The following is a 56,194-nucleotide window of genomic DNA, read 5'->3' on the forward strand; positions in this document are numbered from 1 at the left end:
GACGTGGCTTCCATCCATGGCTCCTCTGCCTCGCGCTGGTCGGCGTAGGGATCGGGTCGCAGGACGGCTCTGAGCCACGCGTGTCGAACATCTGGGTCCGGCGGATTGATGGGGCCGAAATTCAGGTCGCCCGAGAGCGCGATGACCCGCGCTTCGTCGCCCTGTGACCGAAGAGCGTCACGGATGGTGTCCGCCCTGCTTGCACCCCACGCCACGTGGATGACTTCGGCCTCACCGGGCATCTGTGATCCTCCATCGCCGCATAGTGGTCAGGGCGGCTGGAAGCTTTGTCACCACGCGACGTAGCTGCGGTGTGACCCTGCTGGGCTTCTGTGTAACGTTCGGTGACAGCACCCTGGGTCTCGTGAGCCCTCGTCGCCAAGCGTCGGTCTCGCGTCCGGTTTCGGGCAAAGGGAAGACGCGTCTGGGCGACCATGTTGGGTCGATAGGAGGCCGTCCGCTTGTTCAGCCGGCCTCCTCCGAAGCGGTCGTTCCGTTTTCGGCCGGCAACTGTCATCAAGAAACGCCCGCCTGAACGTCTCAGACGGGTGGTTTGCCGCCGGTCCGCTTTCGGAAATCGAGGTTGGGGAAGCGGACGCCGCTCAGATCTCTGGGGTTGATTTCTCGACGGTCTCTCGCCCCGTGAGGCCCGTGGCCTGACCGCGACCTCCATTCGTTCCCGCGCCTCGCAAGCCATCCCGACAGGCCGACCCCCTCCCCTGGGGGTGGATCCTGTGGCTCCGCTGAGGGCGCTGACGCAAGGCGCGCGGCGCAGACACGCCGGGCCTGTTCGTAGGCCGCCCGCTCCGTCTCCGCACGCGCGCCAGAAGCGACGGTGTAGCCTGTGGTCCTGTGCAAAGCGCGTGATGCGCCACGATGATCCGATGGGCGGCCTCGACGGCGATTCGCCGTTGTCGTCCGAGGCGGCGCGGCGCCTCGTCGTCAACGAAGCAGGTTCGGGGGCACCGGCGGGCTCGCATTGAGCAGAGTGATCGTCACCCGTCGGTTCGGCGCGATGTAGGGATTGTCGGGGAAAACCGGCTCGGTGTCGGCGCGTCCCACCACGGACGAGAAGTGGTCGTTGGGAACCCCGGCACCCGACAGGATCTCGCGCACGGCGAGCGCACGCCCGGCGGTGAGATTCCAGGGTTCGGCGGTCCGCGCCGAGCCCGGGCGTGCGGCGGCCGTGTGGCCGGTTATCGACAGGCTGTTGGGCAGCCGGCGCAGGGCGGGCGCGAGCGCCTCCAGCACGCGACGGGTGCGCTCGTAGGGGTCGACAGAGCCCTCGCGGAACATGGCGCGGCCGTCCTGGTCCACGAGGGACACGTTCACGCCCTCCTTGGTCTGCTCGATCACGATGTTCTTCGACAGCTCGGCGATGTCGGGCATCGTCTGGAGCGCCTGCCGGAGGCTGGCTATGGCGCTGTAGTTCACCTCCGTGCTGGCGGCCGGGCGGCTGGCATCGAGATCGCTGGTGCGGCCCGGACTGGTCGGGCGCACTCTGTCCTCCCGCTCGGCAGAACCCCGCTCCGCGTCGCGGGGCGTGGACGGCTTGTTGCCTGACGTGTCCAGGGCGGTACCGTACAGGATCCCGCCCGCGCCACTGGTTGCAGGGCTCAAAGCCGCCGGCGAGAAGTATTCCGCCAAACCGATCTTCTGCTCCTGCGTCGTCATGCTGATCAGCCACATCAGCAGAAAGAACGCCATCATGGCGGTCACGAAGTCCGCATAGGCGATCTTCCAGGCCCCGCCGTGATGGGCGTGTGCGGCCTTCTTGACCTTCTTGATGATGATCGTGGTCATCGAATCCCTGCCGGATAGCGGGTCAGATCTGGGCGGGCAGAGCGGCGGTTGCCGCTTCCACTTCGCTGAAGGTCGGGCGGACGTCGCTCATCAGAGACTTGCGGGCAAATTCTATCGCCATGACCGGCGGCTGGCCGCCGATGTGGGCGAGCAGACCCGCCTTGAGGGAAAGGTAGTATTTGGATTCGGCCTCGAAGAGGCTCTTGAGCGACTGCGCCATGGGCCCGAAGAAGCCGTAGGCGACGAAGACGCCAAAGAAGGTGCCGACGAGCGCGCCGCCGATCAGATGCCCCAGCACCTCCGGCGGCTCCTTGATCGCCCCCATCGTCTTGATCACGCCGAGCACGGCGGCGACGATGCCGAGCGCCGGTGTTCCGTCGGCGAGCGCCTGCATGGCAGACACGACCCGCTCCTGCTCCTGGTGGTGCGTCTCCAGTTCCTGATCCATGAGAGCGTCGATCTCATGGACGTTGTTGGCACCCAGCGACACCATGCGCATGTAGTCGCAGACAAACTCGACCGCGTGATGATTCGCTGCAAAGGTCGGAAAGGCGTTGAACAGTGTCGACTCGCCCGGGTTTTCAATGTGCGGCTCGAGCGCCATCGAACCCTTCTGCTTCGCAAGCTTGAACAGTGAATACTGCATCCCCAGCAGTTCGACATAGGAGTTCTGCGTGTATTTGGGGCCCTTCATCAGGGTGCCCAGCATGGCGGGCACGGCCTTGAGCACCGGCCCGGTGTTGCCGATGACGAAGGCACCGATGGCTGCACCGAGGATGATGACAAACTCGAACGGCTGCCAGAGGACTGCCAAGTGGGCACCCATCGCCGCGTAGCTGCCGAACACGCAGACGAAGACGATCAGTGTGCCGACGATCAGCCGCATGATTTGCCATCCTTGCGCGGCGGCAGGTACGGACCCCGCGAAGCTTTGAAGGATCCAGCAAATCACTGAACAAGGTTAATGCTGCGTTTAGAGCGGCGGCCGGAGGATTATGGGACGGTCGGTCCCAACGTGGAGTCGAGCGGGTTTGACCCGGCGTGACGGGTGCGGGCGTGTCGCACGCGCGAACGCGCGGGTTCACGGGTCCTTGGGCCTAGCCGCCGAGCCTGCCGCTCCATCCCCGCCACCCCATCCCCAGAGCCCGCGCATGATCTGCGGCTCGGACGGCATGCGGGGGCTGCGCAGGGGCTTCGGCTTTGCCGGTGAAGGGCTTCGGCTTTGCCGGTGCATGGACCGTGCGCGAGCGGCACCCGATGCTTCGGACTTCCCGCGGCGAACAAGGCGTGACGGCGGGGCGATGGACGACCGTCCCCGCATCCCTCCCGCCTCGCGGCATGGCGGTTACGCCGTGGCCGGAGTTCCGCAGGCGCCCCGTGGGCCATCAACGCCCAGACGATCCGCGCCATCATGTCCGCCAGGGCGACGGTGACCCGCATGCGCGGCTGGCGCGACAGCATGCCGGCCGACCTCGCCCCAGCTGTGTCGGGATCCCCGTGCGAACCGCAGCGTCGGGCGCCGCGCCGCAGATCGCCTCCGCGTCGGCCATGGCGCTCTTCTGCCGCTTCGCGAACGGCTTCACGCATGCCGGAGGGATGAGCCGCGTGTCGTGACCGGCCAAGTCTATCCCGCATGCCCAGTGACGAGCACCGGCGCAGATCTCCATCGCGCCCATGCATCGGGGACGTGTCGCGACGAACGCCCGCCCCGGATCACGCCGCAGCATCGTGCGACCCACGGCTGTGCCACTCGCATCCGAGCGGTGACCCTGGAAAATCGACTCGACCGGATCGATCCCGCCGGTGCTCACCCCACCCGGGAGGCCGCCTGCAGGGGTGTCGCAACATCCCCGCTCTGGCACAGCGATGCCGTCGGGGGATGTCCACCCCAACGCTCAGGGTGGTTTTGCGGCGGTCCCCGGCCGAGATGAGGACGCATGGGAACGACCGTCGATGAACGGTTTCATTATTTTTGGGAGATAGTCATTCGGCCTATAAGGCACGAGTTTGGGCTATACCAATGCGAATCGTGGCGAGCGGTGACGCAGAGACACAGACCGTACACCTGTCGGAAATCCTGGGTGCCTTGAGCCATGCCCTGGATCTGACGGAAGGTCAGCCCGTAGGGCATTGCATTCGTGCGACATGGATCGGCTTCCACATCGGCCGCGCGATGGGCCTGCCCGACCTTCAGCTATGGGAACTCTACCATACGATCATGCTGAAGGATCTCGGCTGCTCAAGCAACGCCGCGCGAATCTGCGAGCTCTATCTATCCGACGACCTCAGCTTCAAACGTGACTTCAAGACGGTGAGCGACAGCTTGCCGAAGGTGCTGGGCTTTGTCTTCGCTCACACGGGCCTGAAGGCAGGCTTGGCCGAACGGTTCCGCGCGGTGCTCAACATCTTGCAGAACGGCGGAGCGATCGCCGATGAGCTCATACAGACCCGCTGCCAGCGCGGTGCCGCGATCGCCCGGCAGCTCCGCTTTTCGACGAGCGTCTGCGACGCCATCCACGCGCTGGACGAGCACTGGAATGGCAGCGGCCGGCCGGACCGCCTCACGGGCGCTGCGATCCCGCTCTACGCCCGTGTGGCGCTGCTCGCGCAGGTGGTCGACGTCTTCCACGCCGCAGCTGGCCCTTCGGCCGCGATCGCCGAGGTGCGGGCGCGCTCTGGCACATGGTTCGACCCGCAGGTCGTCGCCTGCTTCGAAGCGGTCGCGGCCGAACCCGGCTTCTGGGAGGTTCTGGGTTCGGATGAGGTCGAGGCGGCGGTGTTCGCCCTGGCACCGGTCAGCCCGATCGCGGTGGACGAGGACTACCTCGACGACATCGCCCGCGCGTTCGCCCAGATCATCGATGCCAAGAGCCCCTTCACCTCCGGCCACTCCGAGCGGGTCGCGGTCTACGCCGATATGATCGCGGCCGAACTCGGCTTTACTGCGGAACGCCGCCGCTGGCTCAAGCGGGCCGCGCTCCTGCACGACATTGGCAAACTCGGGGTCTCGAACGCGATCCTCGACAAGAACGGCAAGCTGGACGATGCCGAGTGGCAGGACATGCGCAATCACGCCGCCCTGTCGGAGACCATCCTGGCCCGCGTGGCGGTGTTTCACGAGATGGCCTGTATCGGCGGCGGCCATCATGAGCGGCTGGACGGCAAGGGCTATCCACGGGGGCTGAAGGGCGATGCGATCGTACCCGAGATCCGGATCGTCTCGGTCGCCGACGTGTTCGACGCGCTGACCGCCGACCGACCCTACCGGGCCGCCATGCCGCTTGAGAAGGCGCTCGGCATCATGCGGGCGGATGTCGGCACAGCGTTCGATCCGGCCTGCTTCGCGGCGCTGGAGCGGGCGCTCGCCGCGATCGAAGGGGATCTCGCCCGGGCGGCCTGAGCCGCATCGCCGCTCACCGATCCTCTTGCCTACCGGGCCGGCGCCATCGGGCCGGCCCGGCCGCCGGCAGCCTCGCTGCGGGGCGCGACAGTCCGGGATGCCACGATGACGACCGTGCGCACCGCCCATCCCAGGGCCGTCGAACCCAGGGCACTGAGGCACAGTGCGTCGAGGGCGCGGGTGATCATGGTCCGAGATTCCTGGCGGAGAGAGGCGTGAGGGCGGGCGGCTGCCATCCGGACGTCGCCCGCTTTGCGAGCCCAGAGAGCACGACGCGTCGATACATTCTGATAGGAACGTCCGTTGTATTTAATACAACCTCGTTTTACTTTCTGGTTGTAGCTTTCCTCATCACGCTGGCCCCGCCGGAAGGAGGGCGCCTTCGTCCGCTTCCGGGGACCGCACGATCCGGCCTCACGGGCGACGTCGGGTCGATAGGAGGCCATCCGCTTTCCGGCGGGCCTGCGCCGAAGCGGACCGGCCGCTTTCGGCCAGTTCCAGTCCCGTCGACAGTCGCCCCTAAATGACCGCTGGGGGTGGCAAGCAGCCTGACTGCTTCTGAGTGGGTTTACCGGGAATCGGCCATCCTCGGCCCGCCAGCGCGATTCGAGGATGGCCTGCCGTTGGATCAGTGACCGCCGACGGCGAACGTCGCCCCGGGCTTATCGTGAGTGCCGATACGCTCGACCATGGTTGCCGTCGCCTCGTTCATGCCGACGACGTCGACCGTGATGCCATGGTGGCGGAGCTTCAGGACGACCCGGTCAAGAGCGTTGATAGCCGAGATGTCCCAGAAGTGTGCCGCCTGCAGGTCGATCACCACGCCCGTCAGCCCTTCCTCGCGGAAGTCGAAGGCGGCGTGGAAGGCTTCCGCCGTGGCGAAGAAAATCTGCCCGGTTATCCGGTAGGTCCGCACGTCGCCCTCGCCACGGGAAGACCGGACGGCGAAGAACTTCGTGACCTTGTGGGCGAAGAACAACCCACTCAAGACCACGCCGAACAGCACGCCCTTGGCGAGGTCGTGAGTTGCGACCACCACAGCGACAGTGCCGAGCATGACCACGCTCGACGCCTTCGGATGGGTGACCAGCGTGCGCAGGGATTTCCACTGGAAGGTGTTGATGGAGACCATGATCATCACGGCCACGAGCGACGCCATCGGGATCTGCGCCACGTAAGGCCCGAGCACCACGATGAGGAACAGCAGGAACACACCGGAGAACAGGGTCGAGAGGCGCCCGCGGCCGCCGGAGGAGGCGTTGATGACCGATTGCCCGATCATGGCGCAGCCGGCCATGCCGCCGAGGAACCCGGAAGCGATGTTGGCGACGCCCTGGCCGGCGCATTCACGGTTCTTGTTCGAAGTCGTGTCGGTCATCTCGTCGACGATGGCCGCGGTCATCAAGCTCTCCAGCAAACCGACCATGGTCAAGGTCAGCGAGACCGGAAGGATGATCCACAGCGTGTCGAGGGTGAACGGCACCTGTGGCAGGGCCACCCACGGCAGCTCGCTCGGGAGCGCCCCCATGTCGCCGACCCTGTGGATGCCGAGGCCGAGGTACATCGAGACGGCGGTGAGCAGGACGATGGTCACCAGCGGTGATGGCACGGCCTTGGTCAGGTACGGCAGCCCGTAGATGATGCCGAGGCCAACGGCGGTCATGACGTAGACCGTGGTGCCTTGGCCGAGGAGCTCGGGCATCTGCGCCAGGAAGATCAGGATCGCCAAGGCGTTGACGAAACCGGTGACCACCGACCGCGAGACGAACCGCATCAGGTTGCCCAGGTGCAGGGCCCCGGCGACGATCTGCAGGAGCCCGGTGAGGATGGTGGCGGCGAACAGGTAGCCGACGCCGTGGTCCTTCACGAGGCCGACCATGAGGAGCGCCATGGCGCCGGTGGCGGCGGAGATCATCGCCGGGCGGCCGCCGGCGAATGCGGTGACCACGGCGATACAGAAGGAGGCGTAGAGGCCGACCTTGGGATCGACACCGGCGATGATCGAGAAGGCGATGGCCTCGGGGATCAGGGCCAGGGCGACCACCGCGCCGGCCAGCAGTTCACGCGTGACGTTCGGAGCCCATTCGCTCCGGAGGTGTACGAGATTCATGATGGGTGGGAGACTTTCGTCGTCCCGCACGCGCGACGTCCGCGAACCCGTGCGGGAGGCGCAACACGGCGGGTCGGCCTCCTTGGAGGTCCGCGACACGGTCGCCGTCGATTGCGTGGTCCGGCGGATCGGCGGCCGGAAGAGCCACCCGGGCTTTCACCGGGTCCTGTCGTATGGCCCCTCGTACATCACCAGACTGGTGCGTTGCAACATCCGAACGATACCCAGTGCGTCCCCGCCGCAAAACCGGCTTCGGCGTACCAGCTTTTGCATGTCTGCTGACCGGGCCTATTCAACCCGCATTGTACGGCCGAGGAAGGTCGGAACCAGCCGCCGCTCCGGTCGAACGGACCGAGCTGTGACCCGAAAACAGATCAGTCGGCGGTCTGGACCGACCACGTGGCGTGACGAATGCCCGGGGCGCGGGCCAGTTCGGCCGTGACGGCGTCGAGCTCCTCGGCCTTCACCGCGCTGGCCGTCAGGGTCGCCACCACATCCACCGCGGTCTCGCCCCGCTCCTCCACCTCGACGCTGCCGACCGGGTAGTTCGCAGCCTCCAGGCGCTCCACCAGCAGATCCTGCGCCGGACCGGCCTCGCCGGGCGCCGTGGTGACCTGGACCTCGTAGGTCGCCTCGGTGGCGGATTCGCGAATCGGCGCGCGGTTGATGGCATTCACCAGCGGCCGGAGCGCGGTGTTGCAGGCCAGAACCGTCACCATCACGAACACGGCCTCCAGGGGCAGGTCCGCACCGCAGAACGCCCCGACGGCCGCCGAGCACCACAGGGTCGCGGCCGTGTTGAGGCCGCGGACGTTCATGCCCTCCTTCATGATCACGCCGGCGCCGAGGAAGCCGATGCCGGAGATCACATAGGCCACCGTGCGGACGCCCCCGTCCGGGCCGGTGAGCCGCATGCCGAGATCCACGAAGGCGCTCGCTCCCACCGCGACCAGCACGGCCGTCCGCAGGCCCGCGGTGCGTTGCCGGTACTGGCGTTCGGCCCCGATGATCGTGCCGAGCACGAAGGCCACGAGCAGGCCGATGGCGGATTTCAGTTCTTCGGGGAGGGCGGTGTAGCTGATCATCCGCGGTCTCATGGGAGCGGGGAGGTGACGAAACCGTGACACCATGGCCCGGCCCGGATCCGTAAGCGTATCCGAACCGGGATTGACGGCCGCACCGGGCAGCGGGCACACCGGCAAGAGCCTGAGGATCCCTTAAGAATTCGGGACCCGGTCGAGGAGACGTGCAGGATGCAGCACACGGCCCGAGCGGCGGACGGGGTCCGCGCAAGATCCCGCAGCGCAAGATCCTGCCGCACAGGATGCGTCCGCGTATGAGCGGCGCCCTCGCCGAGCGTCGGCCCGACACCGTTCCCGACGACGCCCTGCACGGCCGCGTCATGGCGCTCCGCGAGGGGCTGGAGCGCGGCCTGATCGGCAGCGCCGGCCTCGTCGAGCGCCTGCTGATCGGGCTGCTCACCGGCGGCCACCTGCTGATCGAGGGCGCGCCGGGGCTGGCCAAGACCCGCGCGGTCAAGCGGCTCGCCGACGGGCTCGACGGCTCCTTCGCGCGCATCCAGTGCACCCCGGACCTGATGCCGGCCGATCTCACCGGCACCACCGTCTGGCGCCAGGACAGCGGCACGTTCGAGTTCCTGCCGGGGCCCCTGTTCCACGCCCTCGTGCTGGTGGACGAGGTCAACCGCGCGCCGCCGAAGGTGCAGTCGGCGCTCCTCGAATCCATGGCCGAGGGGCAGGTGACGGTCTCAGGGACCACCCACCGCCTGTCCGATCCGTTCATGGTCGTGGCGACCCAGAACCCGATCGAGCATGCCGGCACCTTCCCGCTGCCGGAGGCGCAGCTCGACCGCTTCCTGCTGCACGTCGTGGTCGACATGCCCGACGAGACCACGGAGCGGGCGATCCTCGACCTCGTGGAGGGCGAGATCACCCACCACGTCGACGCCATGACCATGCGGTTGTCGCTGGCGGATGTGCGCGCGGCCCGGGAGGCGGCGCTCTCCACCTACGTGTCGCCGGCCCTCAAGGACTATCTCGTGCGGCTGGTGGCGGCGACCCGCACGGATGCGGCGGCCCCGGACCTGCGCGCCATGATCGAGCACCCGGCCTCGCCGCGGGGCACTCTGGCGCTGATGATGGCCGGCAAGGCCCGGGCCTGGCTGCGGGGCCGCGACCACGTCATCCCCGAGGACGTCACGGACCTCGCCCGGGACGCCCTGTCCCACCGCATCGGCCTGACCTGGCGGGCGGCCGCCGAGGGCAAGACGGCGCGCGGCCTCGTCGGCGAACTGGTGCAGCGGGTGCGGGCGCTCTGACGGTGTTCGGGCTCCGGATTCCGGGACGTGCTTCCCCGCCCCCCTCTGCGGGGGAGGAGACCCTGCGCGGCAGCGGGGGAGCGGGGCAGCGCGACGGATCGGGAAATGGCGCCCGTCGCGACCCGTCCGGAAGCGTCGCTCCCCTCGCCCGACCCGGCCTGACGGCCGGGGCCCCCGCAAAGGGGGGAGGAACGGGAAGCGCCGCGGGCATCCACCTCTCGGGCGAGGCGCTGATGGGCCTGCGCCACCTCGCCCGGCGGGGTTCCGCGCCCGCCACCCGGACCCTGGCAGGGCTGCCCGGCGGCATCGTCACCCGGCGCCGCGGCCGCGGCTCCGAGCCGGAGGATGTCCGCCTCTGGTCCGAGGGCGACGACCGCCGCTTCATCGACCGCAACGCCACGGCCCGCACCGGGCAGCTGCATGTCCGCACCCACCACGACGAGCGCGACCGCGCCGTGGTGCTGCTCGCCGATTTCCGGCCCTCCATGCTGTTCGGCACCCGCCGGGCCCTGCGCTCGGTGGCGGCCGCCGAGGCCCTGGCGCTGCTCGGCTGGCGGGTCGCGGCCGATGGCGGCCGGGTCGGCCTCGCGGTGGCCTCGGCCGGCGCGCCGACCGTGCTGCGGCCGGCGGGCGGCGAGCGCGCCATGATCGCGGTGACCGGCGCCCTCGCCCAGGCCCATGCCGACGCCCTCGGGACCGAGTCCGGTTCGCGGGCCCACGCGGAGCCGCCGCTCGAGGCGACCCTCGCCCTCGCCCGCAGCCTGCTGCCGGCCGGCGGCCACCTCGTCATCGCCAGCGCCCTCGACGATCCCGGCCCGGGCTTCGACGAGCTCCTGACGCTGCTCGCCGAGCGGATCGCCATCCGGCTGATCCTGGTGAGCGACGCCTTCGAGCGCGCCCGGCCACCGGGATACTACCCCTTCGCCCTCGCGGATGGCCGCCGCGGGACCGCGCTGCCGACGGCGGCCGGGCCGGCGGGCGAATCCGCCGAGGCCCGGCTCGCCGACTATGCCAGGCGCGGCATCGCGGGCGTGCGCCTCGACGTCGAGACCGGCCCGGAGGCCTACGCGCCGCTCATGGAGCGCCTCGATGCGGTGCTGTGAGGTCCGACACGGCGGTCCGATCCGATGAACCCCGTCACTCCCGCCGAGATTCCCCTGTCCCTCGAACAGCTCCGGGGCCTGCATCTGCCCGGCGGCGCCGCCGGCGCCCTGCAGGGGGAGGTCGTCGCCGCGGCGGCTCTGGGCTTCCTTGCCGCCCTGCTGGTGGGGCTTGTCCGCTACGGGCGCGGCCGGGCGCGGGCCGGCATCCGCCGGGCGGCGCTGGCCGAACTCGCCCGGAGCCGGAATCTCGATCCGGAGGCGCGCCTCGTCGCCCAGGCCCGGCTCCTGCGCCGTCTCGGCCGGACCCTCGGCGGCGAGACCGAGGCCCGGGCGACGGGCGCCGACTGGGCCGCCCGCCTGGACGCGCTGTTCAGGACCGATTTCTTCACCCGGGGCGCCGGCCGGGTGCTCGCCGACGGGCTGTACCGGCGGCAGGATCCCGACCTCGACGCCCTGGACGCCGAACTCGGCCGCCTGATCGGACGGCTGCGGGCATGAGCGCGTTCCTGCCCACGTGGCTCAGCGCCCTCCTGTCGGCCTTCGACTGCGCCGCGCCCTGGGCGCTCCTGGCCCTCCCCCTGCCCCTGCTGGCCGCCCGCCTGATCCCGGCCGAGCCCGAGGGCGGCAGCGGCGCCCTGCGCGTGCCCGGCACGCTGGTGGGCGGGGCGCGCTCCGGCGCCGACCTCGCGGCCCGGGGGCGGCGGCGGGCCCTGCTGACCTGGACGCTCTGGATCGCCCTGGTGGCGGCCCTGTCGGGTCCGCGCCTCGTCATGCCGGCGGCCGCGCTCCCGGCCTCGGGCCGCGAGATCATGATCGCCATGGACCTGTCGGGCTCGATGGAGCGGCGCGACTTCGCCCTCGACGGCGAGACCGTGAACCGGCTCACCGCGGTCAAGCGCGTCGGCACCGACTTCATCCGCCGCCGGGCCGGGGACCGGATCGGCCTCGTGATCTTCGCCGACCAGGCCTACGTGGCGGCGGCCCTGAGTTTCGACACCGCCGCGGTCGCCCGCGCCCTCGACGAGGCGACGATCGGCATCAGCGGCCGCTCCACCGGGATCGGCGACGGCCTCGGCCTCGCCCTGCGCCGCCTGGACCCGCGGGATGCGGACGGCGAGGCCGCCTCCGGGAGGCAGTCCGGTGCCAAGGCCGCGAAAGCCGTGATCCTGCTCTCGGACGGCGCCAACAATGCCGGTCAGACCGCCCCCAAGGACGTGGCGGACCTCGCCAAGACGCTGGGCATCAAGATCTACACCATCGCGCTGGGGCCCCGCGACATGGCCGATGCCGATGGCGAGCAGGACGTGGTCGACACCGAGACCCTGCGCGACATGGCGCAGGCGAGCGGCGGCGAGGCGTTCCGGGTGCGCACCACCGAGGATCTGGTCCGCGTCGCCGACGCCATCGACCGGCTGGAGGGCGGCCGCGCCCTGGCTCCGCCCTTGCCCCTGCGCCGGGACCTCTGGCCCTGGCCGGCCGCCCTGGCGCTGCTGGCCGCCGCCGCCCTGCTGGCCAGCCGGAGGGGGGCGTGATGGATCCACGTTTCGCCGCCTGTCCGGCACACGCCCTCATCCTGAGGTGCCCGAGCGCAGCGGAGGCCTCGAAGGAGCCCTCCCGCCGGCCGCGCGATCCCTGGAGCCCTCCTTCGAGGCCCGCTGCGCGGTCACCTCGGGATGAGGGGATCCGGGTGGGAGACGCCGCCCGATGAGCTTCCTCGACGCCTTCGCGCTGCTGCGCCCCTGGTGGTTCCTGGCGATCCCGGTGGTCGTCCTGCTGGCGCTCCGAGCCGCGTGGCGCTCGGCGCCGTTGGGCGACTGGGCCCGGGCGGTGGATCCGGCGCTGATGGCCCATCTCGCCCGCACCGGCGCGGTGCTGGGCGGCCGGCGGCAGGCGAACCTCGCCGCCGCCCTGGCGGCCGGCCTGATCGCCCTCGCGCTCACCGGCCCCGCGGTGGAGCGGGCGGACGGGCGGACCTTCCGCAACCTCGACGAGACCGTGATCGTCGTCGACCTGTCCCGCTCGGTCACGGAGGGCGGCAACCTCCAGGGCGTCCGGCAGGCCGCCGCCGCCGTCGCCGAGGCCGCCGGCACCCGGGCGGTCGCCCTCGTGGTCTACGCGGGCGACGCCTACCTCGCCGCCTCCCCCACCACCGACCGCGACAGCCTCGGCACAACCCTGTTCGCCCTCGATGCCGACACGGTGCCGGACCGCGGCACCCATCCCGAGCGCGGGCTGGCGCTGGCCCGCCGCACCCTGGCGGAGGCCAACGTCGTGGCGGCCGACGTGGTGCTGATCAGCGACGGCGACGGCATCGGCGAGGCCGCCACCCGCGAGGCCCGCGCCATCGCCGAGCACGGCTGGCGGCTCCAGGCGCTGTTCGTCCCCGCCGACAAGCCGCTGCCGCCCGGCGCGCCGAAGCCCGACCGGGCCGCCCTCGACGCCCTCGTCCGGGCCGGCGGCGGCACCGTCGCCGACATCGCGACCCCCGGCCCGGTGCTCGACGCGGTCGGCGCCGGGCTCAGTCAGCACCTCGCGGCGGGCGGCTACGGCGTGCTGGCCTATGCGGATCTCGGGCGCTGGCTTCTGCTGCTGGCGGCCCTGCCGGTCCTGGTCCTGTTCCGCAGGAGCGCCTGATGCGGCTCACCCTCCCCGACACGGGCTTCGCCGTCCCGCTCCGCGCCGGCCTGCCGCCGCGCTGGCGCCGCCGCGCCCGGATCGCCGGCCTGGCGCTGGCGGGGATCGGCCTCCTGGCGCTGCTCGCCGTCTCGCAGCCCCGGACCGGCTTCGGGCGCCTGCTGATGGGCCTCGGCCTGCCGGGGCTGGCCGCGGACGTCTTCGTCGATCCGGCCTGGCGCGCCGCCGCGCTCTACGAGGCCGGCCGCTACGCGGACGCGATCGCGCTGTTCCGCACCGGCGGGCGGCGCGCGACCTACAATCTCGGCAACGCGCTCGCGAAGGCGGGCGACCTCGAGGGCGCGCTGGCGGCCTACGACGAGGCCCTGCGCTTCAACCCCCGCGACGCCGACGCCCAGGCCAACCGCTCGCTGATCGCCCGGATGCGGGCCGAGGTGATCGATCGCGGGCCCGGCGGCGGCATCGCCAACGGCACCGCCCAGTACGGCGCCCGCTACAACAACACCGCCAACCAGGACCAGAACAACGACATCAACGCCGCCTCCAGCGGCGAGGGGCTCGCCGGCAACAAGGAATCGAACGCCAGCGCGTCGCTGCCCGGCAACAGCAAGGTGTCCCGCCGGGGCAAGGCCGAGCAGCAATCGATCGACACCGGCAAGGGCCAGGCCCGGGGCTCGGCCGGCGACGCGGCGGGCCGGGGCCGGACCGGGGGCGGTTCCGCCATGGTGGCCGAGGCGCCCGAGCGCGAGGTCCGCCGGGTGACCAAGAGCTTCGAGGCCCACGAGATCCGACCGGACCGGCTCTGGCTCCAGACCCTGCCGGACGATCCCGGCCGCTATCTCAAGCTGCGCCTGCGCGCCGAGCAGACCCGCCGGGTCGAGGCCGGCACCGCGATTCCCGCCGGGAGCAACCCGTGGTGAGTTTTTCTGGGATCTTCGAGAGGCGCGCCCGCGCGCTCCTCCTCCTCGCTCCCCTCCTCGCTCCCCTCCCCGCCCGCGCGGAGATCGAGCCGGGCGACCTCACCCTGACGGTGACCGCCGAACTGAACGGCAACAGCGCGCCTTTCTCCCGCGAGATGGTGCTCTTGAAGATCCACGGGGTCTACAAGCAGCCGATCCTGCTCGAGGAGGTGGTGCAGCCCTCCCTTGCCAACTTCTCCTGGACGCAGCTCGGCCGGGATCACTGGAGCAAGACCAAGCTTCCCGACGGCCAGAGCGCCATCGCGTTCGACCGCACCGTGGCGGTCTTCCCGCACCATGCCGGGCAGTTCACCATCGAGCCGTTCACCCACAAGCTCACCGTCAACGATGTCGGCGAGCGGCGGGTGGTCGAGGTGCGCTCGAAGCCGATCCCCTTCCCGGTCGCACAATGGACCGAGCCCAGCGGCGGCCCCGACGCCAAGGAGCCCTGGTGGCTGCCGGCCAAGGACGTGGCGATCACCGATTCCTGGAGCCCGGATCCCGAGACCATCAAGGTCGGCGAGACCACCCGCCGGATCGTCACCCTGGAGGCGCAGGGTATGGTGGCTGAGGGCCTGCCGCCCCGGCCGGTCATGCGCACCCGCGGCATCATCACCTTCGCGGGCCCCGTCACCCGCGAGACCCTGCTGACCCCCTCGGGCCCCGTGGCGCGGGCCACCTACCAGTGGGACGTGAAGCCCGGCGTGCCGGAGATCATCCCCCTCGACGCCATCGCGATCCCGTGGTTCGACACCAACACCCGCACCATGCGCGAGACCGAGATCCCGGCCCGGCAGATCGGCGGCGGCCTGCCCGACCGGGAGACCGACCGGGCGCCCCCCGCGATCCCCTCGCCGCTCGTGGTCGCCGCCTCGGCGCTGGCCGCCTTCGGGCTGGGCTTGGCGCTGATCGGCTTCGGCCTGGGCCGGCCCTCCTTGCGCCTGTCCCGCCCGACCCGGCGCGCGCTGCAGGCGGCGGCCCGTTCCGGAGATCCCGCCGGGTTCCGCGCGGTCCTGGACACGGCGATGCGGGAAGCGCCGGACCTGGCTCGCATCTGGCGGGCGCGGCCCGGTCTTGTCGCATCCTTCGCGGCTCTCGACCGGTCGGTGTTCGGCGCATCGGGCGCGCCGGTCCCGGACCTGAGGGCATTGGCCAACGCCCTGTCCCGGTCCGAACCGGTCGCCGCCGCGGCCCGGGAACCGGACCGGCTCGCCCCCCTCGACGGTCCGGCCCGCTGACTGATCGTCGGCTTGTGAACGCGCCTCCGGGAACGGCGCGCCGCATGGCGGCTTGGGCTGCCGGCGCTGATCGCCACCGGAGATTTCGTTCATGCCCGCGATCCTGAACAGACCCGCATGTGCGCTGGCCGCGATGCTCGTCCTCGGCCTGGTCGTCCCCACCGCGCTGCCGTCGGCGGCCTTCGCCCGGTCCTCCGGCACCGAGCGCACGCTGAAGATGGTCGACACCGACAAGGACGGCACGATCGATCTGGCCGAGGCCCAGGCCGCGGCCGGCAAGGTCTTCGACGCCGCCGAGACCGACAAGGACGGGACCGTCGACGCCAAGGAGCTGAAGGGCCGGGTCAGCAAGACGGACCTGAAGGCCGCCGACACCGACAACGACGGCACCCTCGACCGCAAGGAATACCTCGCCCTGGTCGAGCAGCGCTTCAAGGCGGCCGATCCCGACAAGGACGGCACGCTCGACGCCAAGGAACTCAAGACCCCGGCCGGACGCAGCCTGCTGCAGCTCCTGAAATAGGCGCGGATCCCGGAGACCCGCCGTTGCACAGTCCATGAGCAAGTATTATTCCTGTGCAACGGCTCAAGTTCTGGGCAGGCATCAATATTTTGCACTATCTTGCGTCATCTGAATTGGCCTCGTAGGTTTCGGTCATCCGGGCGGCAAAGCATCGGATGAACCACCAGGGAGGAGCGCGATGGCACGCGCCAACGAGGTCAAGGACAGGTTCCGCGCGCGGCTGCAGGAGGCGGATGCCCGCAGCAACGACTTCCGCAAGAAACTCCTGGAGGAAGGCGCCCGGGCGCTGGAGCCGGTGGTCGGCGTCCTGAACCTCATGGCCGAGGTGCTCAACGAGGAGGACAACGTCCACGGCAGCATCACCGGCCTCGAGGCCAAGATCGATCAGGACAACTTCATCAGCCTCTGCGCGCGGCTGCGCGGGACCGACACCGAGCAGAAGATCAAGATCAAGTACGGTCCGGAACTCGGCGGCAGCAACTACATCTCGGTCTCGGGCCTGAACCAGCGCTACAACGAGCGCCTCGTGCCGGGGGCTGCGAGCTGCGCCATCGGCCGGACCGTCGGCAGCGACATCCAGCTCGACGAGCACCGGGGCGACGAGCTGGCCGAGGTGGTCCGCGAGGTGGTCGAGGATTTCTATGCCGCCCAGATCGAGCAGCGCAGCCACTTCGCCTACGCCCGCTGAGCCTTGCGGCTTCGCCGATCGATCCAGCACGGTGGGTTCATGACAGGGCGCGGGTCCGCTCTCCCGCACGGGAGGGGACCCGCGCCGATCCGAACCGATCTGTGAACCCGCCGCGCCCCCCCGACCCACCAGCGCGGGAGCCGGAAAACCGGATTCCCCTTCCCGGCATCCTGCGCTAAGCCTGTCCCGATGGGGATGGAGCGCCCCGACAACCGCCCGACTCGGAGGCCGGGCTGATGGCTCCTACCGCACGGGCGCGCCTCAGCCGTCCGCGGTGGGGCCGTGCGCCGAAGCCGCGACAGGACGTGGCTGCCCGACCGAACAGGAAGGGCCGGCATGATCAACACCCTCATCGTCGTTGTCGGAGCCGGGCTCGGGGGCGGGTGCCGCCACGGGATCAACGTGGCGGTCGCCCGGCTGCTGCCGGGCCTCGGCTTCCCCCTGGCCACGCTGATCATCAACGTGCTGGGCTCGTTCCTGATGGGCGTGCTCGCCGAGGGCTTCGCCCTGCGCGGCGCGGCGGGTCACCCGGCACGGCTGTTCCTGACCACGGGCGTGCTCGGCGGCTTCACCACCTTCTCGACCTTCTCCCTCGACGCGATCAGCCTGTACCACCGGGGCGAGACCGCCGCCGCCGCCCTCTACGTTGGGGCCTCGGTGGCGACCGGCCTGATCGGGCTGGTGGCGGGCCTCACCCTGGTGCGGGCGGTCCTGAGCGGCAGCTGAGGCCGTCCCGGCTTCAAAAGGGCTGCGAGCTTTTGCGGCTCCGGGGCGGAGCCCGGGTCGTTCAGGGGCTCCGCCCCCGAACCCCGCCAAAGGGCTGAGCCCTTCGGAAACCCCTCTCAATCCGCGATGAACTTCAGCCGGTGGTCGCGGTAGAGGTCGACGATCGCCGCCGCGGTCTCCTCGATGGAGCGGCGCGTCACGTCGATGGTCGGCCAGCGGTTCCGGGTGAACAGCCGGCGGGAGGCGGTGATCTCGTCCGCCACCGCCGAGCGGTCGACGTAGAGGGACGATTCGTCGGCGTTGAGGCTGGAGAGCCGGTTCTGGCGGATCTGCACGATCCGCTCCGGCGAGGCGAACAGCCCGACCACCAGGGGCTTGCGGGCGCGCTCGATCGCCGGCGGCAGCGGCATGCCCGGCACCAGCGGCAGGTTGGTGGTCTTGAGGCCGCGATTGGCGAGGTAGATCGAGGTCGGCGTCTTCGAGGTCCGGCTGACGCCGAGCAGGATCACGTCCGCGTCCTCGAGATCCTCCGGCAGGTTGCCGTCGTCGTGGGCCAGGGTGAAGTTCATCGCGTCGATGCGCTTGAAGTACTCGGCGTTCAGCATGTGCTGGGCGCCGGGCCGGGCCGTGGTCTCGGCGCCGAGATAGGCGCGCAGCAGGTCGTGGACCGGCCGCAGCACCGACAGGCAGGGCGAGCCGGTCTCCCGCGCGACCTCCTCCAGCCGCTCGCCGAGGTCGCCCCCCACCAGGGTGTAGAGGACGAGACCCGGCGCCGCCCGGATCTCCGAGATCACCCGGTCGAGCTGCGCGGCCGAGCGCACCAGCGGATAGACGTGCTCGATCGCCGACACGCCCTCGTACTGCGCGGCCGCCGCGCGCCCGACATTGATCAGCGTCTCGCCGGTGGAGTCGGAGACGAGGTGGAGGTGGAAGTAGCTGCGGCCCATTCCGATCGCCTCTGCGGTCGCCATTCGCGGCGCCACGTTGTCCACCGCCGGCCGCCAGGGGAGTCGATGAGTGTGGATAGGATGCCCCGCCGGGCCGGTCCAGGGCGATACCGGTGCGCGCTATCGACTCCGCCGTTCACAGGCAGACGATCGGGGCGCATGGATTCCGCCTCACTGGGAGAATCCGGGACGCGTCCGGGTTCCGCACACGACTCGGCGTTGCCAAGGCGCTGTCGGATCTGGTCGTTCTCGCAAGATGGAGCAAATCCTTTAAAGCCTCGTTAACGGCGCGGCGCCGGGGACCGCCTGTGGACGCTTTTGTGCCCCCGTGATTCGGCCCCCCAAGAGAAAAAACAGAGTCCTAGATTCTCTCTTTTCTTTTCGAAGGGGCCTGTGTGGGGATCGGCGCGCCTCGACTCGACAGGAGGCCCGCCGACGGGCATGCGGGATGACGGATACGGGATGGGAACGACGATGACGGGGACGGAGCGCAAGTCCGAGCGGAAGGTGCTGCGCGTCCTCGACGGGGAGGCGATCGGTCCGCCCCCCGCCTGGATGATGCGGCAGGCCGGCCGCTACCTGCCGGAATACCGGGCGACCCGGGCCGAGGCCGGCTCGTTCCTCGACCTCTGCTACAGCCCCGACTTCGCCGTCGAGGTGACGCTCCAGCCGATCCGGCGGTTCGGCTTCGATGCCGCGATCCTGTTCTCGGACATCCTGGTCGTGCCCCATGCGCTCGGTCAGGACGTGCGCTTCGTGGAGGGCGAGGGGCCGCGCCTCGATCCCCTCGACGGCCGGGAGGCCTTTTCGAAGCTGCGCGAGGCCGGCGACCCGGCGGTGATGACCCATCTCGCACCGGTCTTCGAGACGGTGACGCGGCTGCGCGCGGAACTGCCCGGCGAGACCACGCTGCTCGGCTTCTGCGGCGCCCCCTGGACGGTGGCGAGCTACATGATCGGCGGTCGCGGCACCCCGGACCTCGCCCCCGCGCGGGCGCTGGCCGAGGGCGACACGGCGCTGGTGGACGCGCTGATCGACCGCCTCGTCACGGTGCAGACCGATTACCTCGTGCGCCAGCTCGAGGCCGGCGCCGACGCCGTGCAGATCTTCGAGTCCCATGCCGGCACGCTGCCCCTCGCCGTGCCGACCTCCGACGGCACCGTCGAGCCCGTCGGCGACGTGGCGGAGAGCGCCCTGCCGGGCGCCCCCGCGGCGGACGCCCTCACCCGCTGGTCCCTGCAGCCGATCGCCCGGATGGTGGCGGGCGTCCGCGCCCGGGTGCCGGGCGCCAAGATCATCGTGTTCGCCCGCGGCTCGGGCCTCGACGGCCATGCCCGGGTGGTGCCGGAGACCGGCGCCGATGCCGTCGGCGTCGACTGGGGGGTGGACCTGAAGGCCCTGCGGGCGACGGTGCCGGCCACCACGGTGACGCAGGGCAACCTCCATCCCGAGACGCTGATCGAGGGCGGCGCGGCCCTCGACGCGGCGGTGGATGCCGTTCTGGAGGCGACCGCCGGCCGGCCGCACATCTTCAACCTCGGCCACGGCATCACGCCCCAGACGCCGGTGGCCCATGTCGAGCGGATGCTCGCCCGGCTCCGCGGCCAGGGTTGAGGCTGCGCCCGTGCTGTACGACTGGATCAAGGCCGGCCACGTGATCAGCCTGATCGCCTGGATGGCGGGCATGCTCTACCTGCCGCGGCTGTTCGTCTACCATGCGAGCCTGCCGCCGGGCTCGGAGGCGCAGAGCGCGACCTTCAAGGTGATGGAGCGCCGCCTGCTCAAGGCGATCATGAACCCGGCCCTGATCGCCACCTGGCTGTTCGGGGTGGCGCTCGCCTGGATGAGCGGCTTCTATGCGAGCCCCTGGCTCCAGGCGAAGTTCGCGCTGGTCCTGGCGATGACCGGTATCCACGGCTGGCTCGCCCGGATGGTCAAGGATTTCGCCGCCGACCGGAACACCCGCGGTCATCGGTTCTACCGGGTGCTCAACGAGGTGCCGACGCTTCTCATGATCGGCATCGTCATCCTGGCGATCGTCAAGCCGGGCTTCTGATCCCGGGTCGATTCACCCGGCTGCCGCGCTGCGCGGAGCCTTTCCGCCGCCGGGCCGTTGCCTGGCCATGCCGAAGCCGCTCGTCCTCGCCCTGGCCCTCGCCGCCCTCGCGGCTCCGATCGCCGCCCCGGCTGCCCGGGCCGCGAGCTTTCCGTGCGACAGGGCCGAGGCTCCGGACGAGAAGGCGATCTGTGCCCATCTCCCGCTCAACGACCGGGACGTCGAGATGGCGACCCGGTTCGAGATCCTGAAGAGCGTGCTGCCCATGGGCGGCCAAGCCAAGCTGCGCGACGATCAGGAGGCGTGGCTGACGGAGCGGCGCGCCTGCAGCGGCGACGTCGCCTGCCTGACAGCCGCCTACGACGGGCGGCTCAAGGTGCTGCGCGGGGTGCTGTCCGAATTCGCCAAGCAGGGCCCGTAGCCGTCGCGGTGCTCCGCAAGGACACCACCACGACGGTCCGCCCTCCTCAGAGCCGCGCCAGCAGCCGCTCCGCCAGCGGGTTCTCGGCCGCGAAGGCATAGTCGACCCGCCGCACCGTCACGGCCCGCGCCCCCGCCTCGACCAGGGCGCCGGCGAGGTCGAACACCGCGCCCTCAGGGCAGCGCAGGACGATCTCGCCCTCCGGGCCCTTCGGGGCGCCGTAGGGCAGCTCGGCCTCGTGCAGGCCCGCCAGGGTGGCGAGGTCGATGGTGCCGCTCTCCGGCAGGGCGGCCCGCACCTCCCGGGTGGTCCGGGCGCGTTCCTCGGCGGCGATGCGGCCGAGCACGGTGCGGAGCGCCGCCCGCTGGCCCTCGCCCCAGGGCGCCTTCAGCGAGGCGACGAGGTTCGCCTCCGAGCGCAGGATGATGCCGTCGTCCAGCACCTTCAGGGCGTTGGCGGAGAGCGTCGCCCCCGTCGTGGTGATGTCGACCACGATCTCGGCCGAGCCCGCCGCCGGCGCCCCCTCGGTGGCGCCGAGGCTCTCGACGATCCGGTAATCGGCGACGCCCTTCTCGGCGAAGAACCGGCGGGTCAGATTCACGTATTTGGTGGCGACCCGCAGGCGCCGCCCGTGGCGGGTGCGCATGCCGGCGGCGACCTCGTCGAGGTCGGACATGTCGCGCACGTCGATCCAGGCCTGGGGCACGGCGACCACCACGGTGGCGTTGCCGAAGCCCAGCGGCGTCAGCAGCTCCACTTGGCCGCGCACGTCCGGCAGGGTCTCGCGGATCAGGTCCTCGCCGGTGACGCCGAGATGGGCGGCGCCCGAGGCGAGCTGCGCGGCGATCTCGGAGGCCGAGAGGTAGCGCACCTCGACATCGGGGACGCCGAGCAGCTTGCCCCGGTAGTCGCGGGCGCCGGCGCCCTGGGCGAGCTTCAGACCGGCCCGGCCGAAGAACGCGCTGGCGTTCTCCTGCAGGCGGCCCTTGGATGGCACGGCGAGGATCAGCGGCATGGCGGTCGCGTCCGAAGCACTCATCGGCCGGCTCCCGCCACGCGCGCGATCCAGAAGGTGCAGCCCACCGCGGGCAGGGGCGCTGGGCTGCCGAGATGGCCGAGCAGGCCGTCGTAACGGCCGCCGCCGACCAGGATCGGGCCCTGCCCCTCGGTCACCTCGAAGATGAAGCCGGTATAATAGTCGAGGTTGCGGGCGAAGCCGCCCTGGAAGCGGAACCGCTCGATCGGCAGCCCGCGGGCCGCGATGAAGCCGGTGCGCTCCTCGAACAGGTCGAGGGCGGCCGCGAGGGCGTCGTGGCGGATGCCCGCGTCGGCCACCAGCGCCCGCAGGTCGCGGGCGGCGGCATCCGGATGGCCGGCGATGGCCCGGTAGCGGTCGAGGAGCGCACGGTTCTCGGCGTTGAGCCCGGCCCCGCCATGGGCCTGCGCGGAGGCCTTGGCGAGGAAGCGCTCGGCGATCTCGCCGGCGCTGCGCCCGCCCACCGCCGAGATCCCGGCGATCGCCAGCACGTCCTCCACGAAGGCGCGCACGCCCCGCGGGTCCTGGCCCTGGATCGCCGCCAGCAGGCCCGCATGGGGATCCTCCGGGCGGGTCCCCTCGGCGCCGTTGGTGACCACGTCCAGCGAGCGCCCGGCGGCCAGCGCCCGGAGCGTCCGGCGCTTGGCGGCGGGCGGGACCGCGAGGCCGTCGAGGAGCGCCACGGTCAGCCCCATGTCGCCGAGCCGCACCGCCGGATCGGTCCGGCCGAACAGGGCGAGGCCCTCGAGGGCGAGACCCAGCACCTCGGCGTCGGCGGCCGGCGTGTCGGTGCGCCCGATCGACTCGATGCCGGCCTGGAAGAACTCGTCGGGCTCGTCGGCGGCGAGGCGGAAGACCGGACCGCAATAGCTGTAATCGGCCACCTGCCCGTCGGCCTCCGCCCGGTGGAGGCGACAGACGGGAATCGTGAATTCCGGCCGCAGGCACAGCTCGGCGCCGCCCGCATCCTGCGTGACGAAGATCCGCCGGCGGATGTCCTCGCCCGACAATTCGAGGAACGGCTCCAGCGGCTGCAGCACCGGCGGCGTCACGGGCCGATAGCCCGCCGCCGCCAAATGCGCGAGCAGCCGCGTGCGCGCCGCATCCCCCGCCCCCGTCTCGCCTGCCTCCGGTCGTGTCATCGGATCCATCCTCGCGGGCGCTCTGTAGCAACCGTGGCCGGACTTGGCGACACGTCGCAGGGCGGTGCGGTGCGCAGGACTGCGCAGGTCCCCGTACCGCGGACCGATACGCGCTACGGCGCCACAGACTTCACCCGCTCGGAGCAGCCGCTCAGAGCGGCCGGCCGCCGCCGAGACGCGCCCCGCGGGGGCGCCGGACCGGCTTGCGGCGGGCGATCACGGTCAGGGCCGGCGCTCCGGCGATCCCGGCGCTCAGGACGGGGGCGCTGCCGGTCCCGGGGGTGGCCTGGGCGACGGCGCTCGGCAACCGGTCGAGGACCGGCCGGGCGGCCCAGACGGGGCCTGTCCCGGCGCAGATCAGGCCGGCCGACAGGATGAGGATCTTCGCGCGCATCCCGACATCTCCCCCGACCCCTCCACGGAACCGACCGAGGATAACGCCGCCGGAGCCGCCGCGTTCGACCTGCGCGCCTCAGGTCTCCGAAGCCGTGAAATGCCGGGCCAGCACGGCGCGGACCTGCGCCACCAGATCGGCCTCCGGACACGAGATCTGCGCGGGCCGCGCCGCCTTCCACTCGGCGTTGCTGGCGATGGATTCGGCCGCCTGGGCACCCGCGATCAGGTCCTTGATCTGGACCTCGCCGGCCAGACGCTCGTTCGAGCCCTGGATCACCGCCACGGGTGCGCGCCGGCGGTCGGCGTATTTCATCTGCGCCTTCATGCCGGCGGCGCCGAGGTAGAGCTCCGCCCGGATGCCGTCGGCGCGCAGGAGCGCCACCAGCCGCTGGTAATCGGCCATGTTCTCCCGGTCGAGGACCAGCACCACCACCGGCCCGGGCGCCTCGGCGCCGGCGAGCAGAGGGCTGCCCACGAGCTGCAGGGCCGAGAACAGCCGCGAGACGCCGATCGAGAAGCCGGTGGCCGGGACCGGCTCGGACCGGAACCGCCCGACGAGCCCGTCGTAGCGCCCGCCGCCCGCCACCGAGCCGAAGCGCACGGTCTGGCCGTCCTCGTTGGTGACCGGAAACGTCAGCTCGGCCTCGTAGACCGGGCCGGTATAGTATTCGAGGCCGCGCACTACGCTCGGATCGGCGCGGATCACGTCGTGGCCGTAGCCGGCGGCGGCGCAGAGGCGCATGATCGCGTGCAATTCGGCGATGCCCGCCCGGCCGGTCTCGGACTCGCCGACCGCGTCGTGCCAGCCGGCGAAGAACTTCTCCCAGAACGCCATCTTGTCGGCGCCGTCGCCGGCATCGGCCTGGAACGACACGTAGGCGAGGATCCGGCCGATCGCCGCCGCGTCGAGGCCCGCGCCCTTGGTGAAGTCGCCGCTCTCGTCCTTGCGGCCGGCGCCGAGGAGATCGCGCACCCCGTCGACGCCGAGCCGGTCGAGCTTGTCGATCGCCCGCAGGACCGTCAGGCGCTGGCCGGCCTTGTCGGGACCGGCGAGCCCGATCGCCTCCATGACGCCATCGAGCACCTTCCGGTTGTTGACCTTGACCACGTACTGGCCGCCGAGCCCGAGGCGGTTCAGCGTGTCGGCCATCAGCATGCAGGTCTCGGCATCGGCCGCGACGCTGCCGGCGCCCACGATGTCGGCGTCGAACTGCATGAACTGGCGGAAACGGCCCGGCCCCGGCTTCTCGTTGCGGAACACGTAGCCGGCCCGGTAGCTGCGATACGGCTTGGGCAGGGCGTCGTAGTTCTCGGCGACGAAGCGCGCGAGCGGCGCCGTCAGGTCGTAGCGGAGCGACAGCCACGCCTCGTCGTCGTCCTGGAACGAGAACACGCCCGCGTTCGGACGGTCGAGGTCGGGCAGGAACTTGCCGAGCGCCTCGGTGTACTCGACGAAGGGCGTCTCCAGGGCCTCGAAGCCGTAGAGCTCGAAGCTCTTGCGGATCGTCTCCAGCATCCGCCCCTGCGCGGCGATCTCACCGGCGCGCCGGTCGACGAAGCCGCGCGGCAGGCGGGGCTTCAAGGTCTCGGCCTTCTCGGCCTTGGGGGTGTCGGCCTTGGACATGTGCGCGCGTTCGCTTCTCGCGGACCCGGAGCCCGGGTCCGGCATCGGATCTTGAATCGTCTCCGCCGGGCGGAGAACCCTTGGCCGGGCTCTAAAGCATGCCGCGCGAAAGGGGAATTCGGTTGGCGGGGCTTCGATTGGCGGGACTCAGTACGGCGCCGTCAGCTTGAGCCAGAGCAGGGCCGCGAGGCTCACCACGGCGATCGGCATCTGCAGCGGACGCAGGCGGGCATGCGCCAGCGGCACCTCGCCGGCGCGCGCCGCGATCGGGTCGAGGATCCCGATGGCGGCGTAGCCGAGGATCAGCATCGCCAGCGCCGGCACGGCCTTGCCCATCACCGCCGTGAACAGGCTGGCCAGCCCGAGACCGTACAGGATCAGCATCGTCACGAGCTGCGATACCTGCGGGCCGCCCTCGGTCCGGAAGCTGACGCCCCGGCGCACCCCGGCCAGGAACAGCAGGATCGAGGCCGCATAGAGCAGGGTGAACAGCGCCACCAGATAATCGAGGGGCTGGCCGTTCAGCCACCACGCCACCGCGGCCCCGACGGCGATCGGCACCATGGGGCCGAAGCCGAAGACGAGGTCGAGCCAGGGGATCCGGCGCGGCTCGCGCGTGGTGAGGGTGCGTCCGGTAGCGTCGTCGCGCATGGCGGTCAGGGGGGACTCTCGGTTGGACGGTCTGCTGCGCTGCAGCACCGGGACGGGGAACGGCCGCGCGCCGGCCCGGTTCCGATGACCCCGTCTGCGGGCTTGCCTCTCTAGCGCCGGCTCGGCGCCCCGGCGAGGCCCTTGCGGCCGGGCCTTTGCGGTCCCCGTGCCGGCACCCCGCGCCGGGCCCTTGAGTGCGGGCGAAAAAGGCGTTATTTCTACTGGGCCCTCATCACAAGGTCTGCGCCGCAGCGCGCCCGTGAGCCGCGAGGGTCCTGCCTCATCGGTTTCGCCAATCTGACCCCGGGCCCCTCGCCGCAGCGCGGCCCGCTCTTCGGCGCCCATCCCCCGGGTGCCTGGCACTGAACCGGCCCTCCCACCTCTTCCGTCGGTTGCAAGACACCCCATGACGCCAAACCCCGACGCCCTCGCCGACATCGAGACCGCGGAGCCGGCCGATGCGCCCACCATGCCCGCCGCCCTCGAGGGCGTCCGCGAGGTCAAGCTCCAGGACCTCAAGTCGAAGACGCCCACCGACCTGACGGCCTTCGCCGAGGAGGTCGAGGTCGAGAACGCCTCGACCATGCGCAAGCAGGAGCTGATGTTCGCCATCCTGAAGCAGCTCGCTGCCAAGGAGGTCGAGATCATCGGCTCGGGCACCGTCGAGGTGCTGCAGGACGGCTTCGGCTTCCTGCGCTCCTCCGACTCGAACTACCTGCCCGGCCCCGACGACATCTACATCTCGCCGACCCAGATCCGCCGCTTCGGCCTGCGCACCGGCGACACCGTCGAGGGCCCGATCCGCGGCCCCAAGGACGGCGAGCGCTACTTCGCGCTCCTCAAGGTCAACACGATCAACTTCGAGAACCCGGAGAAGATCAAGCACAAGGTCCACTTCGACAACCTGACGCCGCTCTTCCCGACCAAGCGGTTCAAGCTCGAGCTGGACAACCCGACCAAGAAGGATTTCTCCCCGCGGATCATCGACATCGTGGCGCCGATCGGAAAGGGCCAGCGCGCCCTGATCGTGGCGCCGCCGCGCACGGGTAAGACCGTGCTGATGCAGAACATCGCGCAGTCGATCACCCTCAATCACCCCGAGTGCTACCTGATCGTGCTGCTCATCGACGAGCGGCCCGAGGAGGTCACCGACATGCAGCGCTCGGTGAAGGGCGAGGTCATCGCCTCGACCTTCGACGAGCCGGCCACCCGCCACGTGCAGGTCGCCGAGATGGTGATCGAGAAGGCCAAGCGTCTCGTGGAGCACGGGCGCGACGTCGTGATCCTGCTCGACTCGATCACCCGCCTCGGCCGCGCCTACAACACCGTGGTGCCGTCCTCCGGCAAGGTGCTGACCGGCGGTGTCGACGCCAACGCCCTGCAGCGGCCCAAGCGCTTCTTCGGCGCGGCCCGCAACATCGAGGAGGGCGGCTCGCTCTCGATCATCGCCACCGCGCTCATCGACACCGGCTCGCGCATGGACGAGGTGATCTTCGAGGAGTTCAAGGGCACCGGCAACTCCGAGATCATCCTGGACCGCAAGGTCTCCGACAAGCGCATCTTCCCGGCGATCGACATCACCCGCTCCGGCACCCGCAAGGAGGAGCTGCTGGTCCCGCCGGATTCGCTCAAGAAGACCTACGTGCTGCGCCGCATCCTCAACCCGATGGGCGTCACCGACGCGATCGAGTTCCTGCTCGACAAGCTGCGCCAGACCAAGAGCAACAGCGACTTCTTCGACTCGATGAACACCTGAGGCGCCGGTTCAACGGGCATCCCAACCCGTCGCCTCCTCCTCGGGTGCGGCGCAGCCGCCTCGGAGGAGGGCTCCAGGGATCGCAGGGCATCCGGAGGCCTCCTTCGAGGCCTCCGCTGCGCTACGGCACCTCAGGATGAGGGGGAGGGTTGGAGGGCTGGTGTGCCTCTGTCCCGCCGCGGCACGGAAGCGACCGGCTCCGCGATGCGGCCGTTGACTGTCTCCTAACCCCTCCCTGCCAAGGTCATCTTCGGGCGCCAGGTTGCGTATCGGCGCCGCGACAGCCCCGCCGGCCGGTCCATCCCGGCGGCGGGGCTCGTCGCAGCCCGGGCGATCCCCGGCTTGCACCGATCCCCGGATCCGTGACACTGGCGCGATGCTCCGCTCGCCCTGGACCGGTCCGGATCCGCTCCTCCTCGCCTCGACCAGCCCGACCCGGCGCCTCCTTCTGGAGAGCGCCGCCCTGCCGGTCGAGACCGCCGCCCCGGATGTCGACGAGCGCGCCCTGGAAGCGGGGTGCGCCGGCCTGTCCCCGCCCGACCTCGCCCTGGTGCTCGCCCGCGCCAAGGCGGAATCGGTGGCGGCGCGCCATCCCGGCCGGATCGTCATCGGCGCCGATCAGGTGCTCGATCTCGACGGCACCGTGTTCCACAAGCCGGCCGATGCGCAGGCCGCCCGGGCCCAGCTCGCCCGTCTGTCCGGCCGCACCCACGCCCTGCATTCCGCCGTGGTCCTGGCCGGGGCGGTGCAGGACGCCTTCGTGGAGACCGCCCGGCTGACCCTGCGCCCCCTCGATGAAAGGGCCATCGCGGCCTATGTGGGCTGTGCCGGCGAGGCACGGGTGCGGTCGAGCGTCGGCGGCTACCAGCTCGAAGGGCCTGGGATCCACCTGTTCGAATCGGTCGTGGGCGACCACAGCACCGTGCTGGGCCTGCCGCTGCTGCCGCTCCTCGCCCGCCTGCGCGGGGCCGGGGTTCTGGATTTTTGAGGGAGCCTCCCCTTGGCCGGGCATGACCATTCCCACGACGGCCATTCCCACGAAGGCCACGCTCACGGAGGCCATGCCCATGGCGGCCACGGCGGTCACGCGCACGCGCCGAAGGATTTCGGCACGGCCTTCGCCATCGGCATCGTCCTCAACACCGCCTTCGTGGTGATCGAGGCGGCCTACGGCTATCTCAGCAACTCCATGTCCCTGGTGGCCGATGCCGGCCACAACCTCTCGGACGTTCTGGGCCTCGCGGCGGCCTGGATCGCCGCCCTGCTGGTGCGCCGCCGCGCCACCGCGCGCTTCACCTACGGCTATCGCGGCTCCTCGATCCTGGCCGCCCTGTTCAACGCCGTGGTCCTGCTGATCGCCATGGGGGCGGTGATCTGGGAGGCGCTGGTCCGGCTGGTCCATCCGGAGCCGGTCGCGGGCACGACCGTGATGGTGGTGGCCGCGGTGGGAATCCTGGTCAACGGCCTCACCGCGTGGCTCTTCGTCAGCGGCGCCAAGGGCGACATCAACGTCCGCGGGGCGTTCCTCCACATGGCGGCCGACGCCGCCGTCTCGGCCGGGGTCGTGATCGCGGGCCTCGTGATCCAGCTCACCGGCTTCGCCTGGCTCGACCCGGCGGTCAGCCTCGTCATCGCGGCTCTGGTCGTCTGGGCGACCTGGGGCCTGCTGCGCGACAGCGTGGCGATGTCCCTCGACGCCGTGCCGCCGCAGATCTCCCCCGATGCCGTGACAGGCTTCCTCCTCGGACGGCCCGGCGTTGCCGGCCTGCACGACCTGCATATCTGGCCCATGAGCACCACCAGCATCGCCCTGACCGTCCATCTCGTGATGGCGGAGGGGCATCAGGCTCACGGCCACCCCGGCAACGGCTTCCTCAACGAGACCGCCGAGGGCCTGCGCACCCGGTTCGGCATCGGCCACGCGACGTTGCAGATCGAGGAGGCCGGCGGCCCGGCCTGCCGCCTCGCGCAGGATTGCGCGGCATGAGCGTCGCGAATCCCCGCGCCTTCGTGGTCGGCCACCCGATCGCCCATTCGCGCTCGCCGCTGATCCACGGTTACTGGCTCGCCGCGCACGGGATCCCGGGCTCCTACGAGCGGCTCGACGTGCCGCCGGCGGCGTTTCCGGACTTCATCCGCGCCCTGCCGGATTCGGGCTTCCGGGGCGGCAACGTCACGATCCCCCACAAGGAGGCGGCCTTCGCGCTGGCCGACACCCTGACGCCGCGGGCCAAGGCGATCGGCGCGGTGAACACCCTGGTGGTCGAGCCCGACGGGCGGATCCGCGGCGACAACACCGACGCGCCGGGCTTCTGCGCCCATCTCGACCACACCTTAGGCGCAGCCTGGCCGGCGCGGGCGGGCGGCACCGCCCTGGTGCTCGGCGCCGGCGGCGCCGCGCGGGCGATCGTGGTCGGGCTGGCCGAGCGGGGCCTGCGGCGCATCTGGGTCGCCAACCGCACCGCGGCCCGGGCCGAGGCGGTGGCGGCGCTCGCGCCGGGCATCGGCGCGGCGCTCGCCTGGGACGACCTGCCGGCGGCGCTCGCCGGGACCGGCCTCCTGGTCAACACCACGTCCCTCGGCATGAAGGGCCAGCCGCCCCTCGCCATCGACCTGTCGCCCCTGCCGGCGGAGGCGGCCGTGGCCGACATCGTCTACGCACCCCTGGAGACGGAGCTCCTCGCGGCGGCGCGCCGCCGGGGGCTCGCGGCCGTGGACGGGCTCGGCATGCTGCTGCACCAGGCGGTGCCGGGCTTCGAGGCGTGGTTCGGCCCGCGCCCCGCCGTCACCCCGGCGCTGCGCGACCGGATCGTGGCGGATCTCGCCGGATGACCCCGAAGGCCGGATCCGGACCCGTCATCCTCGGGCTCACCGGCTCGATCGGCATGGGCAAGTCCGCCACCGCCCGGATGTTCGCCGACCGCGGCGTCCCGGTTCACGACGCCGACGCCGCGGTCCACGCCCTCTACGGGCCCGGAGGCGCGGCCGCCGCGGCGATCGGCGCGGCCTTTCCCGGCGTGCTCGACGACGACGGCGGCGTCGACCGGACGCGGCTGCGCGCCGCGGTGCTCGACGCGCCCGACCGGATGGCGGCGCTGGAGGCCATCGTCCATCCCCTGGTCCGGGCGGCCAGCACGGACTTCCTGGCGCGGCACGCGGCGGCGCCGCTGGTCGTCCTCGACATCCCGCTCCTCTACGAGACCGGCGGCGCGGGCCGCTGCGACGCGGTCGTGGTGGTGAGCGCCCCGCCCGAGATCCAGCGCGCCCGGGTGCTCGCCCGCCCCGGCATGACCGAGGCGGCCTTCGCGGCGATCCTGGCCAAGCAGATGCCCGACGCCGAGAAGCGCGCCCGGGCGGATTTCGTCATCGACACGAGCCGGGGTTTTCCCGCCGCCGAGGCCGAGGTGGCGCGGATCGTCGAGCGCCTCACGGCGCATCGTGCGGAGCCGCACCACGGCACCGGATGACACGCCCGCGCGGATGAATATCTGCGGTTGCGTTCCGGGGGGAACACGAACGGCAGGATGGACGTGATGGCGCGGCACTCCGGCGGGATGGATCCGGTCCGGTCCGGCGGCCTCGGGGCCGCGACCCTTCTCGTGCTGCTGGCGGCCATGCCCGCGCAGGCCCAGTACGCCGCCAGCTGCCCCCCACCGAAGAAGTTCGCGGCCGGCGCCTGCGTCACCGCCTGTCCGGGCGGCTACGAGGACCGGGGACCCGTCTGCGTCTACCGCAACACGTCCCGCTGAGGCGCACGGGAGCTTAACCCCTCCGCCTTATCCGGCTAGGGTCCGCCCCCACCCCGCGAGTCGCGAGACCCATGCTGCGCGAGATCGTCCTCGACACCGAGACCACCGGCACGGAGGCGAAGGGAGGCGACCGGCTGATCGAGATCGGCGCGGTGGAACTCCTCAACCACATCCCCACCGGCCGGAGCTTCCACCGCTATTGCAACCCGCAGCGGGCGGTCTCCGAGGGGGCGTTCAATGTCCACGGCCTGTCCGACGCGTTCCTGGCCGACAAGCCGGTCTTCGCGGAGATCGTCGGCGAGCTGCTGGCCTTCCTGGCCGACGGACGCCTCGTCATCCACAACGCGCCCTTCGACGTCGGCTTCCTCAACATGGAATACGCCCGGCTCGGCGCGAACGCCCCGCCCCCGATCCGGCTGGAGGACGTGGTCGATACCCTGCCGATGGCCCGGCGCAAGCATCCGGGCGCGGCCAACAACCTCGACGCCCTCTGCAGCCGCTACGGCATCGACAACACCCGGCGCACCAAGCACGGGGCGCTCCTCGACGCGCAGATCCTGGCCGAGGTCTATGTCGAGCTCCTCGGGGGCAAGCAGACCAGCCTCGGGCTCTTGGACGCGGAGCAAGCCGCCCCGGTGGCCGGATCTTCCGTCCAGGCCGTGGCCCCCGTGGCGCCCCGTCCCTACCGGAGCCGTCTTACCGATGCGGAGCGCGCCCGCCACGACGGCTTCCGCGCGAGCCTCGGTCCTGCCGCGATCTGGGCCGACTATATCGGGGCGGACGATCCCGTCTGATCCGGCGGTCTGATCCCTAAGCCTGCTGCGCGGCGCCGACGGTTGTCGCATTGCACAGGGGCGTTTATTGCAATGCACAAAACATCCTCGACACATCATCTCGCAGGATGGTGAGGGTCGGCTCATGCGATGCCCGCGCGGTGGCGCAGGCGCATCGGGTCCGGCCGTGACAGAGACATTGAGGCAGTGAGGCGCGCACGCATGACCGAGAATTTCGGCAGTCGCGACGGACAGCGCGACGACAAGACCGGCCTGTCGCCCTTCGCCGACATGATCGAGGCCACCCGTCTGACCGGCCTCGGCCGGCTCGAGGAGGCGACCGCCCTGATCCAGCGCAGCCTTGCCGGCCAGAGGGCCGCACCCGCTGAACACGCGTCGACAGACGCTTCCCCGCACCACGCCGATCCGTCGGCCGTGCCGCAGATTCCCGCAGCGGAATCCGGGACGCGGATGCGCGAGGTGGTGGGGCAGGTCGTGCGCGGCCTTGCACCGGTGCTGAAGGGCCTGGGCAACCCGCTGCGGCACCCCGCTCCGCCGCCCGCCGACCGGGGGGGCGGGACCGGGGGCCGCTTCGTCGCCCTGACCCATGCCGAGCCCGCCGGCACCCGCGAGTACAAGCTGTTCATCCCGAGCCATCCGGACGCGGCCGCGCCGCTGATCGTGATGCTGCATGGCTGCACGCAGAATCCGGACGATTTCGCCGCCGGCACCGGCATGAACACCCTCGCCGAGCGCGCCGGCGTGTTCGTGGCCTACCCGGCCCAGAGCCGTCAGGCCCATGCCCAGCGCTGCTGGAACTGGTACGAGCCTCGGGACCAGGGCCGGGGCACGGGCGAGCCGGCGATCATCGCGGGCCTCGCCCGCGCCATCATGGCGGAGCACCCGATCGACTGGGCCCGGGTCTACATCGCCGGCCTGTCGGCGGGGGGCGCCGCTGCCCTGAACATCGCCCGCGCCTATCCCGACCTCTTCGCCGCCGTCGGCGTGCATTCCGGCCTCGCGGCCGGCTGCGCCCGGGATCTCGGCTCGGCGCTGATGGCCATGCAGGTCGGCGCCCCGGGCCTCGGCACCGCCACGGCTTTCGGCAGCCCGGCCCCGGCCACCCGCGTGCCGACGATCATCTTCCACGGCGAGGACGATGGCACGGTGAGCGTGCGCAACGCCGATCAGGTTCTGGCCCAGGCGCACGTCGCCGGTCTGATCGCCCGGTCCGAGACCTTCGAGGGCCGCGGCCACCCCTTCACCCGCACCCGCTACCGGGACGAGGCGGGCCGGGTCGTGGTCGAGGATTGGCGGGTGCGCGGCGCCGGCCATGCCTGGTCCGGGGGCCGCCCCGACGGCAGCTACACGGACCCCGAGGGGCCCGACGCCTCCCGGGCGATGCTCGACTTCTTCGCCGAGCACCGGCTGGGACCGGCCCGGCGCCCGTAAGGGGTTTCCCCAAGGGCCGCGCACTCTGGCGGGTTGTCAGGGCGCGGCCCTGCTGTATCGCAGGGCTTTGCCCTGCACCCACAAAAGGTCCCGGACCTTTTGAATCCAGGACCTTCCATGACCGCGACCGCCACCCCCGCGCCGATCCCGACCCTCCAGGGTCTCGCCGAGGTCGCCGACCGGTACGACCTGATCCTCTGCGACGTCTGGGGCGTACTGCATGACGGCCAGAAGGCCCACGAGGCCGCCGGCGAGGCGCTGATCCGCTTCCGTGGCCTTCCGGGGGCGTGGCCCCGCCGGGTCGTCCTCGTCTCGAACGCGCCCCGGCCCGGCGACGGCGTCGGCCGCATCCTCGACCGGTTCGGCGTGCCGCGGGAGGCCTACGACGCGATCCTGACCTCGGGCGACCTCACCCACGACCTGATCGCCGCGCGCCCGGGCGCCCGGATCCGGCATCTCGGACCGGAGCGCGACCTCGGCATCTTCCAGGGGCTCGACCTCAGCCTCGTCCCGGAATCGGAGGCCGACCTCGTCGTCTGCACCGGCCTGTTCGACGACCGCAGCGAGACCCCGGACGATTACCGGCCGGAGCTGGAGCGTCTGGCCGCCCGCGGGCTGACCATGATCTGCGCCAATCCCGACCTCGTCGTGGAGAGCGGCAACCGCCTGATCCCCTGCGCGGGCCTGCTCGCGGCGGCCTATGCGGAGATCGGCGGCCCCGTGGTCTATGCCGGCAAGCCGCACCGCCCGGTCTACGAGGCGGCCCTCGCCAAGGGGGCGGCCCTCACCGGGGCCCCGGTGGATCCGGCGCGGGTCCTGGCGATCGGCGACGCGATCCGCACCGACATCGCGGGCGCCCGCGGCTTCGGCATCGCCAGCGTGCTGGTGGCCCGGGGCATCCACGCGGAGGAACTCGGCGTCACGGCCGCGCATCACCGCCTGGGCGACGTGGCCGAGTGGCTCGGCCGGCAGGCGGTGCATCCGGACGGGGTGATCGAGCGGCTGGTCTGGTAGCGCCCTTCCGGACCTCGGCGTATTGCCGTCAGTCCAACTCTCTGAAATCCGCGACAAGCTTGACACCGCGCGGGAAATTGCGTGGATTTGCGGGCGTGAATCGATCCCGCGTCCAACAATCAGCCCCGACATTCGCTTCGCTCGTCATGCGATTCGACCGGGAGACCTGTCCGGCTGCGGTGCTTTCGACGATCGGGGCCGGTGAGACGGCGGGTCTTGCGTGACCCTGGTCTCCGGACTGCCGGACTTCCTGCTCTATCTCGGCACCGCGACCGGACTGATCGGCCTCTACCTGCTGATCTACACCCTTGCCACCGCGCATAACGAGGTCGCGCTGATCCGCCGGGACGTGACGGCTGCGGCCATCGCGCTGGGCGGAAGCCTGCTCGGCTTCACCCTGCCGCTGGCGGTGGCGATCTACAACGCACGGTCCCTGCTCGAATGCCTGATCTGGGGCCTGATCGCCCTCGTGATCCAGATCGCGATCTACTGGCTCGTGCGCCTTGCGGTGCCGGACCTGTCGCGGCGCATCGAGGAGGATCGCGCCGCCGCCGCGCTCCTCCTCGGCGCGGCCTCGCTGGCGGGCGGCGTCGTGAACGCCGCCGCGATGACCTATTGAGCGGCCGGTGACGGAGACCGCCCCCGCCCCCGCAGCCGTCGGCGCGCCCGAAACCGGTTTCGCCGCCGCCCGCCGCTCCAAGCGCTCGGCCGCCGTGTCGCTGGTTCTGGTCGCGGGCGCCGGCGCGGCCGCCCTGACCCTCGGCGGCCTCGATCCGTCCCAGCGGGAGGAGGAGGCGCTCGTCTACGGGACGCTCGGCGCCTGCATCGCCCAGCAGCTGCGCAGCGCCGAGGCCTGCATCGCCGCCTACAAGACCGCGCAGGAGGCCTACGCGGCGACGGCGCCGCGCTACGAGACCGAGGCCGATTGCCAGCGCCACCACGGGACCGGCGGCTGCACGCCGGGCGGGCCGGTCACGGAGGCCGCGCGCGGCCGCTACCTGCCGGTGATGGCCGCCTTCCTGCTGGGGCGGACGGACGCGCAGGACCTGCCGGTCCAGCCGCTCTACCCGCACGCCCCCGAAGAGGAGCGCGACGCGGCGGAGGCGGGGACGGCCGGACATGGGGGCGGCTACTGCACCGGCACGGGCGGCCGGGTCGCCTATGCGGGCGGCGTCTCGCGGGTCCATGTCCCCGCCTCGGTCGCCCGCACCACGAGCACGACCCCGCGCACGATCAGCCGCGGCGGCTTCGGCGGCACCGGGCGGGCGACGGCGTTCTCCGGAGGCTCGGGCGGCCGCACGGGCGGTTTCGGAGGCGGCTGATGCGCCGGGTGGCGATCCCGGAGCGGCCCGACTGGCGGCTCCACGCCGCGCGGGCCGGCTTCGCCTTCCACACGTTCGACGGCGCCCCCTACTGGGATGAGACCGCCTACTACGCCTTCAGCCTCGCCGAGATCGAGGACGCCATCGAGGCGCCGAGCGCCGCGCTGCACGAGCTCTGCCTCGCCTTCGTGGACCGGGCGGTCCGCGACGAAGCGATTCTCGCCGCGCTGCGGATCCCCGAGCATGCCTGGGACGCGATCCGGGCGAGCTGGGAGCGGCGCGACCCCAGCCTGTATGGGCGCTTCGACTTCAGCTACGGGGGAACCGGGCCGGCGAAGCTCCTCGAATACAACGCCGACACGCCCACCGCCCTCTACGAGAGCGCGGTCTTCCAGTGGCTGTGGCTGGAGGACGGGCTGGCCCGGGGACGCCTTCCCGCCGGCGCCGACCAGTTCAACACCCTGCACGAGGCGCTGGTGGCGCGCTTCGCCGTGGTGGCGCCCCCGGAGGGCGTCGCCTTCGCTGGCTTCCCCGACGCGCCGGAGGATCGCGGGACGCTGGCCTATCTCCAGGATTGCGCGCTCCAGGCCGGCCGCGCCGCCCCCTTCCTGCCGGTCGAGGCGATCGGGCTCGCCGAGGACGGGCGCTTCGTGGACGCGGCCGGTGCCCCGATCGGCTGCCTGTTCAAGCTCTACCCGTGGGAATGGATGTTCGCCGACCCGTTCGGCCGCGCGGTCGGCACGGCATCGACCCGGTTCCTGGAGCCGCCCTGGAAGGCGGTGCTCTCCAACAAGGGGATGCTGGCGCATCTCTGGGCGATGGCGCCGGGCCATCCCAACCTGCTGCCGACCTATTTCGAGGAGGACCCGGCCAAGGCCGCGCTGGGCCGGAGCTTCGTGAGGAAGCCCCTCTACGGGCGCGAGGGCGCCAACGTGCTGATCGTGCGCGACGGCGCCGTCGCGGCGCGCGACGAGGGCCCCTATGGCGGCGAAGGCTTCGTGCGGCAGGCCCTGGCCGCGTTGCCCGATTTCGAGGGCCGCCGCGCGCTGGTCGGCAGCTGGATGGTCGGCGATCGACCCGCCGGCCTGTGCCTGCGCGAGTCGGACGGCCTCATCACCACCGACCGGGCCCGGTTCGTCCCGCACCTCATCGCGCCGTGACCGCGGCCCGGGTCGCCGGTCACCGGCCCAGCGCCGCGAGTTCCCGCCGCATGTTCGACCGCGCCGGCCCCTCCAGCTCCGCCCGGGCCCGGTCGGTGACGAACAGCGGCCGGCCGGATGCGAGGGCCCCCCGCAGGAAGGCCGCGCGCCCCTGCCGGTAGGCGGCCTCGCCCACGACCGGGACGAATTCCCGCGCCACGCCCGCGGCGTAGCCGTCATAGGCGGCTCGGGCCGCCCCGAGGATCGCCATGTCCAGGTCGAGGAAGAGCGCGACGTCCGCGGCGAGCGCGGCCGGGAGACCGTCCGGGACGGCGTGCCGCTCGGTCGCCAGGATCATCGTCTCGGCCGCCGCCAGCGTGGGTGCCGGGACCGCGCCCTCCAGCAGCACCCGCAGGAGCGCGGCGCTGCGGCGCTCGTTGTCCGGGGCGCCCGGCTGGTAGACGGCGTCGTGGAACCAGATCGCCAGTTCCACCGCGTCGGGATCCCGGACGGTCGCGCGGTGGGCGCGAAACGCCTCCAGGAGCGCGTCGATATGCGCCTGGCCGTGATAGACGCGCTGCGGCTCGGCCAGCCGGGCACGCAGGTCAGCCAGGATGCGGGGATGGCCGTCGAGCATCGTCCGATCCTCTATCCGATCCGCCTCCGCGGGACGAGACGGGACCGCACCGATCCGGGTTCGTCGATGGCACGTCCGCGCGCGGTATGTCGGGCAACGTCCGGCCTGTCGTGGCCCGCTCCGGTGCAAATCCTGGCATCCGCATGCGCCGCCCGGTTCAAGCGGCGCTGTGCGTCCGAAGGCTGAATCGGTCGCGTCCGGCGAGACCATCGTCTCCACATCCATGATCAATCATGCAATCTTCGATTTTGCGCAATGCAATGCCGTTGTCCGTGACAGGGTCTCTACTGGACGGATGACACCGGTTATCGCATCTGGTCTTCACGCCGGGCGCCGGCTACACGGGCTGAACGAATCCGGAGGATCCCCCGCGCCCATGAGAACGAGGACCCTGACAGCGACCACGTGGCTGGTTCTGACGACGCTGCTCGCCGCCCCCCCGGCTCGCGCACAGGCCCCTGCCTCCGCCCCCGCCTCCGCCTCCGCCCCGGCGGGTCAGGCGTCCAAGCCCGATGTCGATCCCGCGCAGGAGACGATCCGCAAGCTCAACGCCTATGTCGGGCTCCTCAACCGGACCCTGCGGGCGCAGGAATCGCTCAGCCGCTATCAGAGCTGGGTCAACATGAAGACCGGCCCGACCGGCCGCGAGCGGATCATCTACGGCCTCTACGGGCTCTACGATGTCCGCGGCGAGATCGCGAAGGCGGAGGCCGCGACGGCGCAGCCGCCCGCGATGCCGAACCTCGACGGCGCCATGACGCGCTACATCGCCGCCTACCAGGCCCTCGCGCCGACGATCACCGAGGCGGAGGGCTATTACGAGCGGCAGGATTACCGCGCGGACAAGATGGAGCAGGGCAAGGCGCTCCACGCCAAGCTCGCCGTCGCGGGGCCGGCCTTCCTGGCGGCGCGTGCCCAGGTCGATGCCGCGCTGCGGGTCGAGAAGGAGAAGAGCGACGCGCTGGAACTCGCCGCCATCGAGGCCCGGGAGGGCCGCAAGGCGCGCTGGCACGTCGCGAACGTGATGACCGAGGCGCGCAAGGTCATGGACCTGCTGCCCACCGACGCCAAGCCGGTCGTCGACATGGCGGCCTTCGAGGCCGCGCTCGGGCGCTATGCCGTCGCCGTAAAGGACCTGGACGGGTACAGCGCCGCCAACCCGAACGCCTTCCACGTGTTCGAGAGCCGGCCGCGCGCATTGCTCGGCAAGCTGCGCGAATTCGACGCCAAGCTCGCCAAGGCCAAGGGGGATGCCCGCCGCGGCGCCGGGCGCGACGTGACCTGGATCGTGAACGACTACAACACGATGGTCTCGACCGCGCAGACGGCCACGACCTTCTCGCGGTGATCGGGGGGCGCCGTCAGCGGCTGTCCCGGCCCGGTTCCGTCAGCCGCAGCGAGGTCGCGGCCGTGGCGACGGCCGCCTGCCAGCGCGCCCGCTCGGCCGCGGGATAGCGGATGCGCAGGGTGACGAAGGCGCCGCCGCGCCCGCCCGCCCGGAGGGTCTTCCGGTACAGGATGCCGTCGGCGGTCGTGCAGGAAAACACGATCCAGCCGGGCTTGCGCGCCCCGTATTCGGGCGGTTGCCGCAGGCAGGTCTTCCGGTCCGCGGCCACGACGGCGTCGAGATCCTGGTCGAGCCCGTCGTTCAGGCCCGACACCGTCAGGTGCAGATGGCCGTCGGCCGAATGGAAGGCCTGCCCGTCGCCGTTGTCGGGCGGCGGCTCCGCGACGAGGTCGGCGGGAACGTCGATGGAGAAGCCGAAACGGGCATTGACCACGTGCCGGAGCGCGGGTGTGTCCGACAGCGCCCCGCTCCAGTCGCGCCGGACCTGCGCGATCCGCGCAGTATAGACCCGCGCCAGGCAGGCGGCATCCGGGCAGGCATCGCGGATCCGCGTGCGCCAGCGTGCGTGGTCCGCACCGACGGTGTCGATCGCCCGGCCGGTCTCTCCGTCGATCCCACGGGTCTCCCCGGCGATCCTGTCGAACAGGCGCCTGAGTTCGTCGTCCAGCCTCGTCAGAGCGGGGTCGGCACAGATCAGCGTCTCGACCCGGCTCCGGCTCCCGGCGCAATCCGGAGCCGCCTGCGCGGCAGACGCGCCCGCGCTCAGGCCGAAGCCGAGCGCCAGCACGGGGCACGCGGCCCGCCATCGCCGCGGCCGGAAGGCCGGGCGCTCCGCGAACGCCGCTCTCGGCGAGGCCTGACCGGAAGCCCGGGCGGGACCGGGCATCGATCCGCCGCCTGCCGGCCGTGATCGCTTCGGCGGAGGCGTCTTCCGTCGCAGCACAACATCCTCCCTCCAGCGCGCCGCCACATCCCGGAACGGGCCGGGAGCCCGGGTCACCGGATCGTCGGCGGACCGAACGAAAGCTTTCGGGCAGAGTTGAGGCCGACCGTGAAGCCCGCACAGGGTCGAGGCGGAGTGAAAACGCTGCCGTCGGCGTCGCCTGCGCACCCGTGTGCCCGGCCTGGCGGATGTCGTCTCCCGACCCGAGCGCGCGATACAGGGGTACGCGGCGAAACCACCGGACATTGATTCCCGGAGATCGTTCTCCATGATCTGTCGGACGTTTTCGTCCACAAATCTATTTGCCAAAACAGAAAGGCATCGCTCAACGAACTGTCGATGATCGAGGGGCACGGGCTGCCGCTTCCTGCCGCCCGGTCAAGGCTGCGTCGCGCGATCGTGCCGTCGGCCGGATCTTCGCGGTGACGCATGCCGGCAGCCCCGACGAGCGGGAGCGCCGCACAGCATCCCGCGATCGTCACACGACAGCATCCCTGCGAGACCGATCCCGGGACCCACGTTTCACCCGGTCTCGATCGGAAGCGGCCGGTCCGGTGCGCGCGGCCGCGATCGATTGCGCTGAGGAGACCGTTCGGTCTATCGCCTGCGCAGGACGGCCGGCGGCCTCGGGCGCCGGCTCGATCCGCGAGGAGCGCGCCCATGTCAGCCGCACACGCCCCGATCGGCCGCTTCCCGATCCCCCGCCTGGAGGATCTGCCGGCCGACATCCGCGCGCGGATCGAGGCGGTGCAGGAAAAGTCCGGCTTCGTCCCGAACGTGTTCCTGGTGCTCGCCCATCGCCCGGAGGAATTCCGAGCCTTCTTCGCGTATCACGACGCCCTCATGGACAAGCCGGGCAACCTGACCAAGGCCGAGCGCGAGATGATCGTCGTGGCGACCTCGGCCATGAACCAGTGCCAGTACTGCGTGATCGCCCACGGTGCGATCCTCCGGATTCGCGCCAAGGACCCGCTGATCGCCGATCAGGTCGCGATCAACTACCGCAAGGCCGACCTCACCGATCGGCAGAAGGCGATGCTCGATTTCGCCATGCTGGTCAGCCAGTCCGCGTATCTCGTGGGGGAGGCCGCGTTCGAAACGCTCGGGGCGCACGGCTTCGACGACGCGGATGCCTGGGATATCGCCGCCATCGCGGCCTTCTTCGGCCTGTCGAACCGGCTGGCGAACGTGACCAGCCTGCGGCCCAACCCGGAATTCTACACGCTGGGGCGCGGCTGACGGCATGGCCGTCCCGCCAGCGCCGCGGCGCACCTGACCGGCGCAGCTGAAAGCGACACCGCCTTGGACCCTCTCCCGTGACCGGCGCGGTGCTGCTCGCCCTGTTGCCGATCGTGATCCTGACCGCGCTGGGACTGGCCCTGCGGCGGCGTGGTTTCCTGGCCGAGGGCTTCTGGCCGCAGGCCGAGCGGCTGGGCTACTTCGTGCTGCTGCCGAGCCTGTTCTTCCACGGCCTCGCGACGGCGCGGATCGAGGCCGTGCCGGTCGGCGCCCTCGCGCTGACGCTGATCCTGTCGACCCTCGCCGTCGCGGTCCTCGTGATCGTCCTGAGGCCGTGCCTGAGGCTCGACGGACCGGCCTTCACCTCGGTGTTCCAGGGCAGTGTCCGCTTCAACAATTATGTCGGGGTGACGCTGGCCGCCGGATTGTTCGGGCCGCAGGGCATCGCGCTGGCGGCCATCTGCAACGCGGCGATCGTGCCCACCGTCAACATCCTCTGCGTGCTGGTCTTCGCCCGGCACGGCACGGTGCGGCTGACGCCGCGCGGCATCGCCCGGCAACTGGCCACCAACCCGCTGGTGGTGTCCTCGCTCGGCGGAATCCTGGTCCAGGGCCTCGGCCTCGGTATTCCGCCGGGGCTGGAACCGGCCCTGCGGGCCCTCGGGGCCGCGTCGCTGCCCCTCGGCCTGCTCTGCGTCGGCGCGGCGCTCGACTTCGGCACCGCCCGGCACTGGGCGGGGCCCGTGCTCGCCGCCTCGACGATGAAGTTCGTCGCCATGCCGGCGGCGACGGTTCTGGCGGCCCTGTGCCTCGGGCTGCACGGCCCGGCGCTGACCACCGCCCTGCTCTTCCAGGTCCTGCCCACCGCCTCCTCCGCCTACATCCTGGCCCGGCAGCTCGGCGGGGACGCCCCCCTGATGGCGGGGATCACGGCGGCGCAGACCGTGCTGGCCCTGGTGGCGATGCCCCTGGTCCTGATCGCCCTCGCCGCCTGGGTTCCGCTCTAGGCTCCCGGCGCGCCGCCCGGCCCCGTCGTGCGACCTGGCGTCGCGCGCGCATGGCGGATCCGGTCGCCGTGCCCTTCGGCCACCCGGCACCGGCCTCCCGCGCGGACGGTTAGCCCGCCTGTGCCAATCCTTTAGCCCTATAGGAGCGGCACGGTTCGGCTGTTAACACGCTTTAAGTTTTGCGGCCGACCCGGTGAGGAGGCGAACCCCGGCTTGAACCTACGAAGCGGCGCGGCTCAGCGTCTTGATGTGACTGCGTGCGATCGCGAGCCCATCCATATCGTCGGCAGCGTCCAGCCGCACGGATTCCTGCTCGGGCTCGACGCCCGGTCCCTCGCCATCGTCCAGGCGAGCGCCAACGCCCCAGCGGCGGCGGCGGTCGGGACCATCCTCGACGCGGCTCTGCCCGACCTTGCGGCCGTCGTCCGGCACCATCTGGCGGCGGCGGAGACCCAGGACGGGGCCCTCTATCTTCGCACCGTCACGCTGGAGACCGGCAGCGGGCGCCAAGCCTACGAGGTGGCGGCCCACCGGGTCGATGACCTTGTGGTGGTGGAACTGGAGGAGATCGACGCGGCCGCCGCCGACATCGGCGTCGACCTGCTCACCCCGCGCCTGCGCGCCTTCGTCGAACGCCTGCACACCGCCAGAACCGTCGAGGACCTCTGCCGGTTCGTCGCCGAGGACATCCGCCAGATCACCGGTCTCGACCGCGCCCTGGTCTACCGGTTCGACCGCGACTGGCACGGGATGGTGCTGGCCGAGGCCGGGAACGGCGTCCTGCCCTCCTACCTCGACCTGCGCTTCCCGGCCTCCGACATCCCCGTCCAGGCGCGCGAACTCTACCGCCGGAACCGCCTGCGCATCATCCCCGATGCCGGCTACGTCCCGGTGCCGATCCGGCCGGCCACCACGCCGTCCGGCCGGCCCCTGGACCTCAGCCAGTCGGTGCTGCGCTCGGTCTCGCCGGTCCATGTCGAGTACATGCGCAACATGGGCACGATGGCGTCCATGTCGGTGTCGATCCTCGTCGACGGCGCGCTCTGGGGCCTGATCTCCTGCCACAACCGCGCGCCCAAGCGCGTGCCCCTCCAGGCGCGCAACGCCTGCGACGTGCTCACCCAGATCTTCGCGCTGCAGCTCTCGGCCCGCGAGCGCGGCGCCCAGTCCGAGAGGCGTCTGGCCCTGGGCGCCGTGCAGGCGCGCCTCCTCGGCTTCATGGCCGAGGAGGACAGCTTCGTCGACGGCCTGCTCAACCATCCCGACGACGTCCTGGCCCTGGTGGACGCGACCGGCGCCGCGGTGGTGACGGCGGACCGCTGCCGGCTGCTCGGGGCCACGCCGACCGAGCGCGAGGTCCGTGGCCTGTACCGGTGGCTGTCCGCGCGCGAGGAGGCCGAGGAGGTCTTCGTCTCCGAAGCCCTGTCGGAGGCGTTTCCGGCGGCCGCGGCCTTCGCCGGGCGGGCGAGCGGTCTCCTGGCGGTCTCGGTCTCGAAGAAATACGCGAGTTACATCCTCTGGTTCAGACCCGAGGTCGTGCGGACGGTGAAGTGGGGCGGCAATCCCGTGAAGGCCGTCGAGCCCGATCCGGACGGCGGCCCGGACCGGCTGCACCCGCGCAAGTCGTTCGAGATCTGGAAGGAAACCGTGAAGGGCCGCTCCCTGCCCTGGTCCGACCCGGAGGTGGAGGCCGCCAAGGACCTGCGCGCCTCGGTGCTCGGCATCGTGCTGCGCCGGGCGGAGGAACTCGCCGCCATGAGCGAGGAGCTGCAGCGCACGAACAAGGAGCTGGAGGCCTTCTCCTACTCGGTCAGCCACGACCTGCGCGCGCCCTTCCGCCACATCGTCGGCTACGCGAACCTGCTCAAGACCCGCGAGGGGGCCCAACTGTCCGACAAGGGCCGGCACTACGTGGAGACGATCATCGAGGCGGCCTTCTCGGCCGGAACCCTGGTCGACAGCCTCCTGAGCTTCTCGCAGATGGGCCGGCACGCCCTGAACAAGGTCTGGGGCGACATGAACGCCCTGGTCGAGGAAGTCCGCCGCAAGGTCCTGCGCGACGTGACCCCCGACCGGACCATCCGCTGGGAGATCGCCCCGCTCGGCCGCGCCTATGCCGATCCGGTGATGCTGCGGCTCGTCCTCGAGAACCTGCTGTCGAACGCCGTGAAGTACACCCGCGACACCGCGGAGGCGGTGATCGCCGTGGGCAGCCTGCCGCCCCGGGACGGGGAGGCGGTCTATTACGTCCGCGACAACGGCGCCGGCTTCGACATGGCCTATGTCGACAAGCTGTTCGGCGTCTTCCAGCGGCTGCACCGGGTCGAGGAGTTCGAGGGCACCGGCATCGGTCTCGCCAACGTCCGGCGCATCGTCGAGCGCCACGGCGGGCGGACCTGGGCCGAGGGAACGCTCGGCCGGGGCGCCACATTCTACTTCACCCTGCCCATCCGGGAGGAGGCGCACTGAGATGGCAGGACTGAAACCCATCCTCCTGGTCGAGGACAATCCGAACGACATCGAGCTGACGCTCGCGGCCCTCGAATCGAGCCAGCTCGCCAACGAGATCGTCATCTGCCGCGACGGCGCCGAGGCCCTCGACTTCATCTACTGCCGCGGCGCCCACGAGAAGCGGCAGGCCCAGGATCCCGCCGTGGTCCTGCTCGACCTGAAGCTTCCCAAGGTCGACGGCCTGGAGGTGCTCGCCAAGATCAAGGGCGACCCGGTCACCCGCAAGACGCCCGTGGTCATGCTGACCTCGTCCCGCGAGGAGACCGACCTGGTGCGCTCCTACGACCTCGGGGTGAACGCCTTCGTGGTGAAGCCCGTGGGCTTCGAGGAGTTCTTCGCCGCGATCAAGGAGATCGGGGTGTTCTGGGCCCTCCTCAACGAGCCGCCGCCATACCGGGGAGGCTGGCCATCGAACGCGTGATCGGACGTTCCGCGGGCCCGCTGCGCATCCTGCATCTGGAGGACAGCGATCTCGACGCCGAGCTGATCGAGGCCGAGCTGGAGACGCTCGGGCATCCGGTCGAGATCGAGCGGGTGATGACGCGCGACGCCTTCGCCCGCGCGGCGGTGCCCGGCCGGTACGATCTGATCCTGGCGGACTATGTCCTGCCGACCTTCGACGGGGTGAGCGCCCTCGGCATCGCCCGGACGCAATGCCCGGACACCCCGTTCATCTTCTGCTCGGGCACGCTGGGCGAGGACGTGGCCGTCGAGGCCCTGAAGAACGGCGCCACCGACTACGTCGTCAAGCAGCGCCTCGACCGGATGCCGCGCACCATCGTCCGGGCGCTGGCCGAGGCGCGGGCGCGCGCCGAGAAGCGCGAAGCCGAGGCCGCCCTGCAGACGCTCAACGAGACCCTGGAGGCGCGCATCGCCGAGCGCACCCGGGAACTCGCCGCGGCGAACGACGCTCTGCAGGCTCAGATCGTCGAACGCGAACGGGCGGAGGACGCCCTGCGGCTCGCCCAGCGCCTGGACGCGGTCGGGCAGCTCACGAGCGGCGTCGCGCACGACTTCAACAACCTGCTCACGGTGATTGCCGGCAACATCGAGTTCCTGGAGCGCGCCGTCTCCGACGCCCGCTCGAAGCGCCGCCTCGACATGATGCGCGGGGCCGCCGAGCGCGCCGCCCGGCTCACGGCACAGCTCCTCGCCTTCTCCCGGCGCCAGCGCCTGGAACCCACCCCGGTCAGCCTGAACCAGACGGTCGCCTCGATGCGCGACCTGCTGCAGAGTTCGATCGGCGGCGCGGTTCGCATCGAGACCGCGCTCCAGCCCGATCTGTGGCCGGCCCTGGTCGACGCCACCCAGATCGAGCTCGTGATCCTCAACCTCGCCATCAACGCCCGCGACGCGATGGCGGTGGGCGGCCGGCTCGCCATCGAGACCGCCAATGTCAGCGTCACCGGGGCGCCGACGCGGCCCGAACAGCCGGCGCCCGGCGCCTACGTCATGGTGGCGGTGAGCGATACCGGCACCGGGATGACGCCGGACGTGCTGGCCCGGGTGTTCGAGCCGTTCTTCACCACCAAGGAGGTCGGCAAGGGGTCGGGTCTCGGGCTCGCCCAGGTCTACGGCTTCGTCAAGCAGTCCGGCGGCGGCATCCGCATCGACACGGTCGCCGGCGAGGGCACCTCGATCAAGGTCTACCTGCCCCGGGCCGCGGAGGCGAAGGGGGACGCACCCCGCAATGCCGCCGCGGCCGAGGCCGCGCGGATGCATCCGCCCGGAAGCGGCCCCCGGCTCTTGGTGGTCGACGACGACGCCGAGGTGCGCGAGGTGACGACGACCCGCCTGACCGAGGCCGGCTACGCGGTGCGCGAGGCGGCCTCCGGCCTGCAGGCCCTGGCGGCCCTCGAAGCGGATCCGGGCGTCGACCTCGTCGTGATGGATTTCGCCATGCCCGGCATGAATGGAGCCGAGACGGCTCTGGAGATCCGGAAGCGCTGGCCGACGCTGCCGGTGCTGTTCGTCACCGGCTTTGCCGACACCACCGCCCTGACGAAGGCCGGGGCCGTCGGCAGCGACGCGATCGTGCTGAAGCCGTTCCGGGTCGGCGAGCTCGAGGGCAAGGTCGCCGCCGCCCTGGCGGCCCGCCCGCCGGCGCAGCTCCGCCTGATCTCGGGCCGCGACCGGAGCGCCTGAGGCGTCCTCGACCCGGGCCGTGGCCATCGGACGGTCCACGTCGGCGAAAGGCTGCCCCCGGCAGTCGGCGCTGCGACCGGAGCGGGGTGTCTGGCCCTGCCGGTGGTGCCGGCCTCCGGCTACACCCACGCCCGGGCCGAGATGGGGGATCCGCGCTTTCGCGCAGCTGCCAATCGCGGCACGGGGCCTAGATCAGGGTCATGCCCCCTTCGCGCCCCATGACCCGCGCCGCCGGCCTCGAGGCCCTGGCGACATTCCTGACCGGTCCCGGCGCCGCCTACGCGGCGTCCCGGAACACGGATCGCGGCCCCGGTGCGACGCCGACGACGTCGGTTCTGTCGCCCTACCTGCGCCGCCGGCTGCTCACCGAGGAGGAGGTCGCCCGGGCCGCGCAGAGCGCCTTCGGCATCTCGGGCGCGGAGCGTTTCGTCTCCGAGGTGTTCTGGCGGACCTACTTCAAGGGCCACCTCGAAACCCATCCCGGCGCCTGGACCGGCTATCGGGAGGGTCTGGCGGCCGCACGGATGCGCCTTGCCGCCGAGCCCGGCCTGCGCCGGACCTACGAGCGGGCCGCCGCGGGGCGCACGGGCCTCGACGGCTTCGACGCCTGGGCCGGCCAGCTCGCCGAGGAGGGCTGGCTGCACAACCATGCCCGCATGTGGTTCGCCTCGATCTGGATCTTCACCCTGCGCCTGCCCTGGGAGCTGGGCGCCGACCTGTTCCTGCGCCACCTGCTCGACGGCGATCCGGCCAGCAACACCCTGTCGTGGCGGTGGGTCGCGGGCCTCCACACCCGGGGCAAGCCCTACCGCGCCCGGCGCGACAACATCCGGCAGTACACGGAGGGCCGCCACGATCCCGCCGGGCTCGACGAGGGGGCCGCGCCGCTGGAGGAGGACATGCCCCCGCGGGAGGTGCCCCTCGCCCCGGCCGACACCCCGCCGGACGGGGCGATCGCCCTGCTGCTGCACCTCGACGACCTTCATCCCGAGAGCCTTCCCCTCGGACCGGCCCGCGTGGTCCGCGTCGGCGGCCTTCTCGCCCACGCGGAGGGGGCGGTCGACCGGGTCCGCGCGGCCGACGCGGCGGCGCTGGCGGATGCCCTGACCCGGGCGCAGGCGCAGTTCGGCTGCCCGGCCATGCCCGTGCAGGACGGCTGGGCCGGCGACCTGCCCGTGGTGACGGCCTGGGCGCCGGCAGGCCCCTCGGCGGAGGTGCTGCCGCGGGATTGCCTCCGGGTCCGCCGCCCCTGGGATTCGCGGGCTTGGCCCCTCGCGAACCGCGGCTTCTTCCGCCTGCGCAGCGCCATCCCCGGCCTGATGGAGGCCTGACGCCGCAGATGGTCGGCGGCAGGCGCCCCCGACGCCATGTTCCCGGGACCGCGGGGCGACGCCCGCGCCTGCATCCGGAGCTTCCGCCATGGACAGGGTCCTGTACGTGCTCGTCACCCTCGTGGAATCGGTGCTCGGGATCTTCGGCGTGCGGGCGCTCTACGAGCAGCCCGCCTACACGGTGGTCGAGCGTCTCGACCGCGGGGTCGAGATCCGGTCCTACGCGCCGCGCCTGGCGGTCGAGACCGATTCCCGCGGCCAGGGCGACGGCGAGGCCTTCGGCCGGCTGTTCCGCTACATCACCGGTGCGAACCGGGGGGGCGACCGCATCGCCATGACCGCGCCGGTAGAGACCGGCGGGCGGCGCATCGCCATGACGGTCCCGGTGGAGCAGGACGGGGCCGGCACGATGCGCTTCTTCCTGCCGCGCGCGGTGGCGGCGGCCGGGGCGCCCGCGCCGACCGAGCCGGGGATCCGGCTGGTCGAGATCCCGGCCGAACGGATCGCGGCGTTGCGCTTCTCCGGCCGTCTCACCCCGGAGGTACGGGCCGCACAGGCGCGCATCCTCGCCGACGTGCTGGCGGCGGCGGGACGGAGAACCGAGGGCGCGCCGTTCGTCATGGGATACGATCCCCCCTTCGCGATCCCGTTCCTGCGCAGGAACGAGGTGGCCGTCCGGCTGGCCTCCCCGTGAGCCGGAGGCGGCGACGGGGGCCGGTCCCGGCCGGCATCCCGATGGCCCGTCGCCGAACTTCCCGATTGCGTAATATTCCCGGAAGTTACTTCCAAATATGCCCGAAGATCCCGGACGATCGTTCGATGATGTTATATCTGCGCAACACTGTGCGTCATTCGATGGTCTTTTCCGGCACGGGCAGGGATTAAACAAAACGTGAATTGCGACCCGAACCCGACCCGAGATCAGTGACTCTCACGCAGCCGACGGGAAGCGGCGCGAGCCTTGAATTTAGGTTGGGGGAAGATATGCACGCCCTACGTGGCAGCTTGATCGCGTCCGTGGCCCTGTTGCCCGGTGTCGCGCAGGCTCAACAAGCCGTCACCCTCGGTGAGATCAGCGTCGTCTCGACGTCGCCGGTGGGTGCGGGCGGCGGCAATTCCAGCGGCGCCCAGACCCTCGATACCCTCGCCCAGACCGCGCCGACGCTGCCGGCTCCGGCCGGCGGGGTGCGCCTTCGGGGCTCGGAGCAGCCGCTCAACAAGATCCCCAGCACCGTCGAGACCGTCACGGCGCGGCAGATCGAGATCGACCGGGGCTCCGACAACGTGATCGCCACGCTGGCGCGGCAGACGCCCGGCGTGAACCTCAACGATTCGCAGGGCAATTCGAACCGGGTCGATCTCAGCTATCGCGGCTTCACCGCCTCGTCCGTGCAGGGCGTGCCGCAGGGGCTCGCCGTCTATCAGAACGGCGTGCGCATCAACGAAGCCTTCGGCGACGTCGTCAATTTCGACCTGATCCCCCCGCAGGCGATCCAGCGGATCGACGTCGTCACCGGCAACCCGGTCTTCGGCCTCAACGCCATCGGCGGCGCGGTCAACATCCAGATGAAGAACGGCTTCACCTGGCAGGGCACCGAGATCTCGGCCTGGGGCGGCTCGGACGCGCGCACCGCCGGCTACCTCGAATACGGCAAGGTCTCCGGCCCCTGGAGCTTCTATTTCACGGGCGACGGTTTGAACGACCGCGGCTGGCGCTACCAGAGCCCGAGCACGATCGGCCGCCTCTACGCGGATCTCGGCTACCGCTCCCAGGATTCGGAGTTCCACCTGATCGGGCTCGCCGCCCGCAGCTTCTACGGCGCCGCCGCCGCGACCCCGGTGGACTTCACCCACCGCGATCCGCGGGCGATCTTCACCTACCCGCAGACCCAGACGACGCAGGTCGGCACGATCCAGCTGACCGGCCGGGTGGACATCTCCCCGACCTGGGATCTCGCCGGCAACGCCTACTACCGGCGCTTCAGCGAGAACTACGTCGACGGCAACCAGGGGAACTTCGAGAATTGCAGCAGCCGCAGCAGCTTCCGGGGCTCGCTCTGCTACCAGGACGACGCGTTCAACGTGAACGCGCCGCCCACCAGCCAGGTGGCGGCCCGCCGGGCCTACGCCAACCAGTTCGCGATCCTGGGCCTGAACAACCGGACGATCCCGTTCCTGCGGAACATCCCCTACGGCACGATCGACACGACCCTGACCGAGGCCGAGTCGTATGGTGGCTCGCTGCAGGCGGCCAACCGCGACCGGATCTTCGGCCTGAATAACGCCTTCGTGGTCGGCGGCAGCATCGACGCCTCAACCTTCGCGTTCAAGTCGTCCAGCCAGCTGGGCGTGATCAATCCGAACCTGTCGATCACCGTCGACCCGAACAACCCGTATTACGGCACCATCCCGGGGCTCGGCACGCCGGACATCCGCACCCTCGGGGCGATCGGCCTCGCGCCCAGCTCGGTGACCGGCTCGACGCTGTATCTCGGCCTCTACGCCACCGACACGCTGGACCTCACCGACCGGCTGTCGCTGACCGGCGGCTTCCGCCTCAACTACGCCCGCATCCAGACGCGCGACCAGACCGGCTTCTCGCCGGACGTGACCGGCGTGCACGAATACACCAAGGTCAACCCGCTCGCGGGCCTGACCTACCAGTTCGACCCGGCGGTCAACCTCTACGGCAGCTATTCGGAATCGAACCGTGCCCCGACCCCGCTGGAGCTGTCCTGCTCCAGCCCGACCCAGCCCTGCCTGCTGCCCAACTCGCTGGTGGCCGATCCGCCGCTCAAGCAGGTCACCGGCCGGACCTACGAGGCCGGCTTCCGCGGGGTGATCCCGAGCTTCCTGTCGGGCGGCGCCCTGACCTACAAGGCCGGCGTCTACCGCACCGACCTGAGCAACGACCTCTATCAGGTCGCTGTCGCCGGCAATGCCGCCAGGGCCTACTACATCAACGTCCCGGCGACCCGGCGCCAGGGCATCGAGGTCGGCGCCGAATACGCCGTCACCCCCGACCTGCTGGTCTACGCCAACTACGCCCTGGTCGACGCGACCTTCCAGTTCAACGCGACCCTCTCGTCGCCCAACAATCCCCTGGCCAGCACGGGGGCGACCGGCGGTGCCGTGGGCGGCGACGTGATCCCGAACGGCGGCATCCGGGTGCGGCCGGGCGACAAGATCCCGCTCATCCCCGATCACCAGATCAAGGCGGGCTTCGAGTACAACATCACCCCGAACTGGCGCTTCGGCCTCAACGTCTCGGCCTTCTCGTCGTCCTATTTCCGCGGCGACGAATCGAACCTGAACCGCAAGTTGCCGGCCTACTACGTGATGAACCTGACGACGAAGTATCAGGTCACCAAGAACCTGGAGATCTTCGGGCTGATCACCAACCTGACGAACAACCGCTACGCCACCTTCGGCACCTTCGCCGAGACGGGGGCGGTCGCCGGCAACCTGTCGATCAACGATCCCCGGACCACGACGCTGGCGCAGCCGCTCTCGGTCTATGCCGGCCTGACCTACCGGTTCGGGGAAGATCCGGTCCCGATGGCGCCGGAGCCGATCATCCGGAAGTACTGATCCCGCCCGCGTGACCCTGACGGCACCCGTGAGCGCGACGCGGCCGGGGTGAACGCCTTCACCGCGCGCGCCTGCGACGCGGACGGCCGGCCCGTGCTGGTGCGGGCCGGGCCGGCCTCCTCAGCGTCGATCCAGCCGGGGACGTCCGCCGGACGTCCCCGTTCCCCGGTCAGGCCGCGTCCGGCATGCGGTCCAGGAGCTTGTCGAGGGTGATCGGGTAGTCGCGCACGCGGATGCCGGTGGCGTTGTAGATCGCGTTCGCCACCGCGGCGGCGATCCCCGAGATCCCGAGCTCGCCCACGCCCTTCGCCTTCATGGGCGAGGACCGCGGGTCGACCTCGTCGAGGAAGATCACCTCCTGATGCGGGATGTCGGCGTGGACCGGCACCTCGTATCCGGCGAGGTCGTGGTTGGCGAAGAAGCCGCGCTTGGTGTCGACCGCCAGCTCCTCCATCAGGGCCGCCCCGGTGCCCATGACCATCCCGCCGATCACCTGGCTGCGGGCCGATTTCGGGTTGAGGATGCGACCGGCCGCGCAGACCGCCAGCATCCGCCGGACCCGGACCTCGGCGGTGTAGACGTCCACGGCGACCTCGACGAAATGCGCCCCGAAGGTCGAGACCTGCTGCTCTTTCGAGACCTTGCCGAACTCGATCGTGTCCTCCGCGACCAGCTCCCCGTCCGCGGCAGCCTGGGCGAGCGGGATCGCGCGGTTGCCCGCGCGGACCTCGCCCTCCTCGAACACCGCGTCGGTGGCGTTGAAGCCGAGCTTCTGCGCCACGGACTCCCGCAGCTTCACGCAGGCCGCATAGACGCCCGCCGTCGACGAGTTGGCGCCGAACTGGCCGCCCGAGCCCGAGGAGACCGGGAAGTCCGAGTCGCCGAGCCGCACCGCCACCTTGTCGAGGGGCACGCCCATCATCTCGGCGGCGGTCTGGGCGATGATCGTGTAGCTGCCGGTGCCGATATCGGTCATGTCGGTCTCGACCGTGACCGTGCCGCTGCCGTCCAGCCGCACCCGGGCGCCCGACTTCATCACCATGTTGTCGCGGAACGCCGCCGCCATGCCGAGGCCGACGAGCCATTGCCCGTCCCGGACCTGGCCGGGCTTCGGGTTGCGCTTGGCCCATCCGAACTTCTCGGCGCCGAGCTTGAGGCAGCCGACGAGGTCGCGGTGGGAGAAGCGCAGGTCCGGCTGGGTCGGGACGACCTGCGTGTCGTTGCGGATGCGGAACTCCACCGGGTCGAGGCCGAGCTTCTCGGCCATCTCGTCCATGGCGACCTCAAGCACGGCGAGGCCCGGGGCCTCGCCCGGCGCCCGCATGGCGTTGCCCTCGGGCAGGTCGAGGTGGGCGAGCTTCATGGCGGTGAGGCGGTTCTTCCCCGCGTAGAGGAACTTGGTCTGGTTCACCGCCGTCTCGGGATCGCCGTCCGGCAGGTTGCCGGAGGTGCTCTCATGCGCGATCGCCGTGATGGTGCCGTCCTGCGTGGCGCCGATCCGGACCCGCTGGATCGTGGCCGGCCGGTGCGTGGTGTTGTTGGCGATGAGCGGGCGCGTGAGCGCGACCTTCACGGGCCGCCCCGTTGCCTTGGCGGCCAGCGCCGCCAGCACCGCGTCGGCGCGCACGAACAGCTTGCCGCCGAAGCCGCCGCCGACATAGGGGGCGTCGAGCCGGACCTTGTCCTTCGGCAGGCCGAGCATCTTGGCGAGGCTGCCGTGGCCCCAGCCGATCATCTGGTTGGCGGTCCAGAGCGTCACCCGGTCGCCGTCCCAGGCCGCCGTCGTGGCGTGCGGCTCCATCATGGCGTGGCTCTCGTCGGCGGTCGTGTAGGCCGCGTCGAGGGTCACGGGCGCCTGCGCGAAGGCCCCCTCGAAATCGCCGACGCGCTCCTCGCCGTCGCCGCCGCTGCCCTCGCCGCTCTCGGCCGGGACCGGCTCGGCGGTCTTCGCCGCCGCCGCGAGGTCGAAGGCGCCGGCTTCCGGGGCGTACTCGACCGCGACCAGGAAGGAGGCCGCCCGGGCCTGCTCGAAGGTTTCGGCCACCACCACGGCGATCGCCTGGTGGTAGTGCTGGATCACGTCGCCGCCGAACAGGTAGGCGACGTTCATCACGCCGCGTTCGATCCGGGGCGTGTCGAGGGTGGTGACGATACCGATGACGCCGGGAGCCTGCCGGGCCGAAGCGGTGTCGATGCTGCGGACGCGGCCCTTGGCGATGGCCGAGCCGAGCACGTAGCCGTAGGCGGCCTCGGGCGCCGCGTCGTGGCGCTCGTAGGCGTAGGGGGCGGTGCCGGTGGTCTTGTACTTGCCGTCGATCCGGTCGGTGGGCTGGCCCACGACCTTGAGCCGGTCGATCGGGTTCGGGCCGGCGGGGGTGTCGAACTTCATGGCTCAGGCCCTCGCTTGGTTGAGCGCGGCGCCGAGGGTCCGCTCGGCGAGCTTCAGCTTGTAGGCGTTCTCGGGGGTGGGCTTGGCGTCGGCGAAGACCCGGTCGGTCACGGCCTTCGCGCCCTTCGGCAGGTCGGCCTCGGCCGCCGCGTCCCGCCAGGGTTTGGCGGCGACGCCGCCGAAGGCGACGTGACCCGTCCCGTCCTTGCCGAGGATGGCGGCCACCGAGACCAGCGCGTAGGCGTAGGAGGCGCGGTCGCGGACCTTGCGGTAGATATGCGTGCCCGCCACCGGCTTCGGCAGCGTCACCGCGGTGATGAGTTCGCCGGGCTCGAGGTTCGTATCCCGTTCGGGGGCGTCGCCGGGCAGGCGGTGGAACTCGGCGATCGGGATCCGGCGCTCCGTGCCCGCGGCATCGACCGTCTCGACGGTGGCGTCGAGCACCCGCATGGCCACCGCCATGTCGCCCGGATGCGTGGCGATGCAGGCGTCGCTGCCGCCGATCACCGCGAGCTGCCGGTTGACCCCGTCGAGGGCCGAGCAGCCCGAGCCGGGCCGGCGCTTATTGCAGGCCTGGGCCGTGTCGTAGAAATACGGGCAGCGGGTCCGCTGGAGCAGGTTGCCGGCGGTGGTCGCCTTGTTGCGCAGCTGGCCCGAGGCGCCGGCCAGCAGCGCCCGGCTCAGGACCCCGTAATCCTTGCGCACCCGCGGATGGGCCGCGAGGTCGGTGTTGCGTACCAGGGCGCCGATGCGCAGGCCGCCCTCCGCGGTCGGCTCCACCGTGTCGAGGCCGAGGCCGTTCACGTCCACGAGGTGGCGCGGGGTCTCGATCTGCAGCTTCATCAGGTCGAGGAGGTTGGTGCCGCCGGCGATGAACTTGGCGTCGGGCGTCCCGGCGACGGCGGCGGCGGCTTGAGCGGGCGTGCTCGGGCGCTCGTAGGTGAAGGACTTCATGCCTGCCCCCCGGCGACTTCGGTCATCGCCTCGCCGATGTTGGAATAGGCGCCGCAGCGGCAGATGTTGCCGCTCATGCGCTCGCGGATCTCGGCTTCGGTGACCCGGGGCGCGGCATCGAGGTCGACGGTGACGTGGCTCGGGATGCCGGCCTTGATCTCCTCGAGGACGGCCACGCCCGAGCAGATCTGGCCCGGCGTGCAGTAGCCGCACTGGTAGCCGTCGTGCTTCACGAAGGCCGCCTGCATCGGATGGAGCTGGTCCGGCTGGCCGAGCCCCTCGATCGTGGTGATCTCGGCGCCCTGGTGCATGATCGCGAGCGTCAGGCAGGCATTGATGCGCCGCCCGTCGACGATCATCGTGCAGGCGCCGCACTGGCCATGGTCGCAGCCCTTCTTGGACCCGGTCAGGTGCAGGTACTCGCGTGCCGCGTCGAGCAGGCTGGTGCGGGTGTCGAGGTCCAGTGTGCGCCGCTCGCCGTTCACCGTGAAGGTGACGGTGGCGAGGACCGGCGCGTCGGTCCGTGCGGTGGTCTGTGAAGTCCCGGCACCCCGGTCCTGGGGCGCGGCGGCGGTAGCTCCCACCATCAAGTTTCTCTCCGGTTCAGATCACAAGGGCAGGGACGGCGCGTCTCGGTCTCCGGGCCGGCGCCGCCGCCGACGCGCGTCGGCCCATCGCAGGCGGGACACCCGGGGAAACACCGACACCCTGGATTGGCTCCAAGGTAGCGCCCACGTCCCCGATGGTCAGGGGTCGACGGGATCATCGACCCGAAAATCGCGGGCCCCGCGGTCGGAGGCCGCGGGCCCGACCGATCACGAGACGCATGCGCGCCGACCGCGGTGCGGCGCTGCGGGTGGCGCCCGGCGGCGGCCGGGGACTTTGACGCCAAACGAAAGGGCCGACCCGAAGGCCGGCCCCATCGTGCGCCCTGCGAAAATTCCTACTCGGCCGCCGTCATCTCGGGGGTGTAGTGGCCGCACCAGTCCTGGGCACCGACAATCGGCCACAATCCCTTGGACTCGGGCGCGGGCTGGCTGACCGGCGGGTTGAAGCGGCACAGGCCGGCATCGTTCTGGGCGACGGCGCCGTTGCCCTT

The 56,194-nt window shown here is 71.3% G+C and carries 53 protein-coding genes, 1 pseudogene, 1 riboswitch and 1 other annotated feature (1 of these 56 cut by a window edge); of the genes and pseudogenes, 35 read left to right on the forward strand and 19 right to left on the reverse strand.

Features of this window, described 5'->3' with window-relative positions; translation table 11 throughout:
* The 4 genes and pseudogenes from BM396_RS26020 to BM396_RS33475 form a co-directional block, all read right to left on the reverse strand.
* Positions 1-242 (reverse strand): DUF1835 domain-containing protein (locus BM396_RS26020; RefSeq protein WP_139239544.1); only part of this gene is annotated, 242 nt, incomplete at its 3' end.
* Between the two features lie 700 nt (positions 243-942).
* Positions 943-1,803, reverse strand: a complete 861-nt coding sequence (locus BM396_RS26025; RefSeq protein ID WP_043346296.1) for a flagellar motor protein MotB — start codon at positions 1,801-1,803, stop codon at positions 943-945.
* Between the two features lie 22 nt (positions 1,804-1,825).
* Entirely contained in the window at positions 1,826-2,689 is an 864-nt protein-coding gene (gene motA / locus BM396_RS26030; protein ID WP_043346294.1) for a flagellar motor stator protein MotA, read from the reverse strand.
* A 569-nt stretch (positions 2,690-3,258) separates the two neighbouring features.
* Positions 3,259-3,665 (reverse strand): annotated as a pseudogene (locus BM396_RS33475) (hypothetical protein); the annotation flags it as partial.
* 158 nt (positions 3,666-3,823) lie between these two features.
* Here BM396_RS33475 and BM396_RS26035 point away from each other — a divergent pair.
* Complete coding sequence (locus tag BM396_RS26035; protein WP_043346292.1) at positions 3,824-5,203, forward strand: HD-GYP domain-containing protein; 1,380 nt, start codon at positions 3,824-3,826, stop codon at positions 5,201-5,203.
* A gap of 29 nt (positions 5,204-5,232) precedes the next feature.
* On the opposite strand, the gene BM396_RS32960 is transcribed toward BM396_RS26035, so the two are convergent.
* The 3 genes from BM396_RS32960 to BM396_RS26045 form a co-directional block, all read right to left on the reverse strand.
* Positions 5,233-5,391, reverse strand: coding sequence for a hypothetical protein (locus BM396_RS32960; RefSeq protein WP_158713328.1), 159 nt, complete (start codon positions 5,389-5,391; stop codon positions 5,233-5,235).
* Positions 5,392-5,831: 440 nt separating this feature from the next.
* Positions 5,832-7,313 (reverse strand): SulP family inorganic anion transporter, encoded by a 1,482-nt coding sequence (locus tag BM396_RS26040; protein ID WP_091995031.1) that lies wholly within the window; start codon positions 7,311-7,313, stop codon positions 5,832-5,834.
* Positions 7,314-7,427: 114 nt separating this feature from the next.
* Positions 7,428-7,483, reverse strand: a sequence feature (sul1 is cis-regulatory element that is thought to sense ions involved in sulfur or methionine metabolism; They are found in Alphaproteobacteria).
* Between the two features lie 204 nt (positions 7,484-7,687).
* Positions 7,688-8,398 (reverse strand): MgtC/SapB family protein, encoded by a 711-nt coding sequence (locus BM396_RS26045; protein WP_043346286.1) that lies wholly within the window; start codon positions 8,396-8,398, stop codon positions 7,688-7,690.
* A gap of 251 nt (positions 8,399-8,649) precedes the next feature.
* Here BM396_RS26045 and BM396_RS26050 point away from each other — a divergent pair, with 251 nt between their 5' ends.
* The 10 genes from BM396_RS26050 to crcB all read left to right on the forward strand — a co-directional run bounded on the left by BM396_RS26050 (position 8,650) and on the right by crcB (position 17,522).
* A complete protein-coding gene (locus BM396_RS26050; protein WP_051976195.1) occupies positions 8,650-9,651 on the forward strand; it encodes an AAA family ATPase in 1,002 nt (333 codons plus the stop codon).
* Positions 9,652-9,884: 233 nt separating this feature from the next.
* Positions 9,885-10,754, forward strand: a complete 870-nt coding sequence (locus BM396_RS26055) for a DUF58 domain-containing protein (RefSeq protein ID WP_043386180.1) — start codon at positions 9,885-9,887, stop codon at positions 10,752-10,754.
* A gap of 24 nt (positions 10,755-10,778) precedes the next feature.
* Positions 10,779-11,252: a DUF4381 family protein gene (locus BM396_RS26060; protein ID WP_051976194.1), complete on the forward strand. Its 474-nt coding sequence runs from the start codon at positions 10,779-10,781 to the stop codon at positions 11,250-11,252.
* The gene (locus tag BM396_RS26065; protein WP_170867507.1) at positions 11,249-12,286 is read left to right on the forward strand and encodes a VWA domain-containing protein; all 1,038 of its coding nucleotides are present in this window, start codon (positions 11,249-11,251) and stop codon (positions 12,284-12,286) included. Before BM396_RS26060 ends, BM396_RS26065 begins: the two co-directional genes overlap by 4 nt.
* 172 nt (positions 12,287-12,458) lie before the next feature.
* Positions 12,459-13,388, forward strand: coding sequence for a VWA domain-containing protein (locus tag BM396_RS26070; protein ID WP_043386178.1), 930 nt, complete (start codon positions 12,459-12,461; stop codon positions 13,386-13,388).
* On the forward strand, positions 13,388-14,308 hold the full coding sequence (locus BM396_RS26075; RefSeq protein WP_043386175.1) for a tetratricopeptide repeat protein: 921 nt from the start codon (positions 13,388-13,390) through the stop codon (positions 14,306-14,308). The genes BM396_RS26070 and BM396_RS26075 overlap by 1 nt, the downstream gene beginning before the upstream one ends.
* An 11-nt stretch (positions 14,309-14,319) precedes the next feature.
* Positions 14,320-15,585 (forward strand): BatD family protein, encoded by a 1,266-nt coding sequence (locus tag BM396_RS26080; RefSeq protein ID WP_043386193.1) that lies wholly within the window; start codon positions 14,320-14,322, stop codon positions 15,583-15,585.
* Between the two features lie 91 nt (positions 15,586-15,676).
* Complete coding sequence (locus BM396_RS26085) at positions 15,677-16,108, forward strand: EF-hand domain-containing protein (protein ID WP_043346265.1); 432 nt, start codon at positions 15,677-15,679, stop codon at positions 16,106-16,108.
* 178 nt (positions 16,109-16,286) lie between these two features.
* Positions 16,287-16,796 (forward strand): hypothetical protein, encoded by a 510-nt coding sequence (locus BM396_RS26090; protein WP_043346263.1) that lies wholly within the window; start codon positions 16,287-16,289, stop codon positions 16,794-16,796.
* 182 nt (positions 16,797-16,978) lie between these two features.
* Positions 16,979-17,049, forward strand: a riboswitch (Fluoride riboswitch).
* A gap of 83 nt (positions 17,050-17,132) precedes the next feature.
* Positions 17,133-17,522: a fluoride efflux transporter CrcB gene (gene crcB / locus BM396_RS26095; protein ID WP_091955375.1), complete on the forward strand. Its 390-nt coding sequence runs from the start codon at positions 17,133-17,135 to the stop codon at positions 17,520-17,522.
* A 116-nt stretch (positions 17,523-17,638) separates the two neighbouring features.
* Here the strand turns inward: crcB and BM396_RS26100 are convergent, their stop codons facing one another.
* Positions 17,639-18,469: a pyruvate, water dikinase regulatory protein gene (locus tag BM396_RS26100; protein WP_043346269.1), complete on the reverse strand. Its 831-nt coding sequence runs from the start codon at positions 18,467-18,469 to the stop codon at positions 17,639-17,641.
* Positions 18,470-18,931: 462 nt separating this feature from the next.
* Between BM396_RS26100 and BM396_RS26105 the strand changes: the two genes are divergently transcribed.
* From BM396_RS26105 to BM396_RS26115, 3 genes are all read left to right on the forward strand, one after another.
* Positions 18,932-20,083 carry a uroporphyrinogen decarboxylase gene (locus tag BM396_RS26105; protein ID WP_043346262.1) on the forward strand — a complete coding sequence of 384 codons (1,152 nt, stop codon included), beginning with the start codon at positions 18,932-18,934 and terminating at the stop codon, positions 20,081-20,083.
* A gap of 10 nt (positions 20,084-20,093) precedes the next feature.
* Positions 20,094-20,525 (forward strand): protoporphyrinogen oxidase HemJ, encoded by a 432-nt coding sequence (gene hemJ / locus BM396_RS26110; RefSeq protein WP_043346260.1) that lies wholly within the window; start codon positions 20,094-20,096, stop codon positions 20,523-20,525.
* A gap of 67 nt (positions 20,526-20,592) precedes the next feature.
* Entirely contained in the window at positions 20,593-20,946 is a 354-nt protein-coding gene (locus BM396_RS26115; protein WP_043386172.1) for a lysozyme inhibitor LprI family protein, read from the forward strand.
* Between the two features lie 46 nt (positions 20,947-20,992).
* Here BM396_RS26115 and hisG read toward each other — a convergent pair whose 3' ends face one another.
* The 5 genes from hisG to BM396_RS26140 all read right to left on the reverse strand — a co-directional run bounded on the left by hisG (position 20,993) and on the right by BM396_RS26140 (position 25,795).
* On the reverse strand, positions 20,993-21,985 hold the full coding sequence (hisG, locus tag BM396_RS26120; protein ID WP_043386169.1) for an ATP phosphoribosyltransferase: 993 nt from the start codon (positions 21,983-21,985) through the stop codon (positions 20,993-20,995).
* Positions 21,982-23,124, reverse strand: a complete 1,143-nt coding sequence (locus BM396_RS26125; RefSeq protein WP_043386166.1) for an ATP phosphoribosyltransferase regulatory subunit — start codon at positions 23,122-23,124, stop codon at positions 21,982-21,984. Before BM396_RS26125 ends, hisG begins: the two co-directional genes overlap by 4 nt.
* A 151-nt stretch (positions 23,125-23,275) precedes the next feature.
* On the reverse strand, positions 23,276-23,518 hold the full coding sequence (locus BM396_RS26130) for a hypothetical protein (protein WP_043353874.1): 243 nt from the start codon (positions 23,516-23,518) through the stop codon (positions 23,276-23,278).
* Between the two features lie 78 nt (positions 23,519-23,596).
* Positions 23,597-25,144, reverse strand: coding sequence for a histidine--tRNA ligase (gene hisS / locus BM396_RS26135; RefSeq protein ID WP_043386163.1), 1,548 nt, complete (start codon positions 25,142-25,144; stop codon positions 23,597-23,599).
* Positions 25,145-25,291: 147 nt separating this feature from the next.
* Positions 25,292-25,795, reverse strand: coding sequence for a DUF3429 domain-containing protein (locus tag BM396_RS26140; protein WP_043353871.1), 504 nt, complete (start codon positions 25,793-25,795; stop codon positions 25,292-25,294).
* A 406-nt stretch (positions 25,796-26,201) separates the two neighbouring features.
* On the opposite strand from BM396_RS26140, the gene rho reads away from it, so the two are divergent.
* From rho to BM396_RS26200, 12 genes are all read left to right on the forward strand, one after another.
* Positions 26,202-27,551, forward strand: coding sequence for a transcription termination factor Rho (rho, locus tag BM396_RS26145; RefSeq protein ID WP_043386160.1), 1,350 nt, complete (start codon positions 26,202-26,204; stop codon positions 27,549-27,551).
* 376 nt (positions 27,552-27,927) lie between these two features.
* Positions 27,928-28,539: a Maf family nucleotide pyrophosphatase gene (locus BM396_RS26150; protein WP_043386158.1), complete on the forward strand. Its 612-nt coding sequence runs from the start codon at positions 27,928-27,930 to the stop codon at positions 28,537-28,539.
* A gap of 12 nt (positions 28,540-28,551) precedes the next feature.
* Complete coding sequence (locus tag BM396_RS26155) at positions 28,552-29,538, forward strand: cation diffusion facilitator family transporter (RefSeq protein WP_043386154.1); 987 nt, start codon at positions 28,552-28,554, stop codon at positions 29,536-29,538.
* Entirely contained in the window at positions 29,535-30,383 is an 849-nt protein-coding gene (locus BM396_RS26160) for a shikimate dehydrogenase (protein ID WP_043353865.1), read from the forward strand. Before BM396_RS26155 ends, BM396_RS26160 begins: the two co-directional genes overlap by 4 nt.
* Positions 30,380-31,018, forward strand: coding sequence for a dephospho-CoA kinase (gene coaE, locus BM396_RS26165; protein WP_043386152.1), 639 nt, complete (start codon positions 30,380-30,382; stop codon positions 31,016-31,018). The genes BM396_RS26160 and coaE overlap by 4 nt, the downstream gene beginning before the upstream one ends.
* A gap of 66 nt (positions 31,019-31,084) precedes the next feature.
* The gene (locus tag BM396_RS26170) at positions 31,085-31,300 is read left to right on the forward strand and encodes a hypothetical protein (protein WP_043353881.1); all 216 of its coding nucleotides are present in this window, start codon (positions 31,085-31,087) and stop codon (positions 31,298-31,300) included.
* Positions 31,301-31,371: 71 nt separating this feature from the next.
* Entirely contained in the window at positions 31,372-32,094 is a 723-nt protein-coding gene (dnaQ, locus tag BM396_RS26175; protein WP_043353861.1) for a DNA polymerase III subunit epsilon, read from the forward strand.
* Positions 32,095-32,295: 201 nt separating this feature from the next.
* Positions 32,296-33,525, forward strand: coding sequence for an extracellular catalytic domain type 1 short-chain-length polyhydroxyalkanoate depolymerase (locus tag BM396_RS26180; protein WP_051976192.1), 1,230 nt, complete (start codon positions 32,296-32,298; stop codon positions 33,523-33,525).
* Positions 33,526-33,642: 117 nt separating this feature from the next.
* Positions 33,643-34,539, forward strand: coding sequence for a TIGR01459 family HAD-type hydrolase (locus tag BM396_RS26185; RefSeq protein ID WP_043386149.1), 897 nt, complete (start codon positions 33,643-33,645; stop codon positions 34,537-34,539).
* Positions 34,540-34,759: 220 nt separating this feature from the next.
* The gene (locus BM396_RS26190) at positions 34,760-35,158 is read left to right on the forward strand and encodes a DUF350 domain-containing protein (protein WP_091995034.1); all 399 of its coding nucleotides are present in this window, start codon (positions 34,760-34,762) and stop codon (positions 35,156-35,158) included.
* A gap of 7 nt (positions 35,159-35,165) precedes the next feature.
* Positions 35,166-35,861: a DUF1190 domain-containing protein gene (locus BM396_RS26195; protein WP_043386148.1), complete on the forward strand. Its 696-nt coding sequence runs from the start codon at positions 35,166-35,168 to the stop codon at positions 35,859-35,861.
* Positions 35,861-37,021 carry a glutathionylspermidine synthase family protein gene (locus tag BM396_RS26200; protein WP_043386145.1) on the forward strand — a complete coding sequence of 387 codons (1,161 nt, stop codon included), beginning with the start codon at positions 35,861-35,863 and terminating at the stop codon, positions 37,019-37,021. The genes BM396_RS26195 and BM396_RS26200 overlap by 1 nt, the downstream gene beginning before the upstream one ends.
* Positions 37,022-37,040: 19 nt before the next feature.
* Here BM396_RS26200 and BM396_RS26205 read toward each other — a convergent pair whose 3' ends face one another.
* The gene (locus BM396_RS26205; protein WP_043386143.1) at positions 37,041-37,637 is read right to left on the reverse strand and encodes an HD domain-containing protein; all 597 of its coding nucleotides are present in this window, start codon (positions 37,635-37,637) and stop codon (positions 37,041-37,043) included.
* A 376-nt stretch (positions 37,638-38,013) separates the two neighbouring features.
* Between BM396_RS26205 and BM396_RS26210 the strand changes: the two genes are divergently transcribed.
* Positions 38,014-38,985, forward strand: coding sequence for a YiiG family protein (locus BM396_RS26210; protein ID WP_051976191.1), 972 nt, complete (start codon positions 38,014-38,016; stop codon positions 38,983-38,985).
* 13 nt (positions 38,986-38,998) lie between these two features.
* Here BM396_RS26210 and BM396_RS32965 read toward each other — a convergent pair whose 3' ends face one another.
* Positions 38,999-39,871 carry a lysozyme inhibitor LprI family protein gene (locus BM396_RS32965; RefSeq protein ID WP_091995037.1) on the reverse strand — a complete coding sequence of 291 codons (873 nt, stop codon included), beginning with the start codon at positions 39,869-39,871 and terminating at the stop codon, positions 38,999-39,001.
* A gap of 717 nt (positions 39,872-40,588) precedes the next feature.
* Here BM396_RS32965 and BM396_RS26220 point away from each other — a divergent pair.
* From BM396_RS26220 to BM396_RS26255, 8 genes are all read left to right on the forward strand, one after another.
* Positions 40,589-41,167 (forward strand): peroxidase-related enzyme, encoded by a 579-nt coding sequence (locus BM396_RS26220; protein ID WP_043386141.1) that lies wholly within the window; start codon positions 40,589-40,591, stop codon positions 41,165-41,167.
* A 77-nt stretch (positions 41,168-41,244) separates the two neighbouring features.
* Positions 41,245-42,174: an AEC family transporter gene (locus tag BM396_RS26225; protein ID WP_043386138.1), complete on the forward strand. Its 930-nt coding sequence runs from the start codon at positions 41,245-41,247 to the stop codon at positions 42,172-42,174.
* A gap of 213 nt (positions 42,175-42,387) precedes the next feature.
* Positions 42,388-44,643 carry an ATP-binding protein gene (locus BM396_RS26230; protein ID WP_043386135.1) on the forward strand — a complete coding sequence of 752 codons (2,256 nt, stop codon included), beginning with the start codon at positions 42,388-42,390 and terminating at the stop codon, positions 44,641-44,643.
* Between the two features lies 1 nt (position 44,644).
* Positions 44,645-45,106, forward strand: coding sequence for a response regulator (locus tag BM396_RS26235; RefSeq protein WP_043353847.1), 462 nt, complete (start codon positions 44,645-44,647; stop codon positions 45,104-45,106).
* The gene (locus tag BM396_RS26240) at positions 45,103-46,830 is read left to right on the forward strand and encodes a hybrid sensor histidine kinase/response regulator (protein ID WP_043386133.1); all 1,728 of its coding nucleotides are present in this window, start codon (positions 45,103-45,105) and stop codon (positions 46,828-46,830) included. Before BM396_RS26235 ends, BM396_RS26240 begins: the two co-directional genes overlap by 4 nt.
* 200 nt (positions 46,831-47,030) lie before the next feature.
* Positions 47,031-48,161, forward strand: coding sequence for an FAD-binding domain-containing protein (locus BM396_RS26245; protein ID WP_081948730.1), 1,131 nt, complete (start codon positions 47,031-47,033; stop codon positions 48,159-48,161).
* Between the two features lie 88 nt (positions 48,162-48,249).
* A complete protein-coding gene (locus BM396_RS26250) occupies positions 48,250-48,855 on the forward strand; it encodes an SOUL family heme-binding protein (RefSeq protein WP_043386130.1) in 606 nt (201 codons plus the stop codon).
* A gap of 290 nt (positions 48,856-49,145) precedes the next feature.
* Positions 49,146-51,752 (forward strand): TonB-dependent receptor, encoded by a 2,607-nt coding sequence (locus BM396_RS26255; RefSeq protein WP_091995039.1) that lies wholly within the window; start codon positions 49,146-49,148, stop codon positions 51,750-51,752.
* Positions 51,753-51,921: 169 nt separating this feature from the next.
* Here the strand turns inward: BM396_RS26255 and paoC are convergent, their stop codons facing one another.
* From paoC to BM396_RS26275, 4 genes are all read right to left on the reverse strand, one after another.
* Positions 51,922-54,141 carry an aldehyde oxidoreductase molybdenum-binding subunit PaoC gene (gene paoC / locus BM396_RS26260; RefSeq protein ID WP_043386124.1) on the reverse strand — a complete coding sequence of 740 codons (2,220 nt, stop codon included), beginning with the start codon at positions 54,139-54,141 and terminating at the stop codon, positions 51,922-51,924.
* Positions 54,142-54,144: 3 nt separating this feature from the next.
* Complete coding sequence (locus BM396_RS26265; protein WP_043386121.1) at positions 54,145-55,095, reverse strand: FAD binding domain-containing protein; 951 nt, start codon at positions 55,093-55,095, stop codon at positions 54,145-54,147.
* A complete protein-coding gene (gene paoA / locus BM396_RS26270; protein WP_091995042.1) occupies positions 55,092-55,682 on the reverse strand; it encodes an aldehyde dehydrogenase iron-sulfur subunit PaoA in 591 nt (196 codons plus the stop codon). Before paoA ends, BM396_RS26265 begins: the two co-directional genes overlap by 4 nt.
* 356 nt (positions 55,683-56,038) lie before the next feature.
* Positions 56,039-56,194 carry the 3' portion of a hypothetical protein gene (locus BM396_RS26275; protein WP_043353828.1) on the reverse strand. It continues 42 nt past the right edge of the window, so 156 of the gene's 198 nt are visible here — the last part of the coding sequence; the start codon falls outside the window, past its right edge; the stop codon is at positions 56,039-56,041.

Origin of the sequence: Methylobacterium sp. UNCCL125 (assembly GCF_900116795.1) — a bacterium.
Taxonomy (GTDB): domain Bacteria; phylum Pseudomonadota; class Alphaproteobacteria; order Rhizobiales; family Beijerinckiaceae; genus Methylobacterium; species Methylobacterium fujisawaense.

Bases quoted from the DNA above. Each gene is read 5' to 3' on its own strand.
- crcB (WP_091955375.1), top strand. From the start codon at position 17,133: ATGATCAACACCCTCATCGTCGTTGTCGGAGCCGGGCTCGGGGGCGGG.
- BM396_RS26245 (WP_081948730.1), top strand. From the start codon at position 47,031: ATGCCCCCTTCGCGCCCCATGACCCGCGCCGCCGGCCTCGAGGCCCTG.
- BM396_RS26070 (WP_043386178.1), top strand. From the start codon at position 12,459: ATGAGCTTCCTCGACGCCTTCGCGCTGCTGCGCCCCTGGTGGTTCCTG.
- BM396_RS26250 (WP_043386130.1), top strand. From the start codon at position 48,250: ATGGACAGGGTCCTGTACGTGCTCGTCACCCTCGTGGAATCGGTGCTC.
- BM396_RS26115 (WP_043386172.1), top strand. From the start codon at position 20,593: ATGCCGAAGCCGCTCGTCCTCGCCCTGGCCCTCGCCGCCCTCGCGGCT.
- BM396_RS26065 (WP_170867507.1), top strand. From the start codon at position 11,249: ATGAGCGCGTTCCTGCCCACGTGGCTCAGCGCCCTCCTGTCGGCCTTC.
- BM396_RS26055 (WP_043386180.1), top strand. From the start codon at position 9,885: ATGGGCCTGCGCCACCTCGCCCGGCGGGGTTCCGCGCCCGCCACCCGG.
- BM396_RS26220 (WP_043386141.1), top strand. From the start codon at position 40,589: ATGTCAGCCGCACACGCCCCGATCGGCCGCTTCCCGATCCCCCGCCTG.
- rho (WP_043386160.1), top strand. From the start codon at position 26,202: ATGACGCCAAACCCCGACGCCCTCGCCGACATCGAGACCGCGGAGCCG.
- BM396_RS26180 (WP_051976192.1), top strand. From the start codon at position 32,296: ATGACCGAGAATTTCGGCAGTCGCGACGGACAGCGCGACGACAAGACC.
- BM396_RS26105 (WP_043346262.1), top strand. From the start codon at position 18,932: ATGGGAACGACGATGACGGGGACGGAGCGCAAGTCCGAGCGGAAGGTG.
- BM396_RS26025 (WP_043346296.1), bottom strand. From the start codon at position 1,803: ATGACCACGATCATCATCAAGAAGGTCAAGAAGGCCGCACACGCCCAT.
- BM396_RS26090 (WP_043346263.1), top strand. From the start codon at position 16,287: ATGGCACGCGCCAACGAGGTCAAGGACAGGTTCCGCGCGCGGCTGCAG.
- motA (WP_043346294.1), bottom strand. From the start codon at position 2,689: ATGCGGCTGATCGTCGGCACACTGATCGTCTTCGTCTGCGTGTTCGGC.
- BM396_RS26140 (WP_043353871.1), bottom strand. From the start codon at position 25,795: ATGCGCGACGACGCTACCGGACGCACCCTCACCACGCGCGAGCCGCGC.
- BM396_RS26160 (WP_043353865.1), top strand. From the start codon at position 29,535: ATGAGCGTCGCGAATCCCCGCGCCTTCGTGGTCGGCCACCCGATCGCC.
- BM396_RS32965 (WP_091995037.1), bottom strand. From the start codon at position 39,871: ATGCCCGGTCCCGCCCGGGCTTCCGGTCAGGCCTCGCCGAGAGCGGCG.
- BM396_RS26210 (WP_051976191.1), top strand. From the start codon at position 38,014: ATGAGAACGAGGACCCTGACAGCGACCACGTGGCTGGTTCTGACGACG.
- BM396_RS26150 (WP_043386158.1), top strand. From the start codon at position 27,928: ATGCTCCGCTCGCCCTGGACCGGTCCGGATCCGCTCCTCCTCGCCTCG.
- BM396_RS26060 (WP_051976194.1), top strand. From the start codon at position 10,779: ATGAACCCCGTCACTCCCGCCGAGATTCCCCTGTCCCTCGAACAGCTC.
- hisG (WP_043386169.1), bottom strand. From the start codon at position 21,985: ATGAGTGCTTCGGACGCGACCGCCATGCCGCTGATCCTCGCCGTGCCA.
- dnaQ (WP_043353861.1), top strand. From the start codon at position 31,372: ATGCTGCGCGAGATCGTCCTCGACACCGAGACCACCGGCACGGAGGCG.
- BM396_RS26200 (WP_043386145.1), top strand. From the start codon at position 35,861: ATGCGCCGGGTGGCGATCCCGGAGCGGCCCGACTGGCGGCTCCACGCC.
- paoC (WP_043386124.1), bottom strand. From the start codon at position 54,141: ATGAAGTTCGACACCCCCGCCGGCCCGAACCCGATCGACCGGCTCAAG.
- BM396_RS26085 (WP_043346265.1), top strand. From the start codon at position 15,677: ATGCCCGCGATCCTGAACAGACCCGCATGTGCGCTGGCCGCGATGCTC.
- hisS (WP_043386163.1), bottom strand. From the start codon at position 25,144: ATGTCCAAGGCCGACACCCCCAAGGCCGAGAAGGCCGAGACCTTGAAG.
- BM396_RS26045 (WP_043346286.1), bottom strand. From the start codon at position 8,398: ATGATCAGCTACACCGCCCTCCCCGAAGAACTGAAATCCGCCATCGGC.
- BM396_RS26255 (WP_091995039.1), top strand. From the start codon at position 49,146: ATGCACGCCCTACGTGGCAGCTTGATCGCGTCCGTGGCCCTGTTGCCC.
- paoA (WP_091995042.1), bottom strand. From the start codon at position 55,682: ATGGTGGGAGCTACCGCCGCCGCGCCCCAGGACCGGGGTGCCGGGACT.
- coaE (WP_043386152.1), top strand. From the start codon at position 30,380: ATGACCCCGAAGGCCGGATCCGGACCCGTCATCCTCGGGCTCACCGGC.
- BM396_RS26040 (WP_091995031.1), bottom strand. From the start codon at position 7,313: ATGAATCTCGTACACCTCCGGAGCGAATGGGCTCCGAACGTCACGCGT.
- BM396_RS26235 (WP_043353847.1), top strand. From the start codon at position 44,645: ATGGCAGGACTGAAACCCATCCTCCTGGTCGAGGACAATCCGAACGAC.
- BM396_RS26265 (WP_043386121.1), bottom strand. From the start codon at position 55,095: ATGAAGTCCTTCACCTACGAGCGCCCGAGCACGCCCGCTCAAGCCGCC.
- BM396_RS26130 (WP_043353874.1), bottom strand. From the start codon at position 23,518: ATGCGCGCGAAGATCCTCATCCTGTCGGCCGGCCTGATCTGCGCCGGG.
- BM396_RS32960 (WP_158713328.1), bottom strand. From the start codon at position 5,391: ATGATCACCCGCGCCCTCGACGCACTGTGCCTCAGTGCCCTGGGTTCG.
- BM396_RS26185 (WP_043386149.1), top strand. From the start codon at position 33,643: ATGACCGCGACCGCCACCCCCGCGCCGATCCCGACCCTCCAGGGTCTC.
- BM396_RS26125 (WP_043386166.1), bottom strand. From the start codon at position 23,124: ATGACACGACCGGAGGCAGGCGAGACGGGGGCGGGGGATGCGGCGCGC.
- BM396_RS26170 (WP_043353881.1), top strand. From the start codon at position 31,085: ATGGCGCGGCACTCCGGCGGGATGGATCCGGTCCGGTCCGGCGGCCTC.
- BM396_RS26035 (WP_043346292.1), top strand. From the start codon at position 3,824: ATGCGAATCGTGGCGAGCGGTGACGCAGAGACACAGACCGTACACCTG.
- BM396_RS26205 (WP_043386143.1), bottom strand. From the start codon at position 37,637: ATGCTCGACGGCCATCCCCGCATCCTGGCTGACCTGCGTGCCCGGCTG.
- BM396_RS26075 (WP_043386175.1), top strand. From the start codon at position 13,388: ATGCGGCTCACCCTCCCCGACACGGGCTTCGCCGTCCCGCTCCGCGCC.
- BM396_RS26050 (WP_051976195.1), top strand. From the start codon at position 8,650: ATGAGCGGCGCCCTCGCCGAGCGTCGGCCCGACACCGTTCCCGACGAC.
- BM396_RS26100 (WP_043346269.1), bottom strand. From the start codon at position 18,469: ATGGGCCGCAGCTACTTCCACCTCCACCTCGTCTCCGACTCCACCGGC.